53 protein-coding genes, 1 other RNA gene, 2 pseudogenes and 1 riboswitch (1 of these 57 running past the window's edge) are annotated in these 48,496 nt (G+C 37.8%); of the genes and pseudogenes, 39 read left to right on the top strand and 17 right to left on the bottom strand.

What is annotated here, in order from left to right; translation table 11 throughout:
- Positions 1 to 234, bottom strand: a 234-nt coding sequence (locus AS180_RS04590; protein ID WP_139109151.1) for a DUF4372 domain-containing protein, incomplete at its 3' end; no start/stop codon positions are given.
- 342 nt (positions 235 to 576) lie between these two features.
- Here AS180_RS04590 and AS180_RS04585 point away from each other — a divergent pair.
- The 7 genes from AS180_RS04585 (at position 577) to AS180_RS04555 (ending at position 4,313) form a co-directional block, all read left to right on the top strand.
- Positions 577 to 780 (top strand): DUF1657 domain-containing protein, encoded by a 204-nt coding sequence (locus AS180_RS04585; protein ID WP_061785506.1) that lies wholly within the window; start codon positions 577 to 579, stop codon positions 778 to 780.
- A gap of 78 nt (positions 781 to 858) precedes the next feature.
- Positions 859 to 1,332, top strand: a complete 474-nt coding sequence (locus AS180_RS04580) for a YhcN/YlaJ family sporulation lipoprotein (RefSeq protein WP_025910777.1) — start codon at positions 859 to 861, stop codon at positions 1,330 to 1,332.
- A 16-nt stretch (positions 1,333 to 1,348) separates the two neighbouring features.
- Positions 1,349 to 1,828: a stage V sporulation protein AC gene (gene spoVAC / locus AS180_RS04575; RefSeq protein WP_025910776.1), complete on the top strand. Its 480-nt coding sequence runs from the start codon at positions 1,349 to 1,351 to the stop codon at positions 1,826 to 1,828.
- Positions 1,828 to 2,838, top strand: a complete 1,011-nt coding sequence (gene spoVAD, locus AS180_RS04570) for a stage V sporulation protein AD (protein ID WP_062686494.1) — start codon at positions 1,828 to 1,830, stop codon at positions 2,836 to 2,838. The genes spoVAC and spoVAD overlap by 1 nt, the downstream gene beginning before the upstream one ends.
- Positions 2,839 to 2,843: 5 nt before the next feature.
- Entirely contained in the window at positions 2,844 to 3,194 is a 351-nt protein-coding gene (spoVAE, locus tag AS180_RS04565) for a stage V sporulation protein AE (protein WP_025910774.1), read from the top strand.
- 12 nt (positions 3,195 to 3,206) lie between these two features.
- Complete coding sequence (locus AS180_RS04560; protein WP_034655740.1) at positions 3,207 to 3,413, top strand: DUF1657 domain-containing protein; 207 nt, start codon at positions 3,207 to 3,209, stop codon at positions 3,411 to 3,413.
- 39 nt (positions 3,414 to 3,452) lie between these two features.
- Complete coding sequence (locus AS180_RS04555; RefSeq protein ID WP_062686493.1) at positions 3,453 to 4,313, top strand: DUF421 domain-containing protein; 861 nt, start codon at positions 3,453 to 3,455, stop codon at positions 4,311 to 4,313.
- A gap of 278 nt (positions 4,314 to 4,591) precedes the next feature.
- On the opposite strand, the pseudogene AS180_RS21515 reads toward AS180_RS04555, so the two are convergent.
- A pseudogene (locus AS180_RS21515) lies at positions 4,592 to 4,955 on the bottom strand (transposase); the annotation flags it as partial.
- Positions 4,956 to 5,296: 341 nt separating this feature from the next.
- Between AS180_RS21515 and AS180_RS04550 the strand changes: the two are divergent.
- From AS180_RS04550 to AS180_RS21510, 3 genes and pseudogenes are all read left to right on the top strand, one after another.
- The gene (locus AS180_RS04550) at positions 5,297 to 6,814 is read left to right on the top strand and encodes a phospholipase D-like domain-containing protein (protein WP_062686492.1); all 1,518 of its coding nucleotides are present in this window, start codon (positions 5,297 to 5,299) and stop codon (positions 6,812 to 6,814) included.
- 366 nt (positions 6,815 to 7,180) lie between these two features.
- The gene (locus tag AS180_RS04545; protein WP_062686491.1) at positions 7,181 to 7,864 is read left to right on the top strand and encodes a DUF421 domain-containing protein; all 684 of its coding nucleotides are present in this window, start codon (positions 7,181 to 7,183) and stop codon (positions 7,862 to 7,864) included.
- A gap of 265 nt (positions 7,865 to 8,129) precedes the next feature.
- Positions 8,130 to 8,288 (top strand): annotated as a pseudogene (locus AS180_RS21510) (tyrosine-type recombinase/integrase); the annotation flags it as partial.
- 12 nt (positions 8,289 to 8,300) lie between these two features.
- Here AS180_RS21510 and AS180_RS22230 read toward each other — a convergent pair.
- Both AS180_RS22230 and AS180_RS04535 read right to left on the bottom strand, forming a co-directional pair.
- Positions 8,301 to 8,492 carry a hypothetical protein gene (locus AS180_RS22230; protein ID WP_025910766.1) on the bottom strand — a complete coding sequence of 64 codons (192 nt, stop codon included), beginning with the start codon at positions 8,490 to 8,492 and terminating at the stop codon, positions 8,301 to 8,303.
- A gap of 138 nt (positions 8,493 to 8,630) precedes the next feature.
- Complete coding sequence (locus tag AS180_RS04535; protein ID WP_025910764.1) at positions 8,631 to 9,470, bottom strand: YitT family protein; 840 nt, start codon at positions 9,468 to 9,470, stop codon at positions 8,631 to 8,633.
- Positions 9,471 to 9,729: 259 nt separating this feature from the next.
- Here AS180_RS04535 and AS180_RS04530 point away from each other — a divergent pair, with 259 nt between their 5' ends.
- The 10 genes from AS180_RS04530 (at position 9,730) to AS180_RS04490 (ending at position 19,070) form a co-directional block, all read left to right on the top strand.
- A complete protein-coding gene (locus AS180_RS04530) occupies positions 9,730 to 10,062 on the top strand; it encodes a YolD-like family protein (protein ID WP_160169909.1) in 333 nt (110 codons plus the stop codon).
- Between the two features lie 168 nt (positions 10,063 to 10,230).
- Positions 10,231 to 10,371: a hypothetical protein gene (locus AS180_RS23120; protein WP_165932490.1), complete on the top strand. Its 141-nt coding sequence runs from the start codon at positions 10,231 to 10,233 to the stop codon at positions 10,369 to 10,371.
- A gap of 341 nt (positions 10,372 to 10,712) precedes the next feature.
- Complete coding sequence (locus tag AS180_RS04525; RefSeq protein WP_025910762.1) at positions 10,713 to 11,465, top strand: DeoR/GlpR family DNA-binding transcription regulator; 753 nt, start codon at positions 10,713 to 10,715, stop codon at positions 11,463 to 11,465.
- Entirely contained in the window at positions 11,462 to 12,376 is a 915-nt protein-coding gene (gene pfkB / locus AS180_RS04520) for a 1-phosphofructokinase (protein ID WP_025910761.1), read from the top strand. Before AS180_RS04525 ends, pfkB begins: the two co-directional genes overlap by 4 nt.
- 12 nt (positions 12,377 to 12,388) lie before the next feature.
- Positions 12,389 to 14,260 (top strand): PTS fructose transporter subunit IIABC, encoded by a 1,872-nt coding sequence (locus AS180_RS04515; protein ID WP_025910760.1) that lies wholly within the window; start codon positions 12,389 to 12,391, stop codon positions 14,258 to 14,260.
- A 184-nt stretch (positions 14,261 to 14,444) separates the two neighbouring features.
- Positions 14,445 to 15,827 carry an aspartate kinase gene (locus AS180_RS04510; RefSeq protein ID WP_025910759.1) on the top strand — a complete coding sequence of 461 codons (1,383 nt, stop codon included), beginning with the start codon at positions 14,445 to 14,447 and terminating at the stop codon, positions 15,825 to 15,827.
- A gap of 75 nt (positions 15,828 to 15,902) precedes the next feature.
- Positions 15,903 to 16,379 (top strand): YusW family protein, encoded by a 477-nt coding sequence (locus AS180_RS04505; RefSeq protein WP_025910758.1) that lies wholly within the window; start codon positions 15,903 to 15,905, stop codon positions 16,377 to 16,379.
- Positions 16,380 to 16,665: 286 nt separating this feature from the next.
- Positions 16,666 to 17,247: a superoxide dismutase family protein gene (locus AS180_RS04500; RefSeq protein WP_025910756.1), complete on the top strand. Its 582-nt coding sequence runs from the start codon at positions 16,666 to 16,668 to the stop codon at positions 17,245 to 17,247.
- Positions 17,180 to 17,791, top strand: a complete 612-nt coding sequence (locus tag AS180_RS23115; RefSeq protein ID WP_025910755.1) for an FAD-dependent oxidoreductase — start codon at positions 17,180 to 17,182, stop codon at positions 17,789 to 17,791. The genes AS180_RS04500 and AS180_RS23115 overlap by 68 nt, the downstream gene beginning before the upstream one ends.
- Positions 17,792 to 18,101: 310 nt before the next feature.
- Positions 18,102 to 19,070, top strand: a complete 969-nt coding sequence (locus tag AS180_RS04490) for a nucleoside hydrolase (protein ID WP_025910753.1) — start codon at positions 18,102 to 18,104, stop codon at positions 19,068 to 19,070.
- Positions 19,071 to 19,103: 33 nt separating this feature from the next.
- On the opposite strand, the gene AS180_RS04485 is transcribed toward AS180_RS04490, so the two are convergent.
- Positions 19,104 to 20,306 carry a MerR family transcriptional regulator gene (locus AS180_RS04485; protein ID WP_025910752.1) on the bottom strand — a complete coding sequence of 401 codons (1,203 nt, stop codon included), beginning with the start codon at positions 20,304 to 20,306 and terminating at the stop codon, positions 19,104 to 19,106.
- A gap of 264 nt (positions 20,307 to 20,570) precedes the next feature.
- Here AS180_RS04485 and AS180_RS04480 point away from each other — a divergent pair, with 264 nt between their 5' ends.
- Genes AS180_RS04480 through AS180_RS04470 form a run of 3 tightly spaced genes read left to right on the top strand, consistent with a single transcriptional unit; the run spans position 20,571 to position 23,085 of the window.
- Positions 20,571 to 21,350 (top strand): SDR family NAD(P)-dependent oxidoreductase, encoded by a 780-nt coding sequence (locus AS180_RS04480; protein WP_025910750.1) that lies wholly within the window; start codon positions 20,571 to 20,573, stop codon positions 21,348 to 21,350.
- A 15-nt stretch (positions 21,351 to 21,365) separates the two neighbouring features.
- The gene (locus AS180_RS04475; RefSeq protein WP_025910749.1) at positions 21,366 to 21,668 is read left to right on the top strand and encodes an ArsR/SmtB family transcription factor; all 303 of its coding nucleotides are present in this window, start codon (positions 21,366 to 21,368) and stop codon (positions 21,666 to 21,668) included.
- Positions 21,669 to 21,684: 16 nt separating this feature from the next.
- Positions 21,685 to 23,085: an aldehyde dehydrogenase gene (locus tag AS180_RS04470; RefSeq protein ID WP_035321082.1), complete on the top strand. Its 1,401-nt coding sequence runs from the start codon at positions 21,685 to 21,687 to the stop codon at positions 23,083 to 23,085.
- A 39-nt stretch (positions 23,086 to 23,124) separates the two neighbouring features.
- Here AS180_RS04470 and tenA read toward each other — a convergent pair whose 3' ends face one another.
- Positions 23,125 to 23,814, bottom strand: coding sequence for a thiaminase II (gene tenA / locus AS180_RS04465; RefSeq protein WP_062686490.1), 690 nt, complete (start codon positions 23,812 to 23,814; stop codon positions 23,125 to 23,127).
- 111 nt (positions 23,815 to 23,925) lie between these two features.
- Positions 23,926 to 24,024, bottom strand: a riboswitch (TPP riboswitch).
- Between the two features lie 394 nt (positions 24,025 to 24,418).
- On the opposite strand from tenA, the gene AS180_RS04460 reads away from it, so the two are divergent.
- The 4 genes from AS180_RS04460 to AS180_RS04445 all read left to right on the top strand — a co-directional run bounded on the left by AS180_RS04460 (position 24,419) and on the right by AS180_RS04445 (position 28,627).
- Positions 24,419 to 25,795 carry a sodium/glutamate symporter gene (locus AS180_RS04460; protein ID WP_025910620.1) on the top strand — a complete coding sequence of 459 codons (1,377 nt, stop codon included), beginning with the start codon at positions 24,419 to 24,421 and terminating at the stop codon, positions 25,793 to 25,795.
- Positions 25,796 to 25,970: 175 nt separating this feature from the next.
- Positions 25,971 to 26,714 (top strand): TspO/MBR family protein, encoded by a 744-nt coding sequence (locus AS180_RS04455; RefSeq protein WP_025908857.1) that lies wholly within the window; start codon positions 25,971 to 25,973, stop codon positions 26,712 to 26,714.
- Positions 26,715 to 26,975: 261 nt separating this feature from the next.
- The gene (locus tag AS180_RS04450) at positions 26,976 to 27,155 is read left to right on the top strand and encodes a hypothetical protein (protein WP_025908856.1); all 180 of its coding nucleotides are present in this window, start codon (positions 26,976 to 26,978) and stop codon (positions 27,153 to 27,155) included.
- A 137-nt stretch (positions 27,156 to 27,292) separates the two neighbouring features.
- Positions 27,293 to 28,627, top strand: coding sequence for a sodium-dependent transporter (locus AS180_RS04445; protein ID WP_025908855.1), 1,335 nt, complete (start codon positions 27,293 to 27,295; stop codon positions 28,625 to 28,627).
- Positions 28,628 to 28,665: 38 nt separating this feature from the next.
- On the opposite strand, the gene AS180_RS04440 is transcribed toward AS180_RS04445, so the two are convergent.
- A complete protein-coding gene (locus tag AS180_RS04440; RefSeq protein ID WP_025910005.1) occupies positions 28,666 to 29,241 on the bottom strand; it encodes a cell wall hydrolase in 576 nt (191 codons plus the stop codon).
- Between the two features lie 324 nt (positions 29,242 to 29,565).
- On the opposite strand from AS180_RS04440, the gene AS180_RS04435 reads away from it, so the two are divergent.
- The 6 genes from AS180_RS04435 (at position 29,566) to AS180_RS22215 (ending at position 34,688) form a co-directional block, all read left to right on the top strand.
- The gene (locus AS180_RS04435; protein ID WP_062686489.1) at positions 29,566 to 30,600 is read left to right on the top strand and encodes a LacI family DNA-binding transcriptional regulator; all 1,035 of its coding nucleotides are present in this window, start codon (positions 29,566 to 29,568) and stop codon (positions 30,598 to 30,600) included.
- 53 nt (positions 30,601 to 30,653) lie between these two features.
- Positions 30,654 to 31,379: a ThuA domain-containing protein gene (locus tag AS180_RS04430; RefSeq protein ID WP_025910546.1), complete on the top strand. Its 726-nt coding sequence runs from the start codon at positions 30,654 to 30,656 to the stop codon at positions 31,377 to 31,379.
- 22 nt (positions 31,380 to 31,401) lie between these two features.
- A complete protein-coding gene (locus tag AS180_RS04425) occupies positions 31,402 to 32,427 on the top strand; it encodes a Gfo/Idh/MocA family protein (protein ID WP_025910544.1) in 1,026 nt (341 codons plus the stop codon).
- Between the two features lie 13 nt (positions 32,428 to 32,440).
- Complete coding sequence (locus tag AS180_RS04420; protein WP_025910542.1) at positions 32,441 to 33,445, top strand: Gfo/Idh/MocA family protein; 1,005 nt, start codon at positions 32,441 to 32,443, stop codon at positions 33,443 to 33,445.
- A 17-nt stretch (positions 33,446 to 33,462) separates the two neighbouring features.
- Positions 33,463 to 34,431 carry a sugar phosphate isomerase/epimerase family protein gene (locus AS180_RS04415; protein WP_025910540.1) on the top strand — a complete coding sequence of 323 codons (969 nt, stop codon included), beginning with the start codon at positions 33,463 to 33,465 and terminating at the stop codon, positions 34,429 to 34,431.
- A 113-nt stretch (positions 34,432 to 34,544) separates the two neighbouring features.
- Positions 34,545 to 34,688: a hypothetical protein gene (locus AS180_RS22215; RefSeq protein ID WP_156413441.1), complete on the top strand. Its 144-nt coding sequence runs from the start codon at positions 34,545 to 34,547 to the stop codon at positions 34,686 to 34,688.
- 62 nt (positions 34,689 to 34,750) lie between these two features.
- Here the strand turns inward: AS180_RS22215 and AS180_RS04410 are convergent, their stop codons facing one another.
- From AS180_RS04410 to AS180_RS04400, 3 genes are all read right to left on the bottom strand, one after another.
- Positions 34,751 to 35,347 carry a DNA-3-methyladenine glycosylase gene (locus AS180_RS04410; RefSeq protein ID WP_025910538.1) on the bottom strand — a complete coding sequence of 199 codons (597 nt, stop codon included), beginning with the start codon at positions 35,345 to 35,347 and terminating at the stop codon, positions 34,751 to 34,753.
- A 27-nt stretch (positions 35,348 to 35,374) separates the two neighbouring features.
- Positions 35,375 to 36,754, bottom strand: a complete 1,380-nt coding sequence (locus tag AS180_RS04405) for an MFS transporter (protein ID WP_025910537.1) — start codon at positions 36,752 to 36,754, stop codon at positions 35,375 to 35,377.
- Between the two features lie 166 nt (positions 36,755 to 36,920).
- Complete coding sequence (locus tag AS180_RS04400) at positions 36,921 to 37,415, bottom strand: hypothetical protein (RefSeq protein WP_025910536.1); 495 nt, start codon at positions 37,413 to 37,415, stop codon at positions 36,921 to 36,923.
- A gap of 307 nt (positions 37,416 to 37,722) precedes the next feature.
- Here AS180_RS04400 and thiM point away from each other — a divergent pair, with 307 nt between their 5' ends.
- Both thiM and thiE read left to right on the top strand, forming a co-directional pair.
- Positions 37,723 to 38,535, top strand: a complete 813-nt coding sequence (gene thiM / locus AS180_RS04395; RefSeq protein WP_025910534.1) for a hydroxyethylthiazole kinase — start codon at positions 37,723 to 37,725, stop codon at positions 38,533 to 38,535.
- Positions 38,536 to 38,552: 17 nt separating this feature from the next.
- Positions 38,553 to 39,185 carry a thiamine phosphate synthase gene (gene thiE, locus AS180_RS04390; RefSeq protein ID WP_025910533.1) on the top strand — a complete coding sequence of 211 codons (633 nt, stop codon included), beginning with the start codon at positions 38,553 to 38,555 and terminating at the stop codon, positions 39,183 to 39,185.
- A gap of 36 nt (positions 39,186 to 39,221) precedes the next feature.
- Here thiE and AS180_RS04385 read toward each other — a convergent pair whose 3' ends face one another.
- The 5 genes from AS180_RS04385 to AS180_RS04365 all read right to left on the bottom strand — a co-directional run bounded on the left by AS180_RS04385 (position 39,222) and on the right by AS180_RS04365 (position 42,396).
- A complete protein-coding gene (locus tag AS180_RS04385) occupies positions 39,222 to 39,650 on the bottom strand; it encodes a pyridoxamine 5'-phosphate oxidase family protein (RefSeq protein WP_025910531.1) in 429 nt (142 codons plus the stop codon).
- Positions 39,651 to 39,773: 123 nt separating this feature from the next.
- Positions 39,774 to 39,951, bottom strand: a non-coding RNA gene (gene ssrS, locus AS180_RS04380) — 6S RNA.
- A 208-nt stretch (positions 39,952 to 40,159) separates the two neighbouring features.
- On the bottom strand, positions 40,160 to 40,597 hold the full coding sequence (locus AS180_RS04375) for a hypothetical protein (RefSeq protein ID WP_152545194.1): 438 nt from the start codon (positions 40,595 to 40,597) through the stop codon (positions 40,160 to 40,162).
- Positions 40,598 to 40,744: 147 nt separating this feature from the next.
- A complete protein-coding gene (locus tag AS180_RS04370; protein ID WP_025910529.1) occupies positions 40,745 to 41,905 on the bottom strand; it encodes an anti-sigma factor in 1,161 nt (386 codons plus the stop codon).
- Positions 41,902 to 42,396 (bottom strand): RNA polymerase sigma factor, encoded by a 495-nt coding sequence (locus AS180_RS04365; RefSeq protein WP_025910527.1) that lies wholly within the window; start codon positions 42,394 to 42,396, stop codon positions 41,902 to 41,904. The genes AS180_RS04370 and AS180_RS04365 overlap by 4 nt, the downstream gene beginning before the upstream one ends.
- Positions 42,397 to 42,823: 427 nt before the next feature.
- Here AS180_RS04365 and AS180_RS04360 point away from each other — a divergent pair, with 427 nt between their 5' ends.
- From AS180_RS04360 to AS180_RS04345, 4 genes are all read left to right on the top strand, one after another.
- The gene (locus AS180_RS04360) at positions 42,824 to 43,054 is read left to right on the top strand and encodes a DUF2187 family protein (protein WP_025910525.1); all 231 of its coding nucleotides are present in this window, start codon (positions 42,824 to 42,826) and stop codon (positions 43,052 to 43,054) included.
- Positions 43,055 to 43,150: 96 nt separating this feature from the next.
- Positions 43,151 to 44,038, top strand: coding sequence for an ATP-binding protein (locus AS180_RS04355; RefSeq protein ID WP_025910524.1), 888 nt, complete (start codon positions 43,151 to 43,153; stop codon positions 44,036 to 44,038).
- Between the two features lie 11 nt (positions 44,039 to 44,049).
- Positions 44,050 to 45,966 (top strand): vWA domain-containing protein, encoded by a 1,917-nt coding sequence (locus AS180_RS04350; protein WP_062686488.1) that lies wholly within the window; start codon positions 44,050 to 44,052, stop codon positions 45,964 to 45,966.
- Positions 45,967 to 46,212: 246 nt separating this feature from the next.
- Positions 46,213 to 46,602, top strand: coding sequence for a sporulation protein (locus AS180_RS04345; protein WP_025910522.1), 390 nt, complete (start codon positions 46,213 to 46,215; stop codon positions 46,600 to 46,602).
- A gap of 34 nt (positions 46,603 to 46,636) precedes the next feature.
- Here the strand turns inward: AS180_RS04345 and AS180_RS04340 are convergent, their stop codons facing one another.
- Together AS180_RS04340 and AS180_RS04335 are read right to left on the bottom strand one after the other, a co-directional pair.
- Complete coding sequence (locus AS180_RS04340) at positions 46,637 to 47,020, bottom strand: SET domain-containing protein (RefSeq protein ID WP_025910521.1); 384 nt, start codon at positions 47,018 to 47,020, stop codon at positions 46,637 to 46,639.
- Between the two features lie 346 nt (positions 47,021 to 47,366).
- A protein-coding gene (locus tag AS180_RS04335; protein ID WP_025910520.1) for a beta-galactosidase, LacZ type crosses the window boundary here: on the bottom strand, positions 47,367 to 48,496 show its 3' portion. 1,978 nt of this gene lie beyond the right edge of the window; 1,130 of the gene's 3,108 nt are visible here — the last part of the coding sequence; the start codon falls outside the window, past its right edge; the stop codon is at positions 47,367 to 47,369.

Below are 48,496 nucleotides of genomic sequence, written 5' to 3'. Positions count from 1 at the left end.
TGATTCTAGTTCGGTTGCTTTTTGTAGGTCATCCGAGAATAACGTATCACTAACCGCACGTAGACTTTCGGTTTCGTTGAGTTGTGCGAATACGAGTAATTTCAAGAATGAAGCAATGTACAGCTTCTTTGTATAGTAATTTAATTGATAGGCTTCCACAAGTTCCTCTAGTTTTGTGGAGGAAATCGGTGAAAGCCATTGTTCAAATGATGTTTTTCGTGTAAACTTATCCATGTGTATGTCCTTTATTTTGGATTTGGATGGTTTACTACCACCCAACCATTATAAAGGATTTTTTTGTGCATGAATAATATTGCAGAAAATTCAGATTTATAAAGGTAGGGGTGTAAAAGAAATTGAAGTTGAGAAAAGAAAAAATGAAAAGTTATAAGAGCTATTGCTGTCAACGAGAAATAGAAGAAATGATGGGGATATGGAAAAGGGGTTATTATCGGAAAAATGGAGCTATACGTCAAAAATAATTTAGATTTAAATTTCCCAAAAATCATTGAATAAAAAATTCTCCATAGAGCAATATAAAAGAGTAACAAAAAAAAATTCAAGGAGGAAATTATCATGACAGTAATAAATGACGTTAAAACAGCTCTAGCAGGATTGAAAAGTGCTCAAGCAAGTTTTGAAACATTTGCTCTTAGTACAGATAATCAACAAGCTAAGCAACTTTACCAAGATGCAGCTAAGCAAACCCAATCCGTTGTAGACAGCATTGAACCACGTGTTCAACAAATCGAACAAGAAGAGCCTCAATACAAGCAATAAGAATAGGATAAAAAGGTTGGTTCAATTAACCAACCTTTTTACACTTCAATTCTTGAGTAGAAACGGACAGGTGATTGTATGAAAAGAAAGATAAGAAGATTAAATCATTTTCTTTTTTTAGCCATGATTATTGTATATATATCCGGATGTACGGGGCAACAGAATCATTCGACTAATGGCAATGATGATACAACGATCGTCAAGGTACATACAAACCAACCCATTAATCAAACAGTTGCCAATCAAGCAAAAGAAAAGATCATAAAAGAGGAAGAAGTTTCGGCTGTTAAAGCAGTAAATACCGATAAAGAGCTGTTAATGGCGATAAAAGTAGATCAATTTCATCGCTTTCAATTAAAAAAAATCAAAAAGAACGTGAAAACAGACTTAGAAAAAGCTTATCCGGATTATAAAGTCTTAGTTTCAACTGATCAAAAAATCTATTGGGAGTTGGAACAATTAGAAGAAAAACTGCAAAAAGACAAGATAAAGAAAAAAACATTAAAAAGAGAATTTAACAATATTAAAAACCTTATGAAAGAAAAAGCGTGATGAAAGAGGTATACACATGTCAAATAATCAAAAGAAACAATTAACACCTGTCCAACAGGAATATCAAGATCTTGAAAAACAGAAAGAAACCAAGAGACCAGTAGTTAAAAATTGTATCAAAGCTTTTTTTACGGGTGGGATCATTTGTCTTATTGGCCAAGCCATTCAACTGTTTTATATTTATTATTTTGATTTTACAGATCAAACGGCTGGAAACCCAACAGTAGGGACCATGATTTTTATTGCTATGCTTCTAACAGGCTTCGGTGTTTACGATCGAATTGCTCAATTTGGAGGTGCCGGTTCCGCGGTTCCCGTTACCGGCTTTGGAAATGCCGTCATATCAGCATGTATTGAACATCGAACGGAAGGATTTGTCCTAGGTGTTGGTGGTAATATGTTTAAGTTAGCTGGCTCCGTCATTTTATTTGGTACCTTTTCGGCATTTGTTATTGCGGCCATTAAAACGATTCTCATACAGTGGGGTGGCTTGTAATGCTTACGGGACATCGTACATGGGTCTTTGATCAAAAACCTGTCATTATCTCCACTGGAACGGTCGGAGGTCCTTTTGAAGCAAAAGGAGCACTTGCTAATGATTTTGATTTACTTCATTCTGATTTATGGTTAAAACAGGATTCTTATGAAAAAGCGCACAAGGTTTTGGTAGAAGAAGCGAGTCAAAAAGCTATCGAAAAAGCAGGTCTTCAAAAGGAACAGGTTCAGTTTTTCCTTGGAGGAGATCTGATTAATCAAATGACGCCCACTAGTTTTGCTTGCCGAACACTTGGCACACCGTACCTTGGATTATTTGGTGCTTGTTCTACATCCATGGAAGGACTGGCTCTTGGTGCTTACTTAGTTAACACAAAAGGAGCTAACTATTTGTTAACTGGTGCTTCGAGTCACAATACCGCCGTCGAAAAACAATTTCGTTATCCGACCGAATACGGTGGACAAAAACCACCTACTGCTCAATGGACAGTGACAGGTGCTGGCGTTGCTTTGTTAAGTGATTCTGGAGAGGGACCTCGTGTGACCTCTGCAACGATTGGACGCGTGATCGATATGGGAATGACGGATCCATTTAATATGGGAGGAGCAATGGCTCCGGCGGCTGTTGATACCATTGAAGCACATCTTACTGAGCGAAATCTTGATCCATCTTATTATGATTTGATTGTAACGGGAGATCTTGGCCACATTGGACGAGAAGTCTCGCTTGATTTATTTAAAAAACATGGAACACCAATACGTGAAGAACAATATCAAGATTGTGGCCTTATGATTTATCGAGAAGGACAGCCAGTTCTATCTGGCGCTAGTGGGCCAGGATGTTCAGCAACCGTTGTATATGGTCATCTATTAAACCGAATGAAAAAAGGCGAATTTAAACGAATATTAGTCGTAGCAACAGGTGCTTTATTATCGCCATTAAGCTTTCAGCAGGGTGAAACTATTCCTTGTATCGCTCATGCGGTATCAATTGAATATGGAGGTGAATAAGAGCTATGATTTTCTTTTGGGCTTTTGTTGTAGGAGGCTTGATCTGCGTTATTGGGCAAATTATGTTTGATGTATTTAAGCTTACACCAGCACATACCTTAAGTACATTTGTAGTGATTGGCGCTCTTCTAGATGGGTTTGGTTTATACGAACCTTTTATCGATTTTGCAGGAGCAGGAGCGACCATTCCTATTACAAGTTTCGGAAATTCTCTTGTACATGGGGCAATGGCTGAAGCCGAAAAACATGGGTTAGTAGGTGTTATTTCAGGAATGTTTGAAGTAACAAGTGCCGGAATTTCAGCCGCCATTATTTTTGGAATGATTGGCGCTATATTTTTTAAACCAAAAGGATAAGGAGGATGTAAAATGACGATTGCATCAGATGTGAAACAATGTCTTGTCAGTCTTAAAGGAGTAGAAGCTGGTTTATCCAATTTAGCATTACGAACTCAAGATGATCAATCAAAGCAGACTTTGCACGAAACGATGAATGTCATGAATGAAATCGTAACAGATTTAAAAAATCGAGTGGGAGAATTGGAGAGAGAAGAAGCCCAATATAAAGGTTTTTAAGACGAACAGCTTTTTCTAATTTTATAGGAGGTGTAAAAGATGCCAGATTGGTTAATTGTAGTTTTGCGGTCTTTACTGTTTTTAGTTATTCTTTTTGCTATTACAAAATGGTTAGGTAAAAAACAAATATCTGAGCTTTCCTTCTTTGAATATGTCACCGGTATGACCATCGGTAATATAGGAGCAGACATGGCCACGGGAATTGATAAAAGCATTGCTCATGGGATACTTAGTATCGTAATCTTTGCGGCAGTACCCTTCTTAGCAGGCATCATTTCCTTGAAAAATAAACATTTTCGCGACTTTATGGAGGGGAAAGGGACGGTTTTTATCAAAGATGGAAAAATCATGGAAGATAATTTGAAAAAGGAAAAATACACAATCGATGAATTGTTAGAGTTACTTCGACAGAAAAGTGTCTATCAGGCAGCTGATGTGGAATTTGCGGTATTAGAGCCAACCGGCGATCTCAACGTCTTGTTAAAGAAAGAAAATCGACCGTTAACCGCAAAAGATTTAGGGATAGCTGTTGCTCCAAGTAAGGAACCTCAAACAGTTATTATGGATGGTGAAATATTAGATGAACCATTAGCGACAATTGGCCAAAGCAGAAGGTGGTTACACACTGAACTAGAAAAACTAGGAGTTACCATTGAAAATGTCTTTCTTGGGCAGGTAGATTCTTATGGGCAATTAACCGTTGACCTTTTTGATGATAAACTTCAAGTTCCTTCTCCTCAAGAAAAGCCTTTATTACTTTCAACCATGAAAAAATGTCAGGCGGACTTAGAATTATTTGCGCTTGGGACAGAAGTAGAAAAAGCGAAACATATGTATAGCCAAAACAGTCAAAAGTTACAAGAAGCCATTGATAAAGTGACCCCTCTTTTAAGAGGTTAAATAAGGTTATGACGGGTTTCAAGCTATAAAGTCAGAAGTAACAATTTAGCAGTTGGCATAGGACAGAAGGGTCTTTAGTAAAATCCATTAATGGATATAGTATAAACATAATTTTTAATAATGGATAATAAAGACCTGCGGTAGTATGTCAACTGAAAAATGAAAGAATGTAAAGTTATCAAAGGGCAATTTACTTAAAAAAAGCATCACGAAACTAGACCAGTAACGAATGTTATTTACTGGAAATTATTTGAAAGATAGCAATGACAAGTTTTATGTCATATTTTCACGCCCCTTTCTGGCGTAAAGAGTTGGTGACTGCGTTAGTAGCGCATCCACCAATCGCACGAGTTTTCTTGCGGTTAGAACGAGTGCACGTTTGTGTTGATGTTTTGGTACTTCACTGTACTTTTTCACGTAGTAAATCCCGGTAATCCGGAACTTGCCTTCTTACGGAGTTGGCGGCTTCAACTAAGTAATATCGCAAGTAGTAGTTACCGTTACGTGATAAGGACTGTCTTCGGCAGTAAAGCGCCCAGACTGATGCTTTCGCCAGTATAGACTTGCGTATTTCGCTACTTTAGTTTCATCATCAAACCGGTCTATTTGGCCAATTTCAGCTATGATACCCGCAGCGAATACGGAACATGGGTTACTACAACCGATAGAGCTCTTACCGGATATCCCGTAATTAGTGGTACCTTACCCCCTGTTGGAGTCTTTTTAACATCGAATATACTTAGTCAGCTACAGCAGAATAATGTAAGATTTTAGGTTTAAATGGAATAAATGTAAAACGAACCTCCTTTTTTGTTTTTCGATACATCTCCAACATTAAATTTCCTGTGACAAAACAAACTAATTACAAAATTATTTGAGGTGTCTCATGAGAAAAGGTCAATCTGAACAATTCCTCGTATTCCAAACGTATACTTGCTACATAGTTTGTACATATTAAGGGAAAAACTAAGGAGGAATTTTAGTTGGAGTGGATTTTTTTTCTATACCTGTTAAATACGTTCTTTATCTTATTCATAGCAATTTGGGAAGTTCGTCGGCCAGCCAAAGCTTTGAATTGGATAGTAATCGTCCTTGTTTTGCCTGTCGTTGGTTTCTTACTATATCTTAGCATATCAAATCCCAAGCTTATTCATCGTAAAAGATTGACCTCTTTTCATAATGAGTCTGATAAGTTACCTGATACATGTAGTGATTCAGCATCGATAATCGCCGATGCTTTAAGGTATTTTACTGTAGGCGGGCTTCGAGTCGGCAAAGTCCAAGTACTAAACAATGGAATAGCAAAATATGAACAACTTATCGAATCCCTACAAAAAGCCCAAAAAACCATTGATCTGGAATATTTCATCTATCGGAACGACCAAATTGGTAATCGCATCACAGAACTGCTGATCGAAAAAGCAGTAAATGGAGTGCGGGTTCGTTTTATTAGAGATGGTTGGGGGAGTAAAAAATTTCCGCGTCAAAAAATTCTTCAGATGGTGGAAGCAGGGATAGAATGTCGGACAATATTTCCTTTAAGCTTTCCCTGGATTTTGTCCAATTGGAATTATCGGGATCATTGTAAGATTGTCACGATTGACAGAAAGGAATCCTTTACTGGCGGTATGAACGTTGGGTATGAATATACGGGATTAAAGCCAGACGTAGGATTTTGGAGGGACACTCATTTGCAAATTATAGGGGAAGCAACAGACGACTTGCAGACTATCTTCGACGTTCATTGGAATATAGCTGTACCAGAACGGATAAAGTCAAAAACAAAATCTGAGGCAACGAAAAAGGCCACTAAAATCCCAAAATATAAATCAAAGGAAATCAATCCAACCGGCAGCATAGATCTTTCAAGATGGTCTGCCGAATTAGGATCTGAGTTATGGCCTATAGAAGGTAAAACAGACAATACTCAAACAAAGACAGGAGAATTGCAAAAAGCATACATCCATACGTTGGAAGGAAACCCTGGAATTCCTACACCAGTTATTCGTCAAGCTTACTTTATATGTATAACACAAGCGACCAAAACCATTGATATAACAACGCCCTACTTTATACCAGAAACAGATATTATTATGGCATTAAAGACAGCTGTGGCTCGTGGTGTACGGGTAAGATTACTTGTTCCTCGCCATATTGATCAAAAAATTGTGGGCTTTGCAAGTCGTACCTATTACGGGGAACTTATAGAAGCTGGGGTCCAAATCTACCAGTACGATAAAGGAATGTTACATGCGAAACTGATGATCATTGATGAGGAAATTGCAGAAGTAGGCTCAGCAAACTATGATATGAGAAGTTTTCGCCTGAATTATGAAGTGTGTCAAGTCTTGTACAGTGCTGATGTGGCAGGGGAACTCACAGAGCAGTTCGAGAGGGATCTTACTGATTCTGTACCATTAAGAATTGAAGACTTGCTGCAACGATCCCTGACCGATCGCATTGTTGAACAGGGTTCTCGCCTGCTTTCTCCATTATTATAAGATGATGTATCCTGTTTTTATTGTTCTATCTTAAATCTATATTTTAAAAATTTCATTGTTTTTAAAATATTTCTGATTCATTTGAAAAAAGTCGAAAACCCGTGTTAGAAGAACTTTCAACATGGGTTTTTTTCTTATTTACGATGGAATTTTATTACTAAAAAATAGAAATACTAAAAAAGGCAGCTCAAAGAGTTTGAATTCAAAAATAGCTGTTAGCTTTTAATTTAAATATAGGGGTGATATCAATAGATAATATATTTGAAAATCTTAAGGAAATAAGTTTATTAGAAGATAAGCTGTATCATTTTTATCTACACTTCAAGATCTTACAACTAAGTAAAATTTAAATTGGAGGAAAAAACTTTGGAAGAAGTTAATATTGGTTTAGTAACGATCAAAGTCATAGTAGGTTTTGTCACCTTATTTTTTATTATTATCATAACAGGCAGAACATCCATCTCTCAGTTAACCCCGTTTCACTTAGTTTTTGTGTTAGTACTTGGAGATCTTTTAGGAAATACCATGTATGAAGATAAGGTAAGGACTTTTCACTTTTTATATGCCATCGGATTGTGGACGCTTCTCATGTTGGTGATAGAGTTTATGACTCTAAAAAATAAATCGATACGTTCTCTCTTATTAGGCGATCCTAACATCATCATTCGGGATGGTGTCATGGATCGAAAGTTACTTAAAAAGAACAAATTGGATGTAAATCAAGTTTTGAGTATACTTCGACAAAATAATGTTTTTTCAGTTCGCGAAGTCAAATACGGTATATTGGAAGCTAATGGGGAAATAAGTTTATTATTAAAATCTAAGTATCAAAACCCAGACAAGCAAGATCTCAATCTTCCAGAAAGTCAAGTAGACCTCCCAACATCGTTAATTATAGATGGGGAAATTTTATGGGATAATTTACATGAACTCGGATTTGATCAACAGTGGTTAGATAACCAATTAACTACCAATGGATATGATAATGTAAAGCGTATACTTTACGCAGATTGGCGGGAGAGTGAAGGCATACATATAAGTCCCAAATAAAATTTGTTAGAATAGGAGTACATCAATTTTCTTGGTGAATATAATGTGGATTTAAAAAAAGATGAACCAGAGAATCCGTTTTATGAATTTATCAGATAGGGTGATTGTTACTCTTTGGTTTTCCACAATCGGGCGCTTTTCTAGAGTAAGGATTGCGCTCTTTTCGCTCTAAGTGTTCATTACAAAAAACCAGCTAATATCTTGACCGGATATTAGCTGGTTTTTGTCACCAATCAAAAGGTTCTAGTGCAAAGATTGCATTTATTTTAAAAGCCATCAATTTCGCCATACATATGCTGTCAAAATGTTAAACGGTGGTGCAGATATTTTAACAGTACAAGAGTTATTGGCTCATGCTTCTCCAGAAATGACACTAAGATATGCAAAACTACTAGATGATACCAAAAGAAAAGCCTTTGAGTCAAAGGGCTTTTATTTAGTTTGTTGTCAACTTTTGAAAAAATTTGTTTAAGCCATATAAAACTGCTCCTATGAAACTTCCTAAAGCAATTGATCCAATAATCATTAAACTAATTTCCTTAATTGTAACTGGTGTCATAAACTGAGTGGATGAAAATAATAAAACGATAACGATTGGTATTAAAATATCAATGCTGGTATTTTTCAATTTTTATTCTTTACACCAGGAACATTACTCATTACTGTTTTAGGGAGCTTTGCTTTCTTTTTCGTCAGTGGCTTAACTTATTTTAAACATAAAGCTATCTAAATGGTGAAAAAACCCTTCTATTATATAATAGAAGGGTTAGCCTGCTTTCGGTAAAGTAAAACCGAGACCAAATACATCTCGCACATCATGCACTACAACAAACGCTTGATCGTCCACTTTATGAATAATTCGCTTTAGCTCTAAAAGCTCTTGCTTGTTAATTACAATATAGAGTACTTGTTTGGCTTCTTTTGTATAGCTGCCGTGCGCTGTAAAAACCGTTACGCCACGCTCCATCTTATTATTAACTTGTTCAGCCACTTCGTTTGAACGAGTTGAAATAATCGTTACGGCTTTGCGAGGGTTTAATCCTTCAATAATATAATCAAGTACCTTTGTACCAATGTAGAGTGCGATAACGGTGTACATCGTTTTTTCGCCTCCAATTACAAAATAGGCACTTCCTACAACGACTAAATCAATCGCAAGCATGGTTCTGCTAATATTCCAATCAAAGTATTCATTAGTCATTCGAGCAATAACCGCAGATCCACCTGAGGTCCCCCCGCCTCTAAACACGAGGCCAAGACCGATTCCAACGAATAGGCCAGCGAAGATGGCGCCTAAAAGCGTATCGTCTAGCGGTGCTCCTGCTTCTTCAGTTAGATGTAAAAAAACCGAAGTAGCAACAATAGAAAGGACCGTATAGACAATGACGCGTCTATGTAAAAACTTATATCCAACCAAAACGAGCAGGCCGTTAATAATAAAGTTTGTTATACTTGGAGACCACTGGAACAGGTAGTATGTAATCATAGTAACCCCAGTTACGCCACCTTCTGCAAGCTCGTTTGGAATAGCAAAATAGTTGATACCAAGCGCAAAAATTAAGCTACCAAATAAAATTAGTATAATTTCTTTTATTCGTTTTACCATCATATACATCTTCTTTCTAGTGTGTTAATTTTCATTCTGGCGAAACTATCTCCATGAAAATGTATTATATCAAGGAGACTACTGGAATGAAAGACTAGTTTTTAAAAACGAGAGGTAAATTTTTTGACACGCTGAACTTCATATGGAAAAATGAAAAAGTTATGCAATGAATAAAGCATATTATGATAAATAAAAATAATTTCTGCCTTACAAAAAGAACGTATGTTCGTTAATGTGGATAATGAAAGGGGAGAGGGAGTTGTATCAAGAAGAACTAAAAAAATATGCCAAGCTTTTGATGCCCGAACATGTGGAGCAGATGAAAGAAATTTATCGTTCTCATCTAAAATTAGAGACACCACCAGCACGAATGCAAGGTAGAGAAAAGATTAGTCAAATCCTTCATACAGCGTGCGAACAACATCGACTAGTTAATCTACATGTTTATGAAGGAGGTAGCGTTCGAAAGTATGATCGAGTCACGATTGATTGTATTGATCAGCAATCAAACCGCCTTTTAGCAACGGGTCCTTATTATACATATTCTATTCGGGAAAGCTTTGTTGTTAACGCAATGCTGTGCATGGATTAAGCTGCTTCAATTTTGAAGTAGCTTTTATTGTATTCATTGGCTTTGTATCTTTTTTGTGGAGTCTGCATATACTGATAAAAAAGCTCGCGGCAGCACGAGGTAGTATTGAGACGAGGTAGTATTGAGTGTAAAGTGTGCCGTAGCTATATAAAAAAGAAGGGGAAAGATATGCAAAATGAAAAAAGTCAAGTGAGAGAAATTGAGTTAACGCAGTTCATCAAAAGAAGGCTCGTTCGCTTTGCATCTAGTTTAGCTATTTCATCGGCGTTAGCATCCATTTTATACATGCTGTTGTTTCTATTTAAATAACGAACTTCCCAATGGTTGTCCAAAAAAATGGACAACTTTTTGGTGTGGGCAAATTTAAGTGAACAAGCTTTATTTGTTATAAAACAATCATAAACGTTCAATGATGACAGGTTGAACAATTAATATGACCGCATTATAACATTTGGTTATAACGTTTGATTTTAGTGTAAATGTGTTGAAACCTACATATTAGAGCGCTTCCGTTAACCGTAAGTTTTTATTAAAAAAAATAAAAAAAGTGAATGAAACTGATTTTTTATGATTGATTTTGAAAGATTTGCGTGTTAAAGTAAAATCATGAAAGATAAATGAAAACGCTTTTTTGGAAAAGGAGTCACGTTATGCTAACACCTGAAAGGCATCAGCTAATGTTAAAGCTTTTAAAAGAAAAAGAGCTTGTTAAAGTGCAAGAGTTTATTGAAGTGACGGGTGCCTCTGAGTCCACAATACGTCGTGACTTAAGTCAGTTGGAAGAAGAACAGCTACTTAAACGTGTTCACGGTGGTGCTTCACTAATTCAGAAAAAGCGAATTGAACTAAGCGTTATAGAAAAAGCTGATAAAAATGTAGAAGACAAACAAAGAATTGCTGAATACGCAGCTTCTCTTATCCATGAAGGCGATTGCATCTTTTTAGATGCAGGAACGACAACGTATGAAATGATTCCATTTTTAAAACAAAAAGATGTAGTTGTTGTGACAAATGGGCTTATGCATTTAAATTTAATGCTTAAAGAAGGTATTACCCTTTATTTAACAGGTGGTGCTCTTAAGCATAAGACAGGTGCTTTAATTGGAAATGGTGCGCTCTTAAGTTTAGAGCAGTATCGCTTTGATAAATGCTTCATGGGAGCAAACGGAATTCATCATCAATACGGATACACCACACCGGATCCTGAGGAAGCCCTTATTAAACAAACAGCGATGAAGCTATCTCATGAGTCTTATATCCTGGCAGACTCAACAAAATTTTTTGAAACCAGCTTTGCAAAAATAGCAGACCTACATGCAGCAACTGTTATTACAAATGAGCTACCGCAAGAGGTGCTTATACAATATGCAAACAAAACAGACATAAAGGTTGTGAAATTATGATCTATACATGTACGTTAAACCCTTCAGTTGATTACATTGTACATGTAACAGACTTTAAAGAAGGCGAATTAAACAGAACAACAAGCGAAGTAAAGTTTCCGGGTGGAAAAGGAATTAACGTATCTCGCGTGTTGAAACGATTGGGCGTCGAAAACAAAGCGCTTGGTTTTATCGGTGGGTTTACTGGAACATATATTGAAGATTACTTGAAAACGGAAGAAATCAAAACCGCTTTTACAAGAGTTAATGAAGATACTCGCATTAATGTAAAACTAAAAACAAAAGCTGAAACAGAAGTAAATGGACAAGGGCCTACTATTTCGGAAGAAGCTCTTCAGCAGCTTTTACAGCAAATCTCTCAGATGAAAGAGCATGATGTGCTTGTGTTAGCAGGCAGTATTCCGAAAACGCTTCCAAAAGATATTTATGAAACGATTACGCAACAAGCTACTGCTAAAGGTGTGAAAGTTGTCGTAGATGCAAGTGGGAAAACACTTCTAGATGTAGTGAAGCATAATCCATTTTTTATTAAGCCAAATCATCACGAGCTTGGCGAATTATTTAATGTTGAGGTAAGCGGTGTAGAAGATGCAATTCAATACGGTCAAAAACTAGTCGAAATGGGAGCAAAAAACGTAGGAGTTTCCATGGCTGGGGACGGGGCACTGTTGATTACAAAAGATGCAGTGTACCGAGCAACTGCACCAAAAGGGAATGTTAAAAACTCAGTTGGAGCAGGCGATTCACTAGTAGCGGGTTTTCTAGCTGCTTACACAAAAGAAAATGACTTACTTGAGGCATTCCGTACAGGAGTGGCATCGGGTAGTGCTACAGCTTTCTCGCTTGAACTATGTGAAAAAAGCTATGTAGAAGAATTATTAGAACAAGTTTCAATTACAAAGATAAAGTAGGGGGAGCCGAGAATGAGAATTACAGAGCTATTGAAAAAAGACACAATCATTCTTGATCTACAAAGTTCATCAAAATCAGATGTTATTGATGAGTTAGTTGGCAAATTGGATGAAGCAGGTCGTTTAAACGATCGTGAAGGATATAAGCAAGCAATTTTAAACCGTGAATCACAAAGCACAACGGGAATTGGTGAAGGGATTGCCATTCCACATGCAAAGACAAGCTCGGTAAAGATGCCAGCAATTGCATTTGGGCGTTCAAAAGAAGGGCTTGACTATGAATCGCTTGATGGTCAGCCGGCACACTTATTCTTTATGATTGCGGCAAGTGAAGGAGCAAATAATGCTCACTTAGAAACGCTATCACGCTTATCAACGTTATTAATGGATATAGATTTTCGTCAGTCATTATTAAATGCTGCGTCAATTGATGAAGTTATCCAGTTAATTGATGATAAAGAAACAGAGAATGAACAGCCAGAAGAAGTTGATACAAAGTCGGACGATGAGCTAGTTTTAGCAGTTACGGCGTGCCCAACAGGTATCGCTCATACTTATATGGCAGCAGATAGTTTAAAAGCAAAAGCAAAAGAAATGAACGTTACGATTAAAGTTGAAACAAACGGTTCAAGTGGTATTAAGAACGCATTAACAGCTGAAGAAATCGAAAAAGCAACAGCAATTATCGTAGCGGCTGACAAACAGGTTGAAATGGCTCGCTTTGCTGGTAAAAAGGTCATACAAGTACCAGTAGCACAAGGGATTCGTAAACCAGAAGAGTTAATTAATCGAGCGCTTAAAGGAGATGCACCTGTTTATAGCGGTGACGGTGGTAAATCTGAGAGTGGTTCTTCTGGAAGTTCAGAACGTAAAGGGTTTTATAAACACTTAATGAGCGGTGTATCTGCAATGCTTCCATTCGTAGTAGGAGGCGGGATTTTAATTGCCATCTCATTCATGTTTGGTATTGATGCAGTCAAACCCGATGATCCAACCTATAATGCGTTTGCAGCAGCATTAAATACAATTGGTGGCGGTAACGCATTTGGTTTAATGATTCCAGTATTAGCTGGTTTCATCGCGATGAGTATTGCCGATCGTCCAGGTTTAGCACCAGGTATGGTCGGAGGTTTAATGGCTTCTACTGGTCAAGCAGGTTTCTTAGGTGGGCTAATCGCAGGTTTCTTAGCAGGTTATATCATACTTGGATTGAAAAAATTGTTCAGTCGTTTACCACAGGCATTAGATGGTATTAAGCCAGTTCTTTTGTACCCATTATTCGGGATATTCATTACCGGAATGATTATGCTTTATGTCATTATCGATCCAGTTAAAGCAATCAATGATGGATTAACACAGTGGTTGAGTGGGTTTGAAACAGGTAACTTAGTATTATTAGGAATTATTTTAGCAGGTATGATGGCCGTTGATATGGGTGGCCCAATCAACAAAGCAGCATTTACGTTTGGTATTGCAATGATTGATGCAGGAAACTTTGGTCCACACGCTGCAATTATGGCTGGTGGTATGGTACCTCCATTAGGCTTAGCGTTAGCAACAACAATCTTCAAAAATAGATTTACACAGCAAGAACGTGAAGCAGGAAAAACATGTTACGCGCTGGGAGCTTCATTTATTACAGAAGGAGCTATTCCATTCGCAGCAGCAGATCCAGGTCGCGTAATTCCAGCAGCGGTTATTGGTGCAGCAGTAGCAGGTGCCTTAACAATGGTATTTGGTATTGGTTTACCAGCTCCTCACGGTGGTATTTTCGTAATTGGTGTAGTAGAGGGTAACCCATTCTTATACGCACTAGCTATCATTATCGGTGCAGTTGTAACAGCTCTACTTGTTGGAGTATTGAAAAAGAAAAAAGTAGTTTAAAAGTTAAAACCTCCTGTAAAAAGCAGGAGGTTTGTATTTATATTATAGACATTTGTTCTTTTTGGAAGTACAATAGATTTAATATTCGAAGAATTGTTAGAAAAATTAGACAGAAAGCTTTTTTGTCAGACAGATTATGTTACAATAGTTGAATATTAAAAACAGGTAAGGAAGTGTCTCAAACATGAAGGTTTCGAAATTCGGCGGGAGTTCAGTTGCAAGCGCAGCGAAATTTAAACAAGTTGCACAAATCATTCAAGCAGACAAAGAGAGAAAAATGATTGTTGTATCTGCACCAGGAAAGCGATATGCTGATGACACAAAAATGACAGACTTATTAATTGCGTTGGCTGGGAAAATTCAGCTAGGTGAAGATTACGTAGAAGAGTTTGGCAAAGTCATTGATCGTTATCGAGAAATTGTGACTGAGTTAGAAATGTCTGAAGAGATTATCACGGAAATCATTGATAACATTGACTCATTAATTTCTTTACATAAAAATGACCCATTCCGCTTATTAGATTGTTTGAAAGCAAGTGGTGAAGATAATAATGCAAGATTAATGGCTGCATATCTACAGCATTTAGGAGAAGAAGCTTCGTATGTAAATCCTAAAGAAGCGGGTATTTTTGTATCAGATGAGCCAGGTCGAGCAAGAATTTTAGAGCTTTCTTATGAAGAGTTACCAAAGTTGAAAGAGCGTGAAGGCATTTTAGTTATCCCGGGCTTCTTTGGTTACTCTGAACAAGGCAATATTGTGACGTTTTCAAGAGGTGGTTCTGATATTACAGGTTCTATTGTTGCTGCTGGTGTTAAAGCAGACTTATATGAAAACTTCACAGATGTAGATGCAATTTATAGCGTAGATCCAAGACTTGTTGAAAAACCTTGTGAAATGAAAGAAGTGACGTACCGAGAAATGCGCGAATTGTCTTATGCAGGCTTTTCTGTTTTCCATGACGAAGCGCTTGAACCTGTCTTTAAATCCGGGATTCCGGTATGCGTCAAGAATACAAACAATCCCAAGGCAAAGGGAACATTTATTGTCTCTAAGCGAAAAGTTGGCGAACAACCTGTCGTAGGCATTGCAGGTGATAAAGGCTTCTGCAATATTCATGTCGATAAATATTTGTTAAATCGTGAAATCGGATTTGGCAGACGGCTTCTGCAAATTTTAGAAGATGAAGGGATTTCATACGAGCATACGCCGTCCGGAATCGATAACATTTCAGTCGTTATGCGTGAACATCAGCTAACGCCGGAAGTAGAAGAGCGGGTACTTGATCGTATTCAAACAGAGTTGGAAGTAGATAACATTTCAATTGAACGAAATTTAGCGCTAGTAATGGTAGTAGGAGAAGGAATGAACAGTTCTGTTGGAATTGCGGCTAAGGCTACAGAAGCATTTGCCAAAGCAGGCGTGAATTTAGAAATGATTAACCAAGGCTCTTCAGAAGTAAGCATGATGTTTGGAGTAAAGGCTGATGCACTTGAAAAAGCAGTACAGGCATTGTACAACACTTATTTTAATAAAATGTACAGCATTTCATATTCAAGCGTAAAGTAATTTACTAGTATGCGTATAATAAACGTCTCCGTTGGGTATACGAATAGTAGTCGTATATTTAAGGAGGCGTTTTTTATGTTGAAAAAAGTATCTGTTCTTTCTGTATCGTTCGCTGCTCTATTAGGTTTAGCTGCATGTAATAATGATGAAGTGGAATCTCCACCACCAGAAGCTCCGGTTGAAGACAACGTAGAGCAACAATCAACAAACAGCGAAAATGATCAAAATAGGGCGTTTAACTTCTCGAAGTTCGATTTGGATGTAGAGTATGAAGGTTTAAACAATGACTATGAAGTAGAATACGAAAATGAAAAAGATGATATGGAAGCAAAAATTGACGATGAAGCAAATGATAAGCATTTAAAAGGCAATGAGGCTTTTGAAGAGCTATCATCTAAGTTTGAAAAATTAACGTTTGACCAGAATACACCTGAAAAAGATGTTGTCAAAGAAGTAGTAAAAGTATTTAATTTAAATAGTGATTATGAATCATTTGAATTAGAAGTGCGCTTTGCTGATGGAACTGAAAAAAAATACATTATTAACAAATAGAAAAAAGATGCTGAGACATAAATATCTCAGTTAGTGATCTATCCGAACGATTGAGAGTTAACTCTCAATCGTTCGGATTTTTTGTTGGTTCAGAAAACAATTTAAAAAAAGAGTGGGGCGCAATGGAACGAACTTGTTCCTACAACCCAACCATTATAAAAAAGTAATGGTTCTTCTTTGATTTGAAAAGGAATTATTTCGTCCTGTCCCGCGCTCTTTTTTTGACGTCTAAAAACCTATGAAATGTGAAAGGATGATGATATGAAAGCTAAAGGAGGAATTAATAATGAAAACAATCTTAATGAAATGCTGTGTCAGCGCAGTTTTCTTACTGTTAGCTGCCTGTGGGTTAGGACAAGGTCAACAACATTCCCAGGATGAGTACCAACCAGCTACAGAAGTAAATAAGGAATCAGTTGCGCCATTAACGGTAGAATTAATGGATACAAAAGGGGCAAAAGTAGGGAAAGCAACCTTTACAGAAGAGAAAAATGGAGTTCGTATCAAAGTCGAAGCAGAAGGGCTAATTCCAGGTAGACATGGTTTTCATATTCACGAAATTGGTAAATGTGAAGTTCCAGATTTCAAAACCGCAGGTGGACACTTTAATCCCTATGATCGTAAGCATGGATTTAAAAACCCGAAAGGTCCTCACGGTGGTGATCTTCCTAATTTAGAAGCAGATAAGCGCGGGAAAATTAACGCAGAGACTTTCGCTTCACTTGTAACGCTAGCGGAAGGAAAGCCTAATTCATTACTAGATGTTGACGGTTCATCCCTCGTTATTCATGCAGGGCCAGATGATTATGAAACGGACCCTGCAGGGAACTCTGGCGACCGCGTTATTTGCGGCGTCATTACGAAATAAAACGTTAAAAAGTAAAAGTCGCGAAGGAGCGTTTTATGTAAAGGGAGGACTGTATCAAGTTGCAGAAAGACTTCAGACGTACATTGAAAATCATGGAGGAAAAGCAATAAAAGGAAGAGAAGCAGTACGAATAGAAAGAAAGGACAATCGGTGGATTATCCATGACCATCGTGATAATTCCTATGATGCTTTTCATGTTGTGTGCAATGTGCCGGTTCAAAACTTAGGCACAATACTAGATGAAGACGTATATATGAAGCTAACCCCAAAGCTGAGAGCAAAAGCGAAATTACCGCAGTGGGGTACATATACGATGTATTTGGCTGTCAAAGAAGAAGATTTACCGAATAATCTTTCTTTATTTCAGCAAATTCTTCTATCAGAGCAAGGAGATATGACAGAAGCTGAACACATTTTTGTTTCCATCTCCCATCCAAATGATGAAAAGCGTGCACCAAAAGGCTATCGAACGATTACAGCTTCAACTCATATTGAGCTAAACAAGTGGCAAACAAAAGAAGCTTACGATGCTAAAAAACAGTGATGGAAACAAAAATGATTGAAGGAATAAAAACAGTCATTCCACATATTGAATCTGCCATTCATCAAATTTCAGGTGGACCGGTGGCGTAGGAACGTTTCACATCCAGAGCTCAAGGGGGCGTAGGAGGATTTCCTCAAACGTTAGAGAATGCTCTGTTTAACAGTCTTTCCCATCGCTCGGGTGTTAAGGGCATGGCTCTGTGGAGATACGATTTTCCCTGGTGCAGGAACGATCGGAGCATCTGTAAGCGGGTATCATGTATTTCAAAGCATCACTGAACATAAATATACTATATAAGGTGTGTTAAAAAATGGGAGGTGGTGCTTTGCGAGAAGAGATTAACGTCTTGTTGTTTATGGACCCAGGTATTGATGATGCCTTGGCGCTTATGTATGCTCTTTTACATCCTAATATTAACGTAGTAGGGATTGTGAGCGGATATGGAAATGTATCAAAAGAAGATGCGATTTTAAATACTTCTTATGTTTTAACGTTAGCAAATCGTAAAGATATTCCAATTATAGAAGGGGCTAAAGGACCAATCACAGGTGAAATCTCTGTTTTTTATCCTGAGATACATGGAGAAACTTTAGGGCCAATTAATGTTCCTCCATCCTTTGCGTTACCGGTGGAGTCATTTAGTAAATCATTCGAGTTAATTGAAACGTATAAAGGGAATATTACGGTGATTGCTACGGGACGTCTAACGGAATTAGCTATGTTATTTGTACTTCATGGGGATGTATTAAATGAATATGTAAATGAATTTTTTATAATGGGTGGCGCTTTTATGGTGCCAGGAAATGTTACGCCTGTTGCAGAAGCTAACTTTCATGGTGATTCTATTGCGGCTAATGTAGTTATGGAACGAGCAGAAAAGGTGCGAGTGTATCCATTAAACGTTACTCATAAGGTTATTGTAAAGCCGGAAACGATTCAAAAAATATCATCAACCAGTCAAAACCCATTTCAACCTCTAATATTACCAATTTATACTTATTATTTTGAAGCCTATAAAAAGCAATGGCCTGGTATACAAGGAACGCCTATACATGATATCGTTCCGTTAATGGCTTTAGTTAACGATGAGCTTATTCAATATGTTCAACGTAAAGTAAGTGTAGAGTTAAGTGGAGAAGCAAAAGGACAAAGTATCGCAGATTTTCGACCTAAAACATTAGTTGAAGAACAAAAAGAACCATCATATATAGCTTGGGGTATTAATGAACAGGCATTCCTAAAAGAGCTTACGACAATTTTAGTAAGACCCGTAAAATAAGTAAAGTCCCCATGATACTGGGGACTTTACTTATTATGATAAAAAGAGCTTCCACCACTTTCGCTTTCTTTTCATATCAGCAGCAGCTGTTTGGCGAAATGTTTGAACAAAATCATTGAACATTTCTTCTCGCTCAGACACATTTTGGCGGTGAAGCTTTCTTTCCTTTTCCATTTCTTTCAAATAGTAAACGCGTTCTTCATTCATGGAATCAATTAAATCTCGCAGTTCTTCTGTCGTATGGCTAGAAGAATTAGAGAGCTTTTCGACCATAAATTTAACTTGATTCATTGCAACGGTAGAATTGCTAGAAAAGCGATCAAGTAAATATTGCATCTCTTTTGATGATTCATCGGCATTCGCTACGATATCTTTCATATACAATTTCATTTCTTCAGCGCTTTGCTCTGCGGTATGAGACTGTTCATCCATAATGGACGAGATTTCATCTAATGCTTTTTCATTGGCACGGATAATTTTCTTAGACATATTCTCGACTTCTTTAGCGTTACGTTCTGAAGACTCAGAGATAACAGCTCCCACCGTTTCAACCATTTCGTACGTTTGATTAGCGCTTTTTTCAAGCTCTTTTTTTACTTCACCAACAATTTCTTCACGTACTTCGTTACGCATTCCTTCACGCATTTCTTTTAATAAATCATCTTTAAATGAATTTAATACTTCAAAAACATCCTCGTAGCGTCGCACCGCTTCTACAAGTTCTCCTTGCAATATTTCTCGTTCTTGTACGATAACGTCATTAGAAGAGACGGGTTCTGATTCATTAGCATGAAGATGACTTTGTTTGTTTAGTAGCTCTTCATTAGACACGTTCGCTTTCTCTTCAGTAATTGGTTCTTCAATAGGCGGGTGAGTTTTCTTTTCATCTATTTCCTCAATTCTGTCTTCAGGTTTCTCAAGGGATTTTGACTCTACATCTTCGTTCGTCTCTGCAGACGACACTTCGTCAACTGTAGGAGCAGCTTCTTCATAGACCGTCTGCGTTTCTTGGCTCACTAGCTGTATGTATTCTTTCACTTCATCTAAGGTGCAGTTTTCCGCAAATAGCTGGTTAATATCACTGAGCAACTCAATTTTGTCCTCAGTATATACACGTGCTCCATCTCTTCTCTCAATATATAAATAACCCTGTAAGGAACTTTCCCACCCTTTTAATGTGCGACGATCTATATCTAGGCGGTCACATACAGCTTTAATTGTATAAATTTCAGTCATTTTTTTTCCTCCTCTAATTCTTTCCTAATAAAAAGTATGTATTAGCTTGATTTTCGTTGTATGTTGTATTCACCATATCTAACTAATTTTTCCTGCTAGGTGACAAAGGTTGTCAAAACTAGACGACATTAGCCTTTTATGTAAACAAAAAGAGAAATTTGTAAAATGCTCGTATGTATAAAAAGTTGACAGTATAAACTAAGTTCGATAAGATATGTTCAAATGTTTAAGTTTTTAAATATATAAACGCAAGGGCTGTTTTAAATGGAAAAAGGATATGCTTTGATTACAGGTGCGTCAGGTGGAATTGGAAGACAATTGGCATATCATTTTGCGGAAGATGGCTATTCACTCGTATTAGTAGCACGTAGTAAAGAAAAGTTGGAAGAGTTAAAGAAAGAGCTTGAAAATAACTATTCAATTTCTGTTTTAATTAGTATAAAAGATCTTTCTAAACAAAAAGAGGCGTTAAAGCTTTACGATGAAATAAAGCAACAACGTATTACGGTTCAGTTTCTAGTCAACAATGCTGGCTTCGGTTTATATGGTACATTTATCGAGACATCTTGGGCTGAAGAAGCAGATATGATTGACTTAAATATAAAAACGCTCACGTATTTAACGAAGCTATTCTTACCAGAAATGGTGGAGCGTAACCAAGGGCGAATTCTTAACATTGCATCAGTAGCTTCTTTTTTACCTGGACCATTGATGGCTGTTTACTATGCAACAAAGGCCTATGTTTTATCGTTTACTGAAGCGTTGGAGAATGAGTTGAAAGATACTAATATAACCATTAGTGCGCTTTGCCCAGGGCCTACTAAGACGGGCTTTAGTGACCGAGCTAATTTAAGTGGCTCAAAATTATTTGAATCAGGGGCTCTCCATGTGGAAGATGTAGCGAAAGTAGGTTATGAACAATTCATGAGAGGGAAAACGATTATTATACTTGGAGCAAAGTTTAAAGTAGCAACTATGCTGCCGAGGTTTTTCCCACGTAAGCTTATTACAAAAGTTGTAAGAAGTATGCAAGAAGTTAAGTAAGAGAGGATAGGTAGCATGAGTACACGCGCAGTGGAATTATTTCGATCCAGTATTCCTGTTTTTCAAGCACTAAGCGATTCAGCGAGACAGGACATTATTTTATTATTAGCAGAAAAGGAACCGCTAACGGTCAATGAAATCGCAAAAGAATCAACCCTCTCTCGACCAGCAGTTTCTCATCACTTAAAAATATTACGTGACCAAAAGCTTGTAAGTATTGAGCAAAAAGGAACGCAGCGTTATTATTCACTCGCATTAGAAGATGCGGTAGGGCTATTAAAGGAATTAATTTCAACAATTGAAAAAGAATGTTTATGATCAAAGAGGTGAAGAAATGAAGCATAGTGAGTATTACGTTACAGATGAGAACATTATCAGCAATATTGTCGAAAAGCAAAAGCGGTACTTCTATGAACAAAAGACAAAGTCCAAAGCCGTGCGAGTGCAGGCACTAAAGGATTTGCAATCCATGATTAAATCCAATGAAGAAGTAATTATGGAGGCGTTGAAAAAAGATTTAAACAAATCAGAAATAGAAGCGTATGCTTCTGAGATTGGCATTTTGTTAGAAGAAATTCGCTTTACGCTAAAGCATTTAGACGGCTGGATGAAGTCTAAAAAAGCAAAGACAGTCATGACTCATATTGGTTCAAAAGGATATATCATCCCGGAACCTTACGGAGTGACGCTCATTATTGCACCGTGGAACTACCCGTTTCAACTAGCTATTTCACCATTAATTGGCGCTATTGCAGCGGGCAATACAGCAATTATTAAGCCGTCGGAACTGACGCCTAATGTTTCAAGGGTAATGGAAGAATTGCTTGCCAAAACGTTTGACCCTTCGTTTGTTACAGTTATAGAAGGAGCTGTGGAAACGACTCAAATCTTATTGAAGCAACCGCTGGATTATATTTTCTTTACAGGAAGCGTCAACGTTGGAAAAGTCATTATGCAAGAAGCAGGAAAGCAGCTCATTCCAGTCACGTTAGAGCTAGGAGGTAAGAGCCCTTGTATTGTGCATAGAGATGCAAATGTTGAACTTGCGGCTAAGCGCATCATGTTTGGTAAAAGTATGAATGCTGGTCAAACATGCGTTGCTCCAGACTACTTGCTAGTTCATAAAGACGTAAAGGTTCAGCTTATTGCACAGCTACAGAAAGCGGTAACGCAGTTTTATGGCGAAGATGTACTCACAAGCGGGCGTTATGGCAGAATTGTCAGTGAGAGACACTTCGATCGTTTAATTGAGTTTTTACAAGATGGAAAAGTTGTAATTGGCGGTAATTATAATGAAGAAACGCTCCAGATTGCTCCAACCGTCTTAGACGAAGTAAAATGGGATTCAAGCGTTATGCAAGACGAAATTTTCGGTCCAATTTTACCTCTTATTGAATATGAAAGTGTAGATGAGGTCGTAAGTGCAGTTCATCAAAAAGCAAAGCCGCTAGCTCTATATTTGTTTTCAGAAAGTGAAGAGGTTCAGCAGCAAATTATTAACACGGTTTCATTTGGGGGAGGGTGCATTAACGATACGATTATGCACCTGGCAACGCCGCACCTGCCATTTGGAGGAGTTGGAGAGAGTGGAATCGGTCAATATCACGGTGAGGCAAGCTTTAAAACGTTTTCACACTTTAAAAGCGTGCTGAAGCAAACAACAAAGTTTGATTTTGCCTTTAAGTATCCGTCTGATAACCAAAGTCTAAAAACGATTAAAAAGTTTTTGAAATAACGTCAAACGAAAGGGCTTCTTTATAAGAAGCCCTGTTTGTTATGAGTGCACGATGGTTTGAGATAGAGGCCATTGCTCTTGTTTGTAGGCCATGTCCCAAAATAGATACTCAAGTTCGCAACTTTTGATAAAATGCTCTTTCATACGTCTACGTTCCTCAGCTGAAGCTTTTTCTGCTAACTCATCTAATTTGTCACAAAACCATTTTGTCGTTTCTTTCATTTCTCCATTGGTATAAAAGGAAATCCATTCGTAAAAAGGGTGATCCGGTGTTAAGTTCACTTCGCCTGCAATACGCTCGCCAATTTCAACGTATGTCCATGGACATGGCAGTAGCACAGCAATAATTTCACCTAGTGTCCCTGTATGTGCGACCGTCATCATGTGGCTAATATAATGATTTGCTGTTGGTGCTAAGGGCTGATGCTTCATATCTTCATAACGAATGCCAGCTACTTTACAAAAATTATTATGAGGATGGACTTCACTATGTAAAACAATTGAAATACCGTTATTAAACACTTCCATTTCATCACGGGTACTACATTTTGTTAACGCCGCACCGTATATGCGAACAAAAGCAGTTAAATATTCATAATCCTGTGACACATAATGAATTAAAGCTTCTTTTGGAACTTTTCCTTCCTTAATACCTGCAACAAATGGATGTTGAAAGATGGAATCGTAAATGTAAGCTGCTTCTTTGCGTAATTGAGCTGAAAATGACAATTGATATTCCTCCCTAATTGAATCCACAAGGAATGCACTTATAAATGTAGGCAATAACAAAAAAACACCCCATTATATGGAGTGGTAAAGACAGTTGTTGGTGTATTACACGACAACGCCGTACCACTTTCCTACGCTGGTATAAGCCAGATCAGGTTCAAAGGGATCAAGATTCCTTGTCTCAGCCAAACGGCACCCCTAGTGGATTCTTTCATTTTATTCTTATTCAATTTAACATAAAAAAAAGAATTATACAAAAGTTTAGAAAAAACGGTTCAAAAGTAATGGAAAGTAGTAGTTTGAATAGTGATATTTTAAAAAAATAAATGAGATAAATTACATATGAAACTAGTAACTAAACGATTGAAGTAGTTAATGAAAAAATGAGAAAATTGTCACGAATCTTGTCGGAATGTGCAAAGGCTGTGCTATCATGCTATAATAATTGTAAGTTCGTTACGTTTAAACAAGCTCAATTAAAGAATTAAGCTACAAATTGAAGAGGTATTTAGCTGAAGCTAAATGGCCTTTTCAGTTTGCCTAGTTTAATATAAATTAGTCCTGTCAATTTAGTAGGAATTATATTTTTTAAGGAGGTTGTTTAATGAATCTATCAGCATGGGATTTATTTGTGGATCTTGGTTTCATCTCACTGTTATTAGTGGCTGGTACCATTATTCGAGCAAAGGTCAGGTGGGTACAAAACTTATTTTTACCTGCGAGTATTATTGCCGGAATATTGGGTTTAGCATTAGGGCCAAACGGTATTGGCCTCATTCCATTCACTGATCAAATTGGAACTTATCCAGGTATTCTAATCGCGGTTATTTTTGGTGCAATTCCAATTGCAACTCAAAGTGTAAAGTTTAAAGAAATAGCGGGTCGCGTAGGTAGTATGTGGTCGTATTCTCAAATGATTATGCTAGCAATGTGGGGCGTCGGTTTACTATTTTCATTGCTGCTATTAAATAACGTTTGGGGAGATTTAAACTTAGGATTTGGCTTGTTATTAGCAGCAGGATTTATCGGTGGACATGGAACAGCGGCTGCTGTCGGAGATGCGTTTGCAAAGCAAGGATGGGAAGAAGGATTATCGCTAGCGATGACATCAGCAACAATTGGTGTTATTTGCTCAATCGTAGTAGGGTTGGCGTTCATTAAATATTATTCGAAAAAAGGTGAAACAAATTATCTTGCAAGATTTGAAGACTTACCACGAGAATTAAGAACAGGATTAATCCCCCCTGAAAAGCGCACTTCTACAAAAATGGATACGGTATCATCGATTGCTGTTGATCCACTTGTCTTACATGTGGCTTTAGTGACAATTATCGCATTAGGTGGCTACTATTTAAGTGAGCTAGGTCAAACGTTATTGCCTTCAGTAACAATACCGGCTTTTTCACTAGCTTTTCTTGTAGGTTTAGCTATTAAAGGTATTATGAAGAAAACGAATAGCGATCAGTATATTAATGCAGATGTAATGAACAGAATTAGTGGAAGTGCAACAGACTTCTTAGTTGCGTTTGGTATTGCTTCTATTAGTTTATCAGCGGTAGCAAGCTATATTGTACCTTTTGCACTGTTATTATTATTCGGTCTGTTGTTTGCATGGTTTGTATTCCGAGTTCTTTCTGGCAAGTTCTTTGGTCCAATTTGGTTTGAACGAGGAATTTTTACTTGGGGATGGATTACAGGAACAACGGCAATGGGAATCGCACTATTGCGTATCGCGGATCCTGAAAGCAAAAGTAAAACACTCGATGATTACGCGTTGGCATATATACCGATTGCGCCGGTAGAGATTCTCCTTATTACATTTGCTCCATTAATGATTGCAACGAGCCAGCATTGGTTGTTTGTGCTTATTACAATTGGAGCAAGCATAGCTATTTATTTATTTGCCATGTTAAGAGGATGGGTTAAAAACGAAAAGAAATCATCCAGTCAATCAAGAAGTATAGAAGCAAATTCAAAATAACAACTCAGTCTAAGGCTGAGTTGTTGTTTTTTTAGGAGTCAAAAGGCCTATTCTAAGAAAAATTGTTAACGAGTGCATAAATTTAAGTCAGACGAGGTATTAATGAAGAGAAGCTACTATTTTATCTTTTTAGCTAGAACAACTATATTTACATCTACAGGAAAGGAGAAATAGTATGGCAAATTTTCGTTTTTATAGTATCTTAAATGCGATTGGTTTAGTTCTTGTGTTAATCGTAAACTATTTAGCGAACGCTTTACCAATAGGTGGTCAAACTACAGGTGAAGTATCTGATAGCGTACCAACACTATTTACGCCAGCAGGCTATGCGTTTGCGATATGGGGCCTAATTTATACGCTTCTAATTATCTGGATTATTCGTCAATTTATTGCGAGAGAAGATCAAAAAGAAATCTATGCGAAAATTGGTATTTGGTTCTTCATTAGTTGTTTACTAAATAGTGCATGGATTTTTATCTTTCAATATCGTTACTTTACTCTTGCTTTACTCGTCATCGTTCTATTCTTAGTAACGCTAATGATTATTTACTCCATCATTCAAAATTCCAGAATGACAACATGGTTTATGAGGCTGCCGATTTCTATTTATATTGGCTGGGTATCCGTAGCAACAATTGTTAATGTCTTTGTTGTATTCCAAGCTAATGGAATCGAAACGCTGTTTGGTTTAGGTGAACAGACGTGGGCAATCATTATGCTTGTAGTGGGCGGAATATTAGGCGTTTTGTTTACAAGAAAAAACAGAGATATCGCATACTCACTCGTATTCATATGGGCTTTTATTGCAATTTCTGTTAAGCAAAGCGCATACTCAGGGATTGTAACAACAGTTTGGGTTGTAGTCGTAATATTGGTACTTAATATCATTGTTCAGCTCATTCGTAATTATCGAAAGTGAAGAAATCCTAGCGATTGCTAGGGTTTCTTTTTTTCGTTACGATCCTCTAATAAAGAAGATGTGAAACCGATTAAGCAAATCAATATGCCAAAAGGGACAACAATGGGAATAAAAGATAAAATAAAAGCCATTCTGTACCCTCCTTTACACCAAACGGATTTTATATATAAATATGTGAAGAAGAAAAAAATAGTCTTGGATGTTTAAAGGGATTCATTCAAGGCTATATCATAAGTAATAAAGTAAAAGAGGAGCTTAAAAATGACGTATTTAGTAGCTTATACAGATAAAGAAAATATGGAGTACAGTCAAATTACATGTAAAGATTATGCAGAAGCGGAAAGAGAGGTCCTTCGATTAGAAAAAGCAGGACACTTGCATATTGAAATTATTTCGAATCAAGAAGCATATGATGGTGACGAGTCTTCTTTTCGCGAATAGCTAGAACAAAAAAGTTATTGTAAGAAAACGAAACAAGCAGTGTTTTTCTTGAAAAAATGCAATAGAGAATGATTTTCTCTTCAATATATGATAAAGTACTATTCAGATGAGTATAGAAGAGGAGAGAATTTGGTTATATGAGTAAAGCAAATCAGTGGTCTTCACGTTTAGGATTCGTATTAGCATCTGCAGGTGCTGCGATCGGTCTTGGTGCCATTTGGAAATTTCCCTATGTGACTGGGACAAGCGGTGGAGGAGCATTCTTTTTATTGTTTGTACTGTTTACGCTCTTTATCGGGTTACCGTTGTTGTTAGCGGAATTTATTATTGGTAGGCATACTGGAAAAGAAGCGATTAGTGCATATAAAGCAATTGCCCCCAACACAGCTTGGGTTTGGATTGGACGAGTAGGCGTTATCAGCTGTCTGGTCTTGTTGTCTTTTTACAGCGTTGTAGGCGGATGGATTATTCTTTATACCATTATGAGTCTTAGTGGACTACTTACTGGAAAAGAGTATGGTGCACTTTTTAATACGGTTATTGCAGAGCCTTATCTAGTAATTGGAGCTCAGGCTTTATTTTTGATTATTAATGTATATGTTGTATCAAGAGGAGTTCAAAAAGGGATTGAGCGTACAAACAAATATATGATGCCTTTGTTATTTATTTGTTTTTTAATTATCGTTGTTCGTTCGTTAACGCTAGATGGGGCAATGGAAGGTATAGAGTTCTTTTTGAAGCCTGATTTTAGTGCCATTACAGGTACATCTGTTTTGTACGCATTAGGGCAGTCTTTCTTTTCTCTATGCGTAGGTTTATCTTGCATGGTTACTTATAGTTCTTATTTAGGAAAAGATATAAGCTTAACAAAATCTGCCGGTTCCATCTCTGTTTTAAATCTGGTTGTATCACTTCTCGCTGGGTTAGCTATTTTTCCTGCCGTATTTGCATTAGGCATGGAACCAACAGAAGGGCCAGGATTGCTTTTTGTTGTATTGCCGCAAGTGTTTGAGCAAGTACCATTCGGCCCTGTATTTTTAGCACTATTTTTGCTGTTATTTTTATTTGCAACGTTAACTTCATCTTTTTCACTTTTAGAAATTATTGTGGCGGCTCTTACAAAAGAAAAGCAGGAGAAGCGTCCAAAATCTGCAGTGTTAGCAGGAGCTATTGTCTTTCTTGTTGGGTTGCCTTCAGCGCTGTCATTTGGTGTCTTAAAGCACATCACGGTGTTTGGTAGAAACATCTTTGACACAGCAGATTTCTTTGTAAGTAACTTAATGCTTCCCATTGGAAGTCTTTTAATCGCTATTTTTATTACATGGAAAATGAAAAAAGAGCACGTGTTTGAAGAATTTAAAACGGGAAGCCCAAAATCTGAAAGGTTATTTTCAACGTGGTTTATCCTAGTTAAATATATTTTGCCATTCATTATTATTGTGGTTTTATTTAATTTAGCTAGTGCCTACTAGGTAAAAAAGCACTCCAAAAGGAGTGCTTTTTTCATTTGTTATTTTGCAAAAACATGATCACCGATTGTAGTAGTGACTTCTTTTTGACGTAACCATTGATTATCTGTTTTTGAAGGGTTAAAGAAGAAGAGAGAACCGCTACCTCCCCCATGTAATGCTAACGCTTCGTTTACTGCTTTTTTCGCTTCAGCATCAGCTGGCTTGTTAATTTCACCATTGCTTACAGGTTCAAACTGGCCTTTTTGGTAAATGACTTCACGAATAGAATTTGGGAACGCATCATCATCGACACGGTTTAAGATAACAGTCGCAACGGCAACCTTTCCAGCGTAAGGCTCTCCTTTTGCTTCTGCATGTATAATGCGAGCTAATAGATCTTTGTCTGTACTGCTAATTGAGCTTGGGATTTTTAGTGTTTCATTGATTGCAAGTGCGTCAGTTTCTTTGTTGTTTTCAGCTTTTAAATCTTTAATAGAGACACCATATTCCATCCCAATTTTATAAAGGGACTCGCCGCTGTCTACGCGATGCGTTGTTTCCGCTGCGCTTGCTGAATGCCCTAATCCGAGCATAGATACTGTTAAAGCACCAATAATAGCTAACTTTTTCCACATAGTTTTATAACCTCCGATGTGTAGTGTTTTAGCGTGCACGTTCTAAAGAGTAACAGCATATGAGGTGTCTTGTCATTAATGAAAACATACCAGTCTAGGAAGATATTAAATAAATTTAACAATAATCGTAATAAATGTACACATCCTTAACGAACAGTCAGCTTTTCACTTTAATAGAGTGAGATAAAGAAGAAGAGTAACTGTCCGTAAAGGTCTGCTAAGTGTAAAGAACCATTCTTATTTTTAAAAAAGAGGATTGACTTGAAATTTAAGGTGACTTATAATGAGCGTGTAACTAGTTAACCGTTTAACTGGAGTGGGTATATGAATGGGAAAATAACGATTCGAGATGTTGCAAAGCACGCAGGAGTTTCTCCCGCAGCTGTATCTTATGTGTTAAATGGTATTAACAAAGTATCAGATGAAACAAAGCAGCGAATTTTGAAAGCGGTTAAAGATCTTGAATATGAACCAAATCTAACCGCAGTAAGCTTATCAAAGCGGAAATCAAATGTCATTGCGGTTATGTTTCCGTTAGTGAACGATTCCCTTGTTACGATGTTTAAAGATAATCACTATCAAAGTGAAATGATTAGTGGAATCGAATACGTACTTCGTAAAAATGGATATGATTTACTCATTTCAGGTGTGCAAAGCCCAAGTGAATGTATGAAATGGATTCGGAAGCGAAACGTAGATGGCCTCTTATTTTTAGGGGTATTTCCAAATCGTTTATACGAAGAGATGAAAGCGTTATCCAAGCCTATCGTGTTAGTGGATACATACGATAAGTACGAGCGTTATTTCAATCATATTACGATGAACGACGAGGAAGGTGGCCACCAGGCTACGAAACATTTAATTGATCTAGGGCACAGTGCGATTGGTTTCATTGCGCACCGAATGACAAATAGCCCCATCGACTATAAGCGGTTTATTGGCTACGAAAAAGCGCTCAAAGCAGCGGGAATCAAGCCGTGCAAATCACATGTATTCGAAGCGTTAGATAGTTCATTTGAAAATGGATACAGGATGGGAAAAGAGTTATTATCACGTCCACATTCTATGTCTGCATTCTTTGCTTCATCTGATACGCTAGCATTAGGAATAATGAAAGCGCTACAAGAGGAAGGTAAGCGCATACCAGAAGACTATTCAATTGTGGGATTTGATGATTTAACGTTTAGTAGTTATGCTACACCTAGCTTAACTACGGTACGTCAAGATGTATTTAATAAAGGATCGGTGGCTGCCACAGCAATCATTCAAGCAATTGAAAATGACACTACTGCACTTCAGCATATTCGACTGTCGACGGAGCTTATTCATCGAGAGTCCACGGCTAAAAAGAAAGGGTAAGTGGTAAGTTAATCGGTTCACTAAAAGTTAATGATGACAAAGGGGATATAAAAATGACAAAAGTAACGGTATGGAATGAGAATCGTCACGAACAAAAAAATCCAGTTGTAAGAGAAGTTTATCCGGAAGGAATTCACGGCGCCATCGCTTCATTTTTACAAGAAGCTGGCTATGCAACTGCAACAGCTACGCTGGATGAGCCTGAGCATGGATTAACTGATGAAGTTCTTGAAAATACTGATGTGCTTGTATGGTGGGGACATTTAGCTCATGAAGAAGTATCTGATGAGATTGTCCAAAAAGTACAGCAACGCGTGTTGGATGGTATGGGACTAATCGTCTTACATTCGGGGCATTTTTCAAAAATCTTTAAAACATTAATGGGAACAAGCTGTGATTTAAAATGGCGTGAAGCAGATGAAAAAGAGCGTTTATGGGTTATAGATCCTTCTCACCCAATTGCAGAAGGTATTTCAGAATTTATTGAACTTGAGCGTGAAGAAATGTATGGAGAGCACTTTGATATCCCAGCTCCAGATGAACTTGTTTTCACAAGTTGGTTTGAAGGCGGAGAAGTCTTCCGCAGTGGCTGCACGTATAAGCGTGGAAATGGGAAGGTATTTTACTTCCGACCAGGACATGAAACATACCCAACTTACCACCATAAAGATATCCAACGTGTAATTGTAAACGCTGTAAATTGGGCGAAGCCTGTTGATCGCAAGCGTCCAGTATACGGAAACGCTCAGCCACTTGAAAAAATTACGGTGAAAAACTAAAGAATTAAAGGGGAGAAGAATAATGGAGAAATTAAAAGTAGCGGTTATCGGCTGTGGAAGTATTGCTCAGTATCGCCATCTACCAGAATATAAAATGAACAAAGATGTAGAGTTAGTAGCAGTTTGCGATATTAACGAAGAGCGTGTCAATAAAGTAGCAAGTGAATACGGCGTAAAGGCTTATACAAGTTATGAAGAGCTGTTGGCAAGTGGAACGGTAGATGCAGTTAGCGTTTGTACACCGAACTACCTGCATGCTCCTATCTCGGTTGTAGCATTAAACAGCGGAGTACATGTTTTGTGCGAAAAGCCAATGGCAACGTCAAAAGAATCAGCTGAAGCAATGATTGAAGCGGCTAAAGCCAACAACAAAAAGCTTATGATTGCTCATAATCAACGCTTTGTAGCATCTCATCAAAAAGCACGCCAATTAATTGAAAACGGCGAAGTTGGAAGGATCTATAGCTTCCGTACAGCTTTCGGACACGGTGGTCCAGAAGGTTGGAGCGTAGATGGTAAAGACAGCTGGTTCTTTAGAAAAGAAGAAGCATTTATTGGAGCGATGGGAGATTTAGGTGTTCACAAAACTGACTTGCTTCGCTACATTTTAGGAGAAGAAATCGTTGAAGTTGGTGCATTTGTCGAAACAACTGCAAAAGACTTTGGCGACGTAGATGATAATGCTGTGTGCGTACTAAAAACAGAAAGCGGTATTGTGGGTACGCTAGCAGCAAGCTGGGCGTACACAAGCAAAGAAGATAATTCAACAATCATTTATGGCGAAAAAGCAATTCTTCGCCTAGAAGATGATCCAAACTATTCATTAGTAGTTCAATACACAACTGGGGAAGTTGTGAAGTACGAGTTAGGAAAAATTCAATCAAATGATGATGGTGGTCAAAGCAACTCTCACGTTGTTGAAAAATTTGTGGATGCAATCATTAACGATACCGAAACACCGGTTTCCGGCGAAGAAGGATTTAAGTCATTAGCTGTTATTTTGGCTGCTCTTGAGTCAAGTGAAACAAAACAAATTAAGCAAGTGTAATGAGGTGACAGCTGTGAAAGTAGGAATTATTGGAGTGGGCGGCATTGCAGTAGGCCGCCACATTCCCGCATTTAAACAGCTACAGGATGAGTGTGAGATTGTGGCTGTAAGTGATATTAACGCTGAGCGTGCAACGGAAGTAGCAAATGAGCATAATATTCCACATGTATTTATTGATTACAAAGACATGTTTGCAGAAGTCGATGCTGTTTGCATTTGTACACCGAATAAATTCCATGCTGAATACGCAGTAGAAGCGTTAAAAGCTGGTGTTCATGTGCTATGTGAAAAGCCAATGGCCTTATCGAAAGCTGAATGTGAGCAGATGATTCAAGAAGCGAAGAAAGCAGATAAAGTGTTAGCAATTGCCTATCATTATCGATTCATGCAGGAAGCACAGGCGGCTAAAAAAAGCATGGACGAAGTGGGGAAACCACTTGTTGCGCGAGTACGAGCAATGAGACGCCGAAAGGTACCAGGATGGGGCGTGTTTACTAATAAAGAGCTGCAAGGTGGAGGGAGCTTAATCGACTACGGCTGTCATCTTCTTGACTTAGCTGTATGGCTAATGGGGAATCCAAGCCATACAGAAGTAGTGGGATCTACGTATAACGACTTAAGCCGTTCACCCAACCAGCTAAATCAGTGGGGTACGTTTAATCACGAAACGTTTGAAGTAGATGACCACGTCACAGCCTATGTCAAATTTGATAACGGTGCATCTTTGTTACTTGAAACATCTTGGTCAGCTAACATACCAGATGACGAAGAGCATGTAAGCATCTCTGGTGTTAATGGAGGCATCAATGTATTCCCGTTTGAATTATATACATCCAAAAATGGCATGTTGTTAAATAGCCAAGCAGCTTGGATAGATGGGGAAGAAAACTTTAGCTTATTACAAGCGAACAATTTTATTAATGCTTGTAAAGGTAAAGAGGATCTCGTTGTAAAGCCGGAAGAAGCGCTTCAAACATCAGCAATCATCGATGCTATTTATAATAGTAGTAAGAAGTGAAAAAGGGGGAAAACAAGGTGAAACTAGGGGTATTTACCGTATTATTTGCAGATAAATCATTTGAAGAAATGCTTGATACTGTCAAAGCAGCTGGGCTTCATGCAGTGGAAATTGGAACAGGAGGCTATCCTGGAAACAATCATTGTCCATTAGATGAGCTGTTAGAAGATGAAGCCGCACGAACAGCATATAAAAATCAAATTACAAATCGTGGATTAACGATTAGCGCATTTAGTTGTCATGGAAACCCAATCTCACCAGAGGTTAATTTTGCAAAAGAATCTCATGAAACGCTATTAAAAACGATTAAACTAGCTTCGCTATTGGATGTCCCAGTTGTAAATTGTTTTTCAGGGACAGCAGGTGATCATGAGGGGGCGAAATATCCAAACTGGCCCGTTACGCCTTGGCCAAATGAGTATGGTGATGTTTTAAAGTGGCAGTGGGAAGAAAAATTAATTCCTTATTGGAAAGAAGTAGGCGCTTATGCACAAGAGAACAATGTGAAAATTGGTTTGGAGCTTCACGGTGGATTTTTAGTACATACACCGTATACATTATTAAAGCTACGTGAAGAAACATGTGATGCAATCGGTGCAAACTTAGACCCAAGTCATTTGTGGTGGCAAGGAATTGATCCTGTTGCAGCCATTAAAATTCTGGCTAAAGAAAATGCGATTCATCACTTCCATGCAAAAGATACGTATTTGGATCAAGAAAACATTAATATGTATGGATTAACAGATATGCAGCCTTATGGTGAAGTTCGCTCTCGTGCATGGACGTTCCGTTCAGTAGGATGTGGACATAGCTTAACAGAATGGTCGGATATGATGAGCGCTTTACGTACGTATGGTTATGATTATGTTGTAAGCATAGAGCATGAAGACCCGATTATGTCAATTAATGAAGGGTTTAAGCGTGCCGTAACAAACCTTCAAAGTATTTTAATTGAAGAGCAGCCTTCACAAATGTGGTGGGTATAAATAAAGAGACTGAGACATAAGTAGTTCAGTCCTTACTATACCTGAACGATTGAGAGTTCATAACTTTTAATCGTTCAGGGTTTTTTGGTTGTGAAAACAATGTTGGAAACAGGGTGGAATGGAGCGTAGGACACTCGACTCCTGCGGGAAAGAGAGGGAAAACGGAGATTCCGCAGCGCAGCGAGGAAGCTCAGGTTCCTCCCCGCGGAAAGCGAGTGGCCGTAGCGCAATGGAACGAACGTGTTGAGACAAACTAAAGAGATGGGAACAGCTAGTGTTCGTCATTTAGAAGCCATCATTTTGTTATGTCCCAAACTCTTTATTTTGATACATATGGATGATTCGTAATCCAAAATCGCCAAGGATAATCCTTTGCTTCACCAGAGTTATCGATGCCAATCCTTGGCCCTGATGAAATAGCTGTAGGCGTAAATCCTTTTGAGATATACAGAGGAGAATTAGTAATGTCATGTCCATAAGCCTTCATTGTAATCGCAAGTGCTTTTGTTAACTTACCTGGTCCGTTTGTCCAATTTTTAGGCAGAGCTTGTTTTCGACGCTTTTGAATAAGATCAATTCCACTAAAAGGTTCGATTGCTCGAATTAACACGGCTTCTGGCTTATTAACTGGGCCGCTGACAATATTAACAAGGCAGTGGGTGTGCATTACATAGGTATACACATTGCCAGGAGCGCCAAACATCACTTCGGTTCGTTTTGTTCGTCGGTTATTAAAACTATGTGCAGCACGATCTTCAGGTCCCATATAGGCTTCTGTTTCAACGATAAACCCAGAAGTAGTACCTTCGCTTGTTTCGTGAATAAGCAGGCAACCGAGAAGGGATTGTGCTAAAGATAACGTTGGTTGATTATAAAACGAAGCTTCGAGAGGCTGGAGTGATAATGTACCGTTCACGGATAATCCCTTCCTTTGTATGTTAAGTTAGTCTTCAGACGTTTCTGCTTCAAAGCGTTTATATCCTAAAAATAACATAAATGATACGACAATTAATACGGTCATGCCAATAAATAAATTTTGAAACATTGATTCGATTGGTAAGCTTTTTTGCCAAACGATTGCTACTCCTGTTAAAGCTACGCCGGTAGCTCCACCAACGAACTGAGAAAGTTGTGAAAAGCCCATTCCTGTGCCAATACTATCTGAAGGTAGCATGCGTGAGATTTCGTTTGCTACGCTAGACGTAAGGGATGTGAAACCAATGCTCATAAACATATACATAAATAAAATGGCTGTAGGTGATACAGTGCTGAAAAAGGTAAAAAGTAAAGCTGCAATAGCTAAAAATAAGTGGCCAAATCGAATTAATACTTTGTTTCCGAACTGATCAATAATTTTACCAATAAAACGAGAAGCAATGGCTGATAGAATTGCACCTGGGAAAATGAGTAATCCAATTTCAGCAGAGCTTTTTTGGAAAACTTGTACCAATAATAACGGCATAATAAAAAGAGTGGCAAAGTGAGTCATGTATGCTGCAAAACCGATACCATTTAATAGTAAATAGCCTTTACTTTGAAAAAGCTTGGGCTCAATAAATGGATGGTTATGCTTGCGGATACGAATGCTTAATAAAATAATGGCTACAATACCGACCGCTAGTAATAATAAAGAATAGGAAGTTAGAAATAGTAAAAAGCCGGTCACACCCGCTGCTGTTAGGATACCACCTAGAATGTCAAAATAAACTTTCTTTTTATCTTCAGCAGGTAAAACCTTATGAAATAATGGGATGAAAATTAAAACTAACCCTGTTACGATGAATAGAAAGTTCCAACCCATATACTGCGTTACTGCTCCTCCAATAACAGGACCAAGACCAAATCCAAGTGACGCAGCAGAAGAAATCATAGACATTGATTTACCACGTCTGGATTTCGGGATATAGCGCGTGATTAAAATCATTGCTAGTCCAGGTACTGCTGCTGCTCCTGCAGCTTGAAGAACGCGGGCAAATAACAGCATTGTAAAGTTGTTCGACACAAAGCCAATAATTGAAGCAATCCCTAGCAGCGTTAAGCCAGTCGTTAGCAGCTGTCTAATCGGAATGAAGTCGGATAGTCGACTATATGTAATTGTTGCAATTGCAAAAACAACAGAATAGCCAGTAATAATCCAAGCAGAGGTTGAAGATGTTAAAGCAAATTCTGTGGATACTTTAGGAAGAGCAACGTTAAACATTGTAGTGTTCATTACTACAAGCATGATTGTCAAGCTCCAAAAAGGAATGACGACAGATTCTTTAAATGGTTTTGGCTCTAAGATTGAATGTTCTTCATTTGTAGTAATAGTAGTGGTAGTCATCTTTATCTCCTTACAAAATAGCATATTTAATCAAGATTGAATGGTATATCATTAATTCTCAAACCTGTCTACAGGTATATAAATATAGAATTTTATGATACGTTTGTCAATCTTTTTCGGGTTGCGAAATAAAATCAGGTGCGTGCACCTGATTTTAATTTCACTTTTATAGCCCTTCACCCTTCTCAAACGTAACCTTATGCTCTTTGGCAAGTTTTTTAATATCACTTGCATATTTACGCATTCCTTTTCTCGCTTCATCTAACATCACATTAGCTTCGACAATTAATTCAGGGTCCTGTTTTTCAAGAGCGCTAACAATTTTTGCAAAAGCGTTATACTGAGTATTGGCAGCTTTAATATAATCTTCATGGAGCGCCCGTAGCTCATCTGTTTCTACTTCGATTTTTTCAAGTTCTTCAATAAATTCACGATATTGTGGAATGACTTCATCCACAAGCGTATCATACATCGTAAAATCATCTGTGTAGTTAGCTCCGGATACGCTGTCATATGCTTCAACCGCCTGTATTTCTAGTTCACTGACCTTGGGGATTTCAGTATTTGAATAGTTTAATAAATCGTCTTGAACGGGGTCGTTGAGGCAGGCGGATAAAAGCAACAGCAGTGGAACAAATAGCAGCAAAAGTTTTTTCTTCATTTAACTCTCACCTCCATTGTTCAGTTTATGAACGAACTGCTTGACACAGTCTCGGGAATCTGAAAGTGAAAAAACAAAATCAAGATAGCCTCAATATTGCCATGAAGCGTACTTATATAGTAGACTTTTACTATAGTTTAATAGAATGGGGAGCTTGCGGATGCAGGCTGAGAGTATGATTAGGAAACCATCATAGACCATTTGAACCTGTTGGATAATGCCAGCGTAGGGAATGTGAGTAGATTGTAAAAGCACCTTGCGTTCATGCAGGGTGCTTTTTTATATCGAAAGGTAGGAGGATGGAAAAATGACAGCCCAAAAGGAAATAGGTCATTTATTATCTCAAGTAAGACAAGAAAAGCCACTAGTACACAATATGACGAACGTTGTTGTAACAAATTTTACAGCGAACGGTTTATTGGCTTTAGGCGCATCGCCCGTAATGGCTTATGCAAAAGAAGAAGTTGCGGATATGGCTAAAATCGCTGGAGCACTCGTGCTTAATATGGGAACGTTAACAAGTACTGAAGTTGAAGCGATGATAATTGCAGGAAAAGCAGCGAATGAGGCAGGCGTTCCGGTTATATTTGATCCAGTCGGAGCAGGTGCAACACCATTTCGTACAGCTACAGCAAGAGAGTTATTAAATAAAGTAAACATAGCAGTTATTCGAGGAAATGCTGCTGAAATTGCCAATGTTGTAGGAGAAAACTGGGCGATAAAAGGTGTAGATGCAGCACCTGAAGAAGGGGATGTCGTTACGTTAGCTAAAATGGCTGCAAAGCAGCTGAAAACAGTAGTTGTTGTAACGGGTGTACAAGATGTTGTTAGTGATGGAGATTCAGCTTATATTATCACAAACGGGCATTCAATGCTTGCCAATGTAACAGGGACCGGTTGTTTATTAACATCCGTTATCGGTGCCTTTGTTGCAGTTGAAAAGAAAAGAATTGTTGAAGCAGTTCTTGAGGCGTTATGCGCATATGAAGTCGCAGCTGAACTGGCAGCTGATAAAGCAGCAGGTGAAGGGCCAGGAAGTTTTCAAACCGCTTTTTTGGATGCTTTACACCATATTCATCCAGAACAAGTGAAAAGCGGAGCAAGAGTTGAACAGCAGTAGAAGGGAGCTAACAGAAGATGAATATTAAAGAGTATCTAAAAGTTTATTTTATTATGGGAAGCAATAATTGTAAGGGAGATCCGCGAGTCGTATTAAAAGAAGCGATTGCGGGTGGAATTACGATGTTCCAGTTTCGTGAAAAAGGAGAGGGAGCTCTGCAAGGAAAAGAGAAGTATCAGCTTGCTTATGATCTTCAACAAATTTGTAAACAGCATGAGGTACCTTTTATTGTAAATGATGATGTTGACTTGGCAATCAAATTAGGTGCTGATGGTATTCATATTGGTCAAGAAGACGAGAAAGCGTATATTGTGAAAGAAAAGGCTCCTCATCAACTAATCGGTGTGTCGGTTCATTCGATTGAAGAACTACAGCAAGCAATTAAAGATAAAGCGGATTATGTGGGAATGGGGCCTGTATTTCCAACCACTACAAAAACAGATACAAAAGCTGTTCAAGGCACAAATTTAATTCAGCAAGCTCGTCAACAGAAGATTGATTTCCCAATTGTAGGGATTGGAGGCATCACAGCCGAAAATGCTGAGAAAGTCATTCAAGGTGGTGCTGACGGTATATCTATTATTACAGCGATTAGCTTAGCAATGTCACCTAAGCAAGCAGCAGAACAGTTGCTTCAAGCAGTGAAATGAAAAAATGCCTCCTGCGGGAGGCATTTTTTCATTTCACTATAAGCTTATAGAAGTTGGTGTATCTTTCCCTTCATTCATCAACTTGATATGAGTAGGCGTAATTTCAAGTAAAACGTAGTTAGCGTCATCAGGTCCATTAAACCACTGTGACATATGATCATTCCAAAAGCGGTTCTTTAACTCTTGATTATCATTAATTTTAGCAATTCCAGACACCTCTACATAATTATCTCCGTATCCTTCGCCGTTATAGCCAAGCAAAATATGCACGTTGCCGTTTTCATCAATTTCATCAGCTTTATGCGTAGCTATGCTTGTTGGCGTGTACAAGGTAATGTCACCATCTTTTTTAAAAAACGTCATGTAGCGAGAATTAGGTTTTTGATTCACAACGGTCGCTAATGTACCCACTCGGTTTTCATCTAGTAAGTTCGATAACTTATCCATCATTTCTTGCTTATTCATTTGAATCAGCTCCTTAAGTTTATCGTCTTACTTAAGATATACCACCGTTGGAAAAAACTAAACATCGTGTATCTATTTACTTTTAAATAGACAATAATATAATTATGTAAACTTAAATGCAATAAAAAGCCCGCACTGCCGTAACTCGAAGTGTCTTAAATACCCAGATCAACTAGGTGGGTGTTCGCACAGTCGGTTTTAGCGTCCCAAGAAGGGCATGCTATCCGCAACTGAATTTTGAACTCCCTTTTAACACTCAAAGGTTTAAGACAACATGAGTATACGCACAGCGCAGGTATGTAGGTATACCTTTTAAAAAGGTATACATGGTGTGTGTTAGGAATTTTACACAATCGCAATCATGTGTACAAGAGATGATTATAAAGCAATATTTGTGGAAATGCAACATAATTATTTAATGCTAAAAAATGTATTTAAAGATGTGTTGTTTTTTGATTTATAGTTAAAAGTAAAACGAGGGGCCCTAAGATAGGCAGAACACATATGAATCAGTAGCGATGACTCCTAAAAAGAATATAGGTTAACCAAGTAAGGACAAAAAAATCAACGGTCATAACGCTAACTAATTCAGAATGCTTGAAAGCTTCTATATAACCTGAAAATGAGCCTGCTGCAAAACCATACAAATAAAGAATGAGAGTGATTGTCAACAAAGACAGTAAGAAAGTGGGTGAGGTTAACCATTTGTTTAGAAGGTTAAATCCGCGACTCTTAGTTGATTTCTCGCCATTTAGTACAAAGTAAGGTAAAAGCGCGAAGGCTCCTAATCCAAAAGAGAGCAGTGAAAAAGGCCAGCCTGGAAGTTTAAATGAGTCGTTTGGCATAATTAGTGATGCAAATAAAAGAGGGAATAGTCCTAAACAAGAAAAAATCATAACGACGAGTGGCTCCACTGTTGCGAATTGCCCAGAGATCAACTTCATCATGACGAGGTCGTTTTTTCCTTTGCTGCTAATAGCCATGCATAAATAATAAGGAAAGTCCACATGGATAGATACTTCAAAATCCTCACTCCTTTTCGTTTTATCATAGCATGTAAAAAGAAAAGCATGAAAACGTAATGTTCTCATGCTTTAATGCAAGGTACCTTGAGTGGGACGAGTAAACCAATTCCATAACTCTACTTCTCCTAAAGAAGAATAGGTAATCGACGGTTCGTTCTTTAGTTTTAGCAGTTCTTTTGTTGGTCCTGTTAAGACAATGCCGTATATTTTAACACCGTTCTTTTTTACAAATTTGTATCGGTTAGTTAACTGAAGTTCATCTGGGTTCATCCATCTAATTTGTTGAACCGTCCGTTCGTTATCAGCAAGCAGCTTCAGTAGCTGCACCACGCGCTCTTCATCCGTAAAGGTTTCTTTTTCTTCATAAAACGGTAGCTCTAGCATTGATGGGAACCCAAAAGATGAGGTTAAATCTACAAGCGGATTGCTTGTATCACTTCCTTTTGCTTCATACCCAGTGTCTAAAGCATACCAGACGGGTGAAATGTCGCTTGAAAGTGTAGAGCTAAGTTTCTCTTCAATTTCTTCCATAGTATAGGCTTGATCAAAAGAAAGCGCAATTTCACTAACTGTGCCTTCAGGGAGTTGATCAAGTGCTCCCCATGTTTCATTCGACCATTTTTGATAGAAAGAAGCGTCTTTTTCTTTTTTTACTCGCTCTGGATAAGCAAATGATAACTTCATATTATAATGGTCGTTTAAAAAGTTTTTGTCGACGTTTGTGACCCGTTCAAACAGGTGGTGAAACGTATATTGTCCGACACTTTTTTGCGCTTGTCCAATCTCTTTATACAGCGTGTACTCATTTTGTAAGCGGAAGAAAGGCTTCGTTTCGGTTCTTGAATTTTGTACATATATGTTTGGTAAAGCAGATTCAATCGCCGCTTTATCCACAGTTCGTAAATATTCACCTTTAGGAGTGAAAGAATAGTAAATAGCCGATAAAAAGCTGCCTCCTAACCAAAGTAAGATAAAAGCGCTTAGCACAGTCAATACATTAGTAAAGCGTTGTCTCCATTTCGCCCTTATCATTGAGCGCTTTGCTTTTTCCTGGTCAAACGTAGAGGAAGCAGTGACTGGCTGTATTTCTTCTTCATCAAGCAGGTTTTGAAGATAATTCATACATTCATCACACTCTTCAGTGTGGCGTTCGAGCTCTTCTACTTCTGCATCTGTCAAAGTTCCGTCTTTGTATTTTGTCCATTGGTGCTGCATATTTTGACAGCTCATACGTTCTCTTCCTTTCTCTTCTTTAATTGCTGACGTCCTCTATAAAGAGCCATTTTCACTTTTGCTAGAGTAAAGCCAGTCATCCCAGCAATTTCTTCATATGTAAAACCGTGATAATCACGAAGTAGTACAATATTTCTTTTTGGCTCTGGAAGAGAGGATACTTCTGAAAGCCACGTGTTAATTTCATCTTGCACAAACACCTTCTCTTCAGCACTTGGTTGTGGTGAAAAATGCCATTCCTCTAGTTCAACAGTTGGTCGCTTTTTTTCTTTTCGATACCAATCAATAAATGCGTGATAGGCAATTTTGAACAGCCAAGGCTTTACTTCTTCACCGCTATATGTTTCTAAATGTAGCAGTACGCGATAAAACGTTTCTTGCATAAGGTCTTCTGCAGTTTCTTTCCGCCGCGTAAGAGAGAGAAGATAGCGGAAAAGATCGTGCATATGCTGTTCATAAATTTCTTCGAAATGATGCTTAGGTGCCATTTTCTCCCCCTTTCCTTTAACTAACGGAAATGTTCGTCAAAAGTTTCTAATTATAATGTAGGAAAATATAACTGTTTTCTAAGCGCATAAAACATAAATGTTAGCATACCATATGGAAGAGAAAATGCGATGAAATTCGACAAAATTCCATGAAAAATGTCATTTTTTTAAAAAACTAAGGTTTAATTGGTGTTCGGAATGGCAAGAAAATGGTATGATAAGACTCAGAAGGTATACATTGTCATATTGGTGGCGTACATAGCATTTTTAAAAATGACGCTCGTTGAAACTTCTCTCATAAAATTTTATTTAAACGTATGAAATAAAGTAGTTTCGGGAAAAGTCACAAGATAGCTCAAACGAGTGGTGAAAATCAAGCTTTGTAGATAAAAGGTGTATATAGTTAATAAAATACAAAGGTGGGATCATCATGGATGTAGAAAATACACAAGGAACAGAAGAGCAAGCACCGAAGGTAAAAGCAGCAAAAGTCGGTGACACAATTCAGCCAAAAAAAGGTGATTTTAAAGGATACAAAGGTATCGTCATGGTGGTTCGTGATAACTCGGTCATCGTCGATTTTGGAAAAGACGCTGAAACAGGCGAATCAATGAAAACAGTCGTTAATCACAAAAACTATAAAATTGTGAAAAAGTAGGTATCCACCTACTTTTTTTCGTGACATAAAACCTTTGAGAACCCAAATAAAATCTTGTAGAATGAAGACAGCAAACCGAGAGAAAGGATATGAATTATGGCAATTGAATTAACAGATTTAGCACTACCAAGCGAGGTACTTACTCGTATTCAAGAAAGAAAACAAAAGCTAACAGCAGAAGATGAATTTTTAATTGGGAAAGGGGGCTATACTGCAGAAGAAGCTGACATCTTAGAAGATGCTCTTATTGCTTTAGCACTCGGAAAAAACGTACTTTTAAAAGGTCCGACAGGCTCTGGTAAAACAAAGCTTGCAGAAACATTATCTTATTTGTTTTCACAACCGATGCACAGCGTTAACTGCTCAGTTGATTTAGATGCTGAAGCGTTATTAGGTTTTAAAACAATCGCTGAGAAAAATGGAAAGCAAGGTATTGAGTTTGTTTCTGGACCAGTTATCAACGCAATGAAGAAAGGTCAGCTTCTTTATATAGACGAAATTAATATGGCAAAGCCTGAAACACTACCAATTTTAAATGGTGTTCTTGACTACCGTAAAATGATTACAAATCCATTTACAGGTGAAGTCGTAAAAGGAAAAGAAACCTTTGGTGTAATCGCGGCAATTAATGAAGGCTATGTTGGGACGGTTCCGTTAAACGAAGCATTAAAAAATCGATTTGTTGTTATCGATGTACCATATATTCAAGGAGAAAGCTTGCGACAAGTATTAAAAACACAATCACAGCTTCAAGATGAAAAGTTAATTAACCAGTTTGTACAGCTTTCAGGAGATTTAATCACGCAGGTTAGCAACGGTCATATTTCAGAAGAAGCAGCATCGATTCGCGCGTTATTAGATACATGCGATTTAGCGTTATATATGCCTCCACTGCGTGCTATTAAAAGAGGGATTATTGAAAAGTTAGAAGATGAAAGGGAAAAGGCAGCCATTCAAAATATTGCAGAAACGTTATTTGAATAAGGGGTGGCGCTATGAGATTTATTAAATTTAACGATAAAAACGTTGATTCATTTTTATATATGGAGCTTGCCGATTTAACAAAAACGCTTACAAAAAACGATGATATTGAAGTTGAGTATCGGGTGTCCTCTTACTATGATCCGCTACAGAAAATTATTTATCTAAGTCACTTCTGGGATAATCGACCCGATAGTGATAAAGTGTATGGCCTTAAAAGCGACGTGTTTTTAAGAGCGATTGGAAGCTATTATCACTGTGATTTCCAAGAGGTAAATGCGTATTTGAAAAAAGTGAAGCGTTCATCTGTCTCAAGTCTTGCAAAACAGCTCTTTATGCTTTTTGAAGACTTACGTTTAGAAGATGTATGTACGAAAGAAAGACCTGGTACGAAGAAAGCTTTCGCCACACGCAGAAACGTATACCGTAAGTATTTTGCTACCCAGCTCAATGCAAATTTAATAAAAAGCGTTCATACCGATGCACTCTTTAATGGCATCTATCTCTTATTAACGGCGGAAAACCCGTTTGAAGAAATTCCGTTCATTACAAATGAGGTTGATATGGCAATGCCATTTATTCGAAGCCAGCTAGTGAAGGTGTATGAAGCGAAAACTACTAAAGATATTGCACGTATTTGCTTAGAGCTTGTTGATTTGTTTGATGATATTTTAGACAAAGACATGCTTAATACGTATTTCTTTTTGGCAGAGCTGGATTATGAAGAGTTAGAGACAGGCTTAACTTTTGACAATTTAAAACGTGAATCCAAACTTGCAAATGATGATATTTTAGAGCATGAACAAGACGGCGATGAAGATATTCATGAAGAGAAAATGGAAATGTGGCACCGTGAAACAAGTAAAGCAACGCAAAGCTTTTTGCAATTTGATATGGATCAAGGCTCTAAAACGGATATGCTAGGCGATGGTGTACGTGAAGGAGACGATGGTGATCAAGCGCTCGGTATTGTTCAAGGTGCTTCACAAAAAACGTCACGAAACGATTACTCACAGATGGAAGCAATGGATCAAACGCATCCAGAAAAAGACGGAGCAGCTGACTATGAATATGGAAAAGATAATAAGTACGCGTTTCCAGTGTTCGTGGATCCAACCATTCCCACAGACGAAGAAGTTGCTTTGTATGGTGAAAATAAACAGCTTATTTCATCTTTTCAAAAGAAGCTAAAACAAATGATTGAGAAGACGTTAGAGCATAAAAAAACGTTACCGAGAAGTGAACTTCAGTTTGGTCGTTTAAATAAAAGGTTATTAAAGCTATGGACAGATGATAATCCTCGCTTGTTTTATAAAAAAGACCAAGAATCTCCGCAGATTGACGCGGTTTTCTCTCTACTCGTTGATTGCTCAGCATCAATGTATGACAAAATGGATGAAACGAAGCTAGGAATTATCTTATTCCACGAAGCGCTAAAATCAGTGAGGGTTCCACATCAAATCGTTGGGTTTTGGGAAGATACAAACGATGCAACTGAAACAAGCCAGCCTAACTATTTAAAAACAGTGATGGACTTTCAATCTTCTCTTAAACCAAAAAGCGGTCCTGAAATTATGCAGTTAGAGCCAGAGGAAGATAATCGCGACGGATTTGCTATTCGTCACATGACAAGACGCTTGCTAAAGCGAACGGAAAGACAAAAATTTTTACTCGTATTTTCAGATGGAGAGCCTGCAGCGATGGGATATGAACAAAACGGTATCGTTGATACGCATGAAGCAGTGCTTGAAGCAAGAAAGCATGGAATGGAAGTAATTAATGTCTTTTTATCAAACGGTGAAATTGATGAGGGACAGCGAAAAACAATTCAAAATATGTATGGGAAATATAGCATCCTAGTACCAGATATTAAAGAGTTGCCAGATGTTTTATTTCCGCTTCTGAAAAAATTACTTCATAAAAGTATTTAAGGATATTGACAGAAATGCAGATTATCCACTAATATAAGCTTATAAATGAAAAATGTTCTCCTAGAGGGGAGTAGCTTTTACAATAAAGTCGTCATTTCAGAGCAGTTGCTCTCGGCTTTATTGGCAACGAACGGTTGTTAGCAAGACCTTTACCCATACGGTAAAGGTCTGTATTTATGTTTAAAGCCTTTACCACATTGGTAGAGGTTTTTTTCATTTAATATAGACAGTAGAGGAGAAAATAACATGATTTTACGAAAATATATGTCCCTGTTAGGTGTAGGTTCAGCTCAGATTGATTTAATTTTATCAAAAGATCAGTATTGCAAAGATGAGTCTGTCAAAGGGGAGTTTCATTTAAAAGGTGGAATTGTTGAGCAGGAAATTACGCGCATTGAGTGTGACTTAATTGTAACAGACCATCAAAGTAAGGAAGAAGTGATGATTGGTTCAACGAGTCTTTTAACATCAAGAAAAATTAAAAATGGACACCTAGAGAAAATCCCTTTTACATTTGATTTACCAACAGAGCTTTTACCTTCTAACGATAAACGATCGTATAGGTTTAAAACAAGGTTAACTTTTAGTGAAGGGGTAGAAAGTAAGGACCAAGATCAGATTACCATTACGGAATAAGAAAACAGCCTGAGAAAAAGCTCAGGCTGTTCTTTTATTCTTCTTCCTTATCAAACCAAAGCAGTTCTTGGTCGTCAACGTCTCCGTTATAGTTAATTAACACTTCATCCCCAGCTTTAATGTCTGTATAGGCATAAAACTCGAATACGTGTTTATCAAAGTTAATTTCATAAGTAGCATTAGGGGTATAAGAGTGATTAAATAGCATCCCATAGCCTAATAAAATAGCAGAATGATTAATGCCATATTCAAATGAATAATCTGCTAAAAGCGTTTTTTCAATATGTTCATGTTCTTCGTTAGGGTAAGCAATAACAGGTGCTTCGTGGATTAAATCACCTTTTTTAATATCTTGCGTTGCAAATACCCCGCGATTAAATTCACCATCACTTAATGTTGAGGCCTTAATTTCGATCATGTGTTCACCTATTTATTCTTTCTTCTAAATTTTAGTTCCTCCTTAAGCTTGCCAGGTAATCAAGTAGAAATCAACCATATTTTAAAAATAAGTTGGCATGAATAGAAGCAGGAGTTAAGTATGGTTTGTTCCATTGCGCTGCAGATACTCGCTTTCCGCAGGGAGGAACCTGAGCCTTCTCGCTTGCGTTGCGAGGTCTCAGGCTTTCTGCTAGTGCTTCATTCCAATAGTTTTTAACTTGTTTTTGGAACTAATAAAAGACATCCAAACGATCAAAAGTGTTTAACTTTCAACAGTTTGGATATCTCGTTAGCTAACATACGTATGGCCCAGACCTTTTAGGTAATTAAACCATTGGTTTCAGCATAAATTCATGCACATATGAACGGTTAGCGTATAGCGTATACTGTGGATGCGTTTTTGCTCCCCAGCTATCGTCACCGCCTACACCCATTTGCTTATAGTTAATGCGAATGGACGTTTTATCACTAACAGGCAGCTTGTAATGATGATCATAGCTTTCAAGTTCAAACGGAGTGTGCGGTAATGCACTTAATTCAATGGTTGGTGTACCCTTAATTGAGAAACCAACGCTGTTTTCATTGAGAACGCGTGCTGAACGAACGTCCGTTTTATTCCCGCATTCCTGTGGACGTAAATAAGGTGTTACCTGTGACTTTACATCACTTGTATAATAACCAACCTTTGCTCCTGTGTTGCGATCCCAATGATTTTCATGAGGTCCTCTTCCGTACCAAGAGAGCTGGTTAAATTCTTTTGGCATAGTAAAGCGTAAGCCGAATTCAGGAATTTCAGGCAGCGTCTTGCTCGGAACGAGAGTTTGACGAATGGCAACCTGTCCGCTGTTATCTACTTTATACACAATTTCACAGGTTGTATTTTCAAGCGCACGAAAGCAAAAGCGTGTGGTAATAGCTATATGGTTTTGCTGTTCTTGTACACTGAACGATTCCAACTCTCTGTTAAGGCTTGCTTCTCTCCAAACTTGGCAGCGCTCTTGAAGTTTGTTACCCAGATCGTTATCCGTTACTGCTCTCCAAAAGTTTGGCTGCAATCCATCTAGCAATAATTCGGTATCTTTACATAAATAAGAAGTTAACAACCCAGATTCTTTGTTAAATGTAAGGGTAGCAGAGTCAGCTTTAATCGTAATTTCTTGGCTTGTATCTTTTATAGCACGTCGCGCTTTTGTCTCAGCTGCAGGTTGTGAAGCAACTTGTGCCGGTAGAATAAACTGTTCAAATGCTACTTCATGACCTTTGTCAGCCCACTTGGTCTGGCTTTTTAATTTCATTGATAGAGTAGCAATAAATTCATCATCGTTTTGGGATTTTTTATAATCATCCAACGGTAATTGAATCTCTTTTGTTGTTTGAGGTTTTACATCTACTATAAACGAATAGTTATAAATGTCTTCACCATTTTTTGTCACTGTAAGCGTAAATTCATACTCTT

This window comes from Priestia veravalensis (assembly GCF_001457055.1).
Classification (GTDB): domain Bacteria; phylum Bacillota; class Bacilli; order Bacillales; family Bacillaceae_H; genus Priestia; species Priestia flexa.
This window is presented reverse-complemented; position numbering and strand designations above follow the sequence as displayed.

What these genes read in the sequence shown, in the direction of transcription:
- AS180_RS23115 (WP_025910755.1), top strand. Translation starts at nt 17,180, where the DNA reads ATGATTATGAAACGGACCCTGCAGGGAACTCTGGCGACCGCGTTATTT.
- AS180_RS04475 (WP_025910749.1), top strand. Translation starts at nt 21,366, where the DNA reads ATGAGTACACGCGCAGTGGAATTATTTCGATCCAGTATTCCTGTTTTT.
- AS180_RS04440 (WP_025910005.1), bottom strand. Translation starts at nt 29,241, where the DNA reads ATGTGGAAAAAGTTAGCTATTATTGGTGCTTTAACAGTATCTATGCTC.
- AS180_RS04425 (WP_025910544.1), top strand. Translation starts at nt 31,402, where the DNA reads ATGGAGAAATTAAAAGTAGCGGTTATCGGCTGTGGAAGTATTGCTCAG.
- AS180_RS04485 (WP_025910752.1), bottom strand. Translation starts at nt 20,306, where the DNA reads ATGACTGAAATTTATACAATTAAAGCTGTATGTGACCGCCTAGATATA.
- AS180_RS04350 (WP_062686488.1), top strand. Translation starts at nt 44,050, where the DNA reads ATGAGATTTATTAAATTTAACGATAAAAACGTTGATTCATTTTTATAT.
- AS180_RS04455 (WP_025908857.1), top strand. Translation starts at nt 25,971, where the DNA reads ATGGCAAATTTTCGTTTTTATAGTATCTTAAATGCGATTGGTTTAGTT.
- AS180_RS04470 (WP_035321082.1), top strand. Translation starts at nt 21,685, where the DNA reads ATGAAGCATAGTGAGTATTACGTTACAGATGAGAACATTATCAGCAAT.
- AS180_RS04405 (WP_025910537.1), bottom strand. Translation starts at nt 36,754, where the DNA reads ATGACTACCACTACTATTACTACAAATGAAGAACATTCAATCTTAGAG.
- AS180_RS04345 (WP_025910522.1), top strand. Translation starts at nt 46,213, where the DNA reads ATGATTTTACGAAAATATATGTCCCTGTTAGGTGTAGGTTCAGCTCAG.
- AS180_RS04580 (WP_025910777.1), top strand. Translation starts at nt 859, where the DNA reads ATGAAAAGAAAGATAAGAAGATTAAATCATTTTCTTTTTTTAGCCATG.
- AS180_RS04340 (WP_025910521.1), bottom strand. Translation starts at nt 47,020, where the DNA reads ATGATCGAAATTAAGGCCTCAACATTAAGTGATGGTGAATTTAATCGC.
- AS180_RS04460 (WP_025910620.1), top strand. Translation starts at nt 24,419, where the DNA reads ATGAATCTATCAGCATGGGATTTATTTGTGGATCTTGGTTTCATCTCA.
- AS180_RS04385 (WP_025910531.1), bottom strand. Translation starts at nt 39,650, where the DNA reads ATGAATAAGCAAGAAATGATGGATAAGTTATCGAACTTACTAGATGAA.
- AS180_RS04435 (WP_062686489.1), top strand. Translation starts at nt 29,566, where the DNA reads ATGAATGGGAAAATAACGATTCGAGATGTTGCAAAGCACGCAGGAGTT.
- spoVAC (WP_025910776.1), top strand. Translation starts at nt 1,349, where the DNA reads ATGTCAAATAATCAAAAGAAACAATTAACACCTGTCCAACAGGAATAT.
- AS180_RS04480 (WP_025910750.1), top strand. Translation starts at nt 20,571, where the DNA reads ATGGAAAAAGGATATGCTTTGATTACAGGTGCGTCAGGTGGAATTGGA.
- AS180_RS23120 (WP_165932490.1), top strand. Translation starts at nt 10,231, where the DNA reads ATGCAAAATGAAAAAAGTCAAGTGAGAGAAATTGAGTTAACGCAGTTC.
- AS180_RS04555 (WP_062686493.1), top strand. Translation starts at nt 3,453, where the DNA reads ATGCCAGATTGGTTAATTGTAGTTTTGCGGTCTTTACTGTTTTTAGTT.
- AS180_RS04400 (WP_025910536.1), bottom strand. Translation starts at nt 37,415, where the DNA reads ATGAAGAAAAAACTTTTGCTGCTATTTGTTCCACTGCTGTTGCTTTTA.
- AS180_RS04515 (WP_025910760.1), top strand. Translation starts at nt 12,389, where the DNA reads ATGAGAATTACAGAGCTATTGAAAAAAGACACAATCATTCTTGATCTA.
- AS180_RS04510 (WP_025910759.1), top strand. Translation starts at nt 14,445, where the DNA reads ATGAAGGTTTCGAAATTCGGCGGGAGTTCAGTTGCAAGCGCAGCGAAA.
- thiM (WP_025910534.1), top strand. Translation starts at nt 37,723, where the DNA reads ATGACAGCCCAAAAGGAAATAGGTCATTTATTATCTCAAGTAAGACAA.
- AS180_RS04490 (WP_025910753.1), top strand. Translation starts at nt 18,102, where the DNA reads ATGGGAGGTGGTGCTTTGCGAGAAGAGATTAACGTCTTGTTGTTTATG.
- AS180_RS04445 (WP_025908855.1), top strand. Translation starts at nt 27,293, where the DNA reads ATGAGTAAAGCAAATCAGTGGTCTTCACGTTTAGGATTCGTATTAGCA.
- AS180_RS04365 (WP_025910527.1), bottom strand. Translation starts at nt 42,396, where the DNA reads ATGGCACCTAAGCATCATTTCGAAGAAATTTATGAACAGCATATGCAC.
- AS180_RS04375 (WP_152545194.1), bottom strand. Translation starts at nt 40,597, where the DNA reads ATGATGAAGTTGATCTCTGGGCAATTCGCAACAGTGGAGCCACTCGTC.
- spoVAE (WP_025910774.1), top strand. Translation starts at nt 2,844, where the DNA reads ATGATTTTCTTTTGGGCTTTTGTTGTAGGAGGCTTGATCTGCGTTATT.
- AS180_RS04500 (WP_025910756.1), top strand. Translation starts at nt 16,666, where the DNA reads ATGAAAACAATCTTAATGAAATGCTGTGTCAGCGCAGTTTTCTTACTG.
- AS180_RS04370 (WP_025910529.1), bottom strand. Translation starts at nt 41,905, where the DNA reads ATGAGCTGTCAAAATATGCAGCACCAATGGACAAAATACAAAGACGGA.
- AS180_RS04355 (WP_025910524.1), top strand. Translation starts at nt 43,151, where the DNA reads ATGGCAATTGAATTAACAGATTTAGCACTACCAAGCGAGGTACTTACT.
- thiE (WP_025910533.1), top strand. Translation starts at nt 38,553, where the DNA reads ATGAATATTAAAGAGTATCTAAAAGTTTATTTTATTATGGGAAGCAAT.
- AS180_RS04535 (WP_025910764.1), bottom strand. Translation starts at nt 9,470, where the DNA reads ATGGTAAAACGAATAAAAGAAATTATACTAATTTTATTTGGTAGCTTA.
- pfkB (WP_025910761.1), top strand. Translation starts at nt 11,462, where the DNA reads ATGATCTATACATGTACGTTAAACCCTTCAGTTGATTACATTGTACAT.
- spoVAD (WP_062686494.1), top strand. Translation starts at nt 1,828, where the DNA reads ATGCTTACGGGACATCGTACATGGGTCTTTGATCAAAAACCTGTCATT.
- AS180_RS04560 (WP_034655740.1), top strand. Translation starts at nt 3,207, where the DNA reads ATGACGATTGCATCAGATGTGAAACAATGTCTTGTCAGTCTTAAAGGA.
- AS180_RS04505 (WP_025910758.1), top strand. Translation starts at nt 15,903, where the DNA reads ATGTTGAAAAAAGTATCTGTTCTTTCTGTATCGTTCGCTGCTCTATTA.
- AS180_RS04525 (WP_025910762.1), top strand. Translation starts at nt 10,713, where the DNA reads ATGCTAACACCTGAAAGGCATCAGCTAATGTTAAAGCTTTTAAAAGAA.
- AS180_RS04450 (WP_025908856.1), top strand. Translation starts at nt 26,976, where the DNA reads ATGACGTATTTAGTAGCTTATACAGATAAAGAAAATATGGAGTACAGT.
- AS180_RS04585 (WP_061785506.1), top strand. Translation starts at nt 577, where the DNA reads ATGACAGTAATAAATGACGTTAAAACAGCTCTAGCAGGATTGAAAAGT.
- AS180_RS04430 (WP_025910546.1), top strand. Translation starts at nt 30,654, where the DNA reads ATGACAAAAGTAACGGTATGGAATGAGAATCGTCACGAACAAAAAAAT.